Source organism: Cupriavidus sp. C3SS-1 (assembly GCF_057073755.1).
The window spans coordinates 113,009-168,977 of record NZ_CP172700.1 but is presented as its reverse complement, the minus strand read 5'-3'; the positions used below and the strand labels follow the sequence as shown (position 1 = coordinate 168,977).

General features: G+C 64.9%; 53 protein-coding genes and 1 pseudogene (2 of these 54 cut by a window edge). 22 read left to right on the top strand and 32 right to left on the bottom strand.

Annotated elements, in window-relative coordinates; genetic code table 11:
* The 5 genes in view from fliG to ACIGJC_RS16760 are tightly spaced (at most 23 nt apart) and all read left to right on the top strand, a layout consistent with a single transcriptional unit that may run on beyond the window.
* Positions 1 to 952 carry the 3' portion of a flagellar motor switch protein FliG gene (gene fliG / locus ACIGJC_RS16780; protein WP_483713119.1) on the top strand. It extends 62 nt beyond the left edge of the window, so 952 of the gene's 1,014 nt are visible here — the last part of the coding sequence; its start codon lies beyond the left edge, outside the window; its stop codon occupies positions 950 to 952.
* Complete coding sequence (gene fliH, locus ACIGJC_RS16775) at positions 939 to 1,715, top strand: flagellar assembly protein FliH (RefSeq protein WP_483713118.1); 777 nt, start codon at positions 939 to 941, stop codon at positions 1,713 to 1,715. Before fliG ends, fliH begins: the two co-directional genes overlap by 14 nt.
* On the top strand, positions 1,708 to 3,159 hold the full coding sequence (gene fliI / locus ACIGJC_RS16770) for a flagellar protein export ATPase FliI (protein ID WP_483713117.1): 1,452 nt from the start codon (positions 1,708 to 1,710) through the stop codon (positions 3,157 to 3,159). The genes fliH and fliI overlap by 8 nt, the downstream gene beginning before the upstream one ends.
* On the top strand, positions 3,152 to 3,604 hold the full coding sequence (gene fliJ / locus ACIGJC_RS16765) for a flagellar export protein FliJ (RefSeq protein WP_483713116.1): 453 nt from the start codon (positions 3,152 to 3,154) through the stop codon (positions 3,602 to 3,604). Before fliI ends, fliJ begins: the two co-directional genes overlap by 8 nt.
* Before the next feature lie 23 nt (positions 3,605 to 3,627).
* Entirely contained in the window at positions 3,628 to 5,049 is a 1,422-nt protein-coding gene (locus tag ACIGJC_RS16760) for a flagellar hook-length control protein FliK (protein WP_483713114.1), read from the top strand.
* A gap of 88 nt (positions 5,050 to 5,137) precedes the next feature.
* Here the strand turns inward: ACIGJC_RS16760 and ACIGJC_RS16755 are convergent, their stop codons facing one another.
* Entirely contained in the window at positions 5,138 to 5,272 is a 135-nt protein-coding gene (locus tag ACIGJC_RS16755; protein WP_483713112.1) for a hypothetical protein, read from the bottom strand.
* 207 nt (positions 5,273 to 5,479) lie between these two features.
* Here ACIGJC_RS16755 and alkB point away from each other — a divergent pair, with 207 nt between their 5' ends.
* Together alkB and ACIGJC_RS16745 are read left to right on the top strand one after the other, a co-directional pair.
* Complete coding sequence (gene alkB / locus ACIGJC_RS16750; RefSeq protein WP_483713111.1) at positions 5,480 to 6,151, top strand: DNA oxidative demethylase AlkB; 672 nt, start codon at positions 5,480 to 5,482, stop codon at positions 6,149 to 6,151.
* Positions 6,152 to 6,248: 97 nt separating this feature from the next.
* Positions 6,249 to 6,737, top strand: coding sequence for a GFA family protein (locus ACIGJC_RS16745; RefSeq protein ID WP_483713109.1), 489 nt, complete (start codon positions 6,249 to 6,251; stop codon positions 6,735 to 6,737).
* A 262-nt stretch (positions 6,738 to 6,999) separates the two neighbouring features.
* Here ACIGJC_RS16745 and ACIGJC_RS16740 read toward each other — a convergent pair whose 3' ends face one another.
* The 7 genes from ACIGJC_RS16740 to andAc form a co-directional block, all read right to left on the bottom strand.
* The gene (locus ACIGJC_RS16740) at positions 7,000 to 8,718 is read right to left on the bottom strand and encodes an amidohydrolase (protein WP_483713107.1); all 1,719 of its coding nucleotides are present in this window, start codon (positions 8,716 to 8,718) and stop codon (positions 7,000 to 7,002) included.
* Between the two features lie 148 nt (positions 8,719 to 8,866).
* Positions 8,867 to 9,784 carry a dioxygenase family protein gene (locus tag ACIGJC_RS16735; RefSeq protein WP_483713106.1) on the bottom strand — a complete coding sequence of 306 codons (918 nt, stop codon included), beginning with the start codon at positions 9,782 to 9,784 and terminating at the stop codon, positions 8,867 to 8,869.
* 14 nt (positions 9,785 to 9,798) lie between these two features.
* Complete coding sequence (locus ACIGJC_RS16730) at positions 9,799 to 11,184, bottom strand: MFS transporter (protein ID WP_483713105.1); 1,386 nt, start codon at positions 11,182 to 11,184, stop codon at positions 9,799 to 9,801.
* Positions 11,185 to 11,260: 76 nt separating this feature from the next.
* Entirely contained in the window at positions 11,261 to 12,484 is a 1,224-nt protein-coding gene (locus tag ACIGJC_RS16725; RefSeq protein WP_483713104.1) for an NAD(P)/FAD-dependent oxidoreductase, read from the bottom strand.
* A 15-nt stretch (positions 12,485 to 12,499) separates the two neighbouring features.
* The gene (gene andAb / locus ACIGJC_RS16720) at positions 12,500 to 12,832 is read right to left on the bottom strand and encodes an anthranilate 1,2-dioxygenase ferredoxin subunit AndAb (RefSeq protein WP_483713102.1); all 333 of its coding nucleotides are present in this window, start codon (positions 12,830 to 12,832) and stop codon (positions 12,500 to 12,502) included.
* Between the two features lie 11 nt (positions 12,833 to 12,843).
* A complete protein-coding gene (andAd, locus tag ACIGJC_RS16715) occupies positions 12,844 to 13,320 on the bottom strand; it encodes an anthranilate 1,2-dioxygenase small subunit AndAd (protein WP_483713101.1) in 477 nt (158 codons plus the stop codon).
* A gap of 1 nt (position 13,321) precedes the next feature.
* Entirely contained in the window at positions 13,322 to 14,599 is a 1,278-nt protein-coding gene (andAc, locus tag ACIGJC_RS16710) for an anthranilate 1,2-dioxygenase large subunit AndAc (protein ID WP_483713100.1), read from the bottom strand.
* A 348-nt stretch (positions 14,600 to 14,947) separates the two neighbouring features.
* Between andAc and ACIGJC_RS16705 the strand changes: the two genes are divergently transcribed.
* Positions 14,948 to 15,952: an AraC family transcriptional regulator gene (locus ACIGJC_RS16705; protein WP_483713099.1), complete on the top strand. Its 1,005-nt coding sequence runs from the start codon at positions 14,948 to 14,950 to the stop codon at positions 15,950 to 15,952.
* Between the two features lie 113 nt (positions 15,953 to 16,065).
* Here ACIGJC_RS16705 and ACIGJC_RS16700 read toward each other — a convergent pair whose 3' ends face one another.
* The 5 genes from ACIGJC_RS16700 to ACIGJC_RS16680 all read right to left on the bottom strand — a co-directional run bounded on the left by ACIGJC_RS16700 (position 16,066) and on the right by ACIGJC_RS16680 (position 24,456).
* Positions 16,066 to 18,357 (bottom strand): heavy metal translocating P-type ATPase, encoded by a 2,292-nt coding sequence (locus ACIGJC_RS16700; RefSeq protein WP_483713097.1) that lies wholly within the window; start codon positions 18,355 to 18,357, stop codon positions 16,066 to 16,068.
* 9 nt (positions 18,358 to 18,366) lie between these two features.
* On the bottom strand, positions 18,367 to 18,891 hold the full coding sequence (locus ACIGJC_RS16695) for a cytochrome b (protein WP_483713096.1): 525 nt from the start codon (positions 18,889 to 18,891) through the stop codon (positions 18,367 to 18,369).
* A gap of 107 nt (positions 18,892 to 18,998) precedes the next feature.
* On the bottom strand, positions 18,999 to 20,261 hold the full coding sequence (locus tag ACIGJC_RS16690; protein WP_483713095.1) for a TolC family protein: 1,263 nt from the start codon (positions 20,259 to 20,261) through the stop codon (positions 18,999 to 19,001).
* Complete coding sequence (locus ACIGJC_RS16685; RefSeq protein WP_483713093.1) at positions 20,258 to 23,371, bottom strand: efflux RND transporter permease subunit; 3,114 nt, start codon at positions 23,369 to 23,371, stop codon at positions 20,258 to 20,260. The genes ACIGJC_RS16690 and ACIGJC_RS16685 overlap by 4 nt, the downstream gene beginning before the upstream one ends.
* A complete protein-coding gene (locus ACIGJC_RS16680) occupies positions 23,371 to 24,456 on the bottom strand; it encodes an efflux RND transporter periplasmic adaptor subunit (protein ID WP_483713091.1) in 1,086 nt (361 codons plus the stop codon). Before ACIGJC_RS16680 ends, ACIGJC_RS16685 begins: the two co-directional genes overlap by 1 nt.
* 954 nt (positions 24,457 to 25,410) lie before the next feature.
* Between ACIGJC_RS16680 and ACIGJC_RS16675 the strand changes: the two genes are divergently transcribed.
* On the top strand, positions 25,411 to 25,707 hold the full coding sequence (locus ACIGJC_RS16675; RefSeq protein WP_483713089.1) for a hypothetical protein: 297 nt from the start codon (positions 25,411 to 25,413) through the stop codon (positions 25,705 to 25,707).
* 215 nt (positions 25,708 to 25,922) lie between these two features.
* On the opposite strand, the gene ACIGJC_RS16670 is transcribed toward ACIGJC_RS16675, so the two are convergent.
* On the bottom strand, positions 25,923 to 26,420 hold the full coding sequence (locus ACIGJC_RS16670) for an aspartate carbamoyltransferase (protein ID WP_483713088.1): 498 nt from the start codon (positions 26,418 to 26,420) through the stop codon (positions 25,923 to 25,925).
* A gap of 596 nt (positions 26,421 to 27,016) precedes the next feature.
* Between ACIGJC_RS16670 and ACIGJC_RS16665 the strand changes: the two genes are divergently transcribed.
* The gene (locus tag ACIGJC_RS16665; protein WP_483713087.1) at positions 27,017 to 27,220 is read left to right on the top strand and encodes a YgaP family membrane protein; all 204 of its coding nucleotides are present in this window, start codon (positions 27,017 to 27,019) and stop codon (positions 27,218 to 27,220) included.
* Positions 27,221 to 27,569: 349 nt separating this feature from the next.
* Here ACIGJC_RS16665 and ACIGJC_RS16660 read toward each other — a convergent pair whose 3' ends face one another.
* Positions 27,570 to 28,067, bottom strand: coding sequence for a carboxypeptidase regulatory-like domain-containing protein (locus ACIGJC_RS16660; RefSeq protein ID WP_483713086.1), 498 nt, complete (start codon positions 28,065 to 28,067; stop codon positions 27,570 to 27,572).
* A gap of 444 nt (positions 28,068 to 28,511) precedes the next feature.
* Here ACIGJC_RS16660 and ACIGJC_RS16655 point away from each other — a divergent pair, with 444 nt between their 5' ends.
* A complete protein-coding gene (locus tag ACIGJC_RS16655) occupies positions 28,512 to 28,976 on the top strand; it encodes a lecithin retinol acyltransferase family protein (RefSeq protein ID WP_483713085.1) in 465 nt (154 codons plus the stop codon).
* Positions 28,977 to 29,042: 66 nt separating this feature from the next.
* Entirely contained in the window at positions 29,043 to 30,557 is a 1,515-nt protein-coding gene (locus ACIGJC_RS16650) for a bifunctional aminoglycoside phosphotransferase/ATP-binding protein (protein WP_483713084.1), read from the top strand.
* Between the two features lie 53 nt (positions 30,558 to 30,610).
* On the opposite strand, the gene ACIGJC_RS16645 is transcribed toward ACIGJC_RS16650, so the two are convergent.
* Positions 30,611 to 31,099, bottom strand: coding sequence for a hypothetical protein (locus tag ACIGJC_RS16645; protein WP_483713083.1), 489 nt, complete (start codon positions 31,097 to 31,099; stop codon positions 30,611 to 30,613).
* Positions 31,100 to 31,424: 325 nt separating this feature from the next.
* Here ACIGJC_RS16645 and ACIGJC_RS16640 point away from each other — a divergent pair, with 325 nt between their 5' ends.
* The 3 genes from ACIGJC_RS16640 (at position 31,425) to ACIGJC_RS16630 (ending at position 32,799) form a co-directional block, all read left to right on the top strand.
* Positions 31,425 to 32,093, top strand: a complete 669-nt coding sequence (locus ACIGJC_RS16640; RefSeq protein ID WP_483713082.1) for a SagB/ThcOx family dehydrogenase — start codon at positions 31,425 to 31,427, stop codon at positions 32,091 to 32,093.
* 40 nt (positions 32,094 to 32,133) lie between these two features.
* Positions 32,134 to 32,376 (top strand): hypothetical protein, encoded by a 243-nt coding sequence (locus tag ACIGJC_RS16635; RefSeq protein ID WP_483713081.1) that lies wholly within the window; start codon positions 32,134 to 32,136, stop codon positions 32,374 to 32,376.
* 198 nt (positions 32,377 to 32,574) lie between these two features.
* The gene (locus tag ACIGJC_RS16630; protein ID WP_483713080.1) at positions 32,575 to 32,799 is read left to right on the top strand and encodes a hypothetical protein; all 225 of its coding nucleotides are present in this window, start codon (positions 32,575 to 32,577) and stop codon (positions 32,797 to 32,799) included.
* Between the two features lie 71 nt (positions 32,800 to 32,870).
* Here ACIGJC_RS16630 and ACIGJC_RS16625 read toward each other — a convergent pair whose 3' ends face one another.
* Positions 32,871 to 33,545 carry a dienelactone hydrolase family protein gene (locus ACIGJC_RS16625; protein ID WP_483713079.1) on the bottom strand — a complete coding sequence of 225 codons (675 nt, stop codon included), beginning with the start codon at positions 33,543 to 33,545 and terminating at the stop codon, positions 32,871 to 32,873.
* 329 nt (positions 33,546 to 33,874) lie between these two features.
* On the opposite strand from ACIGJC_RS16625, the gene groL reads away from it, so the two are divergent.
* The gene (gene groL / locus ACIGJC_RS16620; protein WP_483713078.1) at positions 33,875 to 35,509 is read left to right on the top strand and encodes a chaperonin GroEL; all 1,635 of its coding nucleotides are present in this window, start codon (positions 33,875 to 33,877) and stop codon (positions 35,507 to 35,509) included.
* 33 nt (positions 35,510 to 35,542) lie between these two features.
* Here the strand turns inward: groL and ACIGJC_RS16615 are convergent, their stop codons facing one another.
* The 9 genes from ACIGJC_RS16615 to ACIGJC_RS16575 all read right to left on the bottom strand — a co-directional run bounded on the left by ACIGJC_RS16615 (position 35,543) and on the right by ACIGJC_RS16575 (position 42,819).
* On the bottom strand, positions 35,543 to 36,196 hold the full coding sequence (locus ACIGJC_RS16615; protein WP_483713076.1) for a BON domain-containing protein: 654 nt from the start codon (positions 36,194 to 36,196) through the stop codon (positions 35,543 to 35,545).
* A gap of 117 nt (positions 36,197 to 36,313) precedes the next feature.
* The gene (locus ACIGJC_RS16610; RefSeq protein WP_483713075.1) at positions 36,314 to 37,756 is read right to left on the bottom strand and encodes an efflux transporter outer membrane subunit; all 1,443 of its coding nucleotides are present in this window, start codon (positions 37,754 to 37,756) and stop codon (positions 36,314 to 36,316) included.
* A gap of 14 nt (positions 37,757 to 37,770) precedes the next feature.
* Positions 37,771 to 38,862, bottom strand: coding sequence for an HlyD family secretion protein (locus ACIGJC_RS16605; RefSeq protein WP_483713074.1), 1,092 nt, complete (start codon positions 38,860 to 38,862; stop codon positions 37,771 to 37,773).
* Complete coding sequence (locus ACIGJC_RS16600; RefSeq protein ID WP_483713072.1) at positions 38,859 to 39,557, bottom strand: ABC transporter ATP-binding protein; 699 nt, start codon at positions 39,555 to 39,557, stop codon at positions 38,859 to 38,861. The genes ACIGJC_RS16605 and ACIGJC_RS16600 overlap by 4 nt, the downstream gene beginning before the upstream one ends.
* Before the next feature lie 2 nt (positions 39,558 to 39,559).
* A complete protein-coding gene (locus tag ACIGJC_RS16595) occupies positions 39,560 to 40,696 on the bottom strand; it encodes an ABC transporter permease (RefSeq protein ID WP_483714442.1) in 1,137 nt (378 codons plus the stop codon).
* A 214-nt stretch (positions 40,697 to 40,910) separates the two neighbouring features.
* The gene (locus ACIGJC_RS16590) at positions 40,911 to 41,123 is read right to left on the bottom strand and encodes a DUF2188 domain-containing protein (RefSeq protein WP_483713071.1); all 213 of its coding nucleotides are present in this window, start codon (positions 41,121 to 41,123) and stop codon (positions 40,911 to 40,913) included.
* Between the two features lie 56 nt (positions 41,124 to 41,179).
* Positions 41,180 to 41,824, bottom strand: a complete 645-nt coding sequence (locus tag ACIGJC_RS16585) for a BON domain-containing protein (RefSeq protein ID WP_483713070.1) — start codon at positions 41,822 to 41,824, stop codon at positions 41,180 to 41,182.
* Positions 41,825 to 41,904: 80 nt separating this feature from the next.
* Complete coding sequence (locus ACIGJC_RS16580) at positions 41,905 to 42,369, bottom strand: CBS domain-containing protein (RefSeq protein WP_483713069.1); 465 nt, start codon at positions 42,367 to 42,369, stop codon at positions 41,905 to 41,907.
* Between the two features lie 27 nt (positions 42,370 to 42,396).
* Positions 42,397 to 42,819: an Hsp20/alpha crystallin family protein gene (locus tag ACIGJC_RS16575; RefSeq protein WP_483714441.1), complete on the bottom strand. Its 423-nt coding sequence runs from the start codon at positions 42,817 to 42,819 to the stop codon at positions 42,397 to 42,399.
* Positions 42,820 to 43,317: 498 nt separating this feature from the next.
* Here ACIGJC_RS16575 and ACIGJC_RS16570 point away from each other — a divergent pair, with 498 nt between their 5' ends.
* The 3 genes from ACIGJC_RS16570 to ACIGJC_RS16560 all read left to right on the top strand — a co-directional run bounded on the left by ACIGJC_RS16570 (position 43,318) and on the right by ACIGJC_RS16560 (position 45,899).
* Complete coding sequence (locus ACIGJC_RS16570; protein WP_483713068.1) at positions 43,318 to 43,473, top strand: hypothetical protein; 156 nt, start codon at positions 43,318 to 43,320, stop codon at positions 43,471 to 43,473.
* Positions 43,474 to 43,535: 62 nt separating this feature from the next.
* Complete coding sequence (locus ACIGJC_RS16565) at positions 43,536 to 44,321, top strand: helix-turn-helix domain-containing protein (RefSeq protein ID WP_483713067.1); 786 nt, start codon at positions 43,536 to 43,538, stop codon at positions 44,319 to 44,321.
* Between the two features lie 39 nt (positions 44,322 to 44,360).
* Positions 44,361 to 45,899: a thymidine phosphorylase family protein gene (locus tag ACIGJC_RS16560; protein ID WP_483713065.1), complete on the top strand. Its 1,539-nt coding sequence runs from the start codon at positions 44,361 to 44,363 to the stop codon at positions 45,897 to 45,899.
* A 31-nt stretch (positions 45,900 to 45,930) separates the two neighbouring features.
* Here the strand turns inward: ACIGJC_RS16560 and ACIGJC_RS16555 are convergent, their stop codons facing one another.
* The 5 genes from ACIGJC_RS16555 to ACIGJC_RS16535 all read right to left on the bottom strand — a co-directional run bounded on the left by ACIGJC_RS16555 (position 45,931) and on the right by ACIGJC_RS16535 (position 52,003).
* Positions 45,931 to 46,578, bottom strand: coding sequence for a response regulator (locus ACIGJC_RS16555; protein WP_483713064.1), 648 nt, complete (start codon positions 46,576 to 46,578; stop codon positions 45,931 to 45,933).
* Positions 46,575 to 48,128, bottom strand: coding sequence for a PAS domain-containing sensor histidine kinase (locus ACIGJC_RS16550; protein WP_483713063.1), 1,554 nt, complete (start codon positions 48,126 to 48,128; stop codon positions 46,575 to 46,577). The genes ACIGJC_RS16555 and ACIGJC_RS16550 overlap by 4 nt, the downstream gene beginning before the upstream one ends.
* 123 nt (positions 48,129 to 48,251) lie before the next feature.
* Positions 48,252 to 50,912 carry a magnesium-translocating P-type ATPase gene (gene mgtA, locus ACIGJC_RS16545; protein WP_483713062.1) on the bottom strand — a complete coding sequence of 887 codons (2,661 nt, stop codon included), beginning with the start codon at positions 50,910 to 50,912 and terminating at the stop codon, positions 48,252 to 48,254.
* Between the two features lie 53 nt (positions 50,913 to 50,965).
* Entirely contained in the window at positions 50,966 to 51,421 is a 456-nt protein-coding gene (locus ACIGJC_RS16540; RefSeq protein WP_483713061.1) for a universal stress protein, read from the bottom strand.
* Between the two features lie 42 nt (positions 51,422 to 51,463).
* Positions 51,464 to 52,003, bottom strand: a complete 540-nt coding sequence (locus tag ACIGJC_RS16535; protein WP_483713060.1) for a flavodoxin family protein — start codon at positions 52,001 to 52,003, stop codon at positions 51,464 to 51,466.
* 220 nt (positions 52,004 to 52,223) lie between these two features.
* Here ACIGJC_RS16535 and ACIGJC_RS16530 point away from each other — a divergent pair, with 220 nt between their 5' ends.
* From ACIGJC_RS16530 to ACIGJC_RS16520, 3 genes and pseudogenes are all read left to right on the top strand, one after another.
* Entirely contained in the window at positions 52,224 to 52,700 is a 477-nt protein-coding gene (locus ACIGJC_RS16530; RefSeq protein WP_483713059.1) for a hypothetical protein, read from the top strand.
* Between the two features lie 96 nt (positions 52,701 to 52,796).
* Positions 52,797 to 52,982 (top strand): annotated as a pseudogene (locus ACIGJC_RS16525) (SDR family oxidoreductase); the annotation flags it as partial.
* Complete coding sequence (locus ACIGJC_RS16520; RefSeq protein ID WP_483714440.1) at positions 52,979 to 54,754, top strand: PHA/PHB synthase family protein; 1,776 nt, start codon at positions 52,979 to 52,981, stop codon at positions 54,752 to 54,754. The pseudogene ACIGJC_RS16525 and the gene ACIGJC_RS16520, both read left to right, overlap by 4 nt.
* Positions 54,755 to 54,802: 48 nt before the next feature.
* Here the strand turns inward: ACIGJC_RS16520 and ACIGJC_RS16515 are convergent, their stop codons facing one another.
* Positions 54,803 to 55,969: the 3' portion of an MBL fold metallo-hydrolase RNA specificity domain-containing protein gene (locus ACIGJC_RS16515; protein ID WP_483713058.1), read on the bottom strand. Its footprint extends 192 nt past the window's final position; the window shows 1,167 of its 1,359 coding nt (coding positions 193–1,359); the start codon falls outside the window, past its right edge; its stop codon occupies positions 54,803 to 54,805.

The window sequence follows — 55,969 nt, the reverse complement described above, 5'->3', positions numbered from 1 at the left end:
GGCGATCGGCGAGGACGCCGCCGCCGAAGTATTCCGGCACCTGTCCCAGCGCGAAGTGCAGGAGCTGGGCTCCGCCATGGCCGAGCTCCGCTCGGTGACGCGCGAAGAAATGGCCGGCGTGCTCAGCGAGTTCCGCGGCGAGACCGAGCAGTACTTGGCGCTGAACGTCGATTCGAGCTCGTTCATCCGCAGCGTGCTGAACAAGGCGCTCGGCGAAGAGCGCGCCCAGTCCGTGATCGAGGACATCCTGGAATCGCGCGATCCGGGCAGCGGCATCGACTCGCTGAACTGGATGGATTCGACCTCCGTGGCCGAACTGATTCGCGAGGAACATCCGCAGATCATCGCCACCATCCTGATTCACCTGGACCGCCAGAAGGCGTCCGAGGTGCTGGGCATGTTCACCGACCGCCTGCGCAACGACGTGATCCTGCGTATCGCCACGTTCGGCGGCGTGCAGCCGGGCGCGCTGCAGGAGTTGACGGACGTGTTGTCCAAGCTGCTGTCGGGCCAGAGCCTGAAGCGCAGCCGCATGGGCGGCGTGCGCACCGCGGCGGAAATCATCAACCTGATGAGCACCGCGCACGAAGAGGCCGTCATCGACGGCGTGCGCCTGCACGACGGCGACCTGGCGCAGAAGATCATCGACGAGATGTTCCTGTTCGAGAACCTGCTGGAAGTCGACGACCGCGGCATCCAGCGCGTGCTCAAGGAAATCGCCACCGAATCGCTCATCGTCGCGCTCAAGGGCGCGCCGCAGGAGCTGCGCGACAAGTTCATCCGCAACATGTCCACCCGCGCCGGCGAAATGCTGCGCGAGGACCTGGATGCGCTGGGCCCGGTGCGCGTGTCGCAGGTCGAGGCCGAGCAGAAGGCCATCCTGCAGGTGGTAAGACGCCTGGCCGATGCCGGCGAAGTGCAGATTGGCGGAGGAGACGATGCCTATGTCTGAGCGCGGCCTGGCCGCACGTATCGCGCAGCGCAGCGAGAACCCGGCCGGCGGCGACGCCGGCGGCTTTACCCCGTTCGAAGCGCCGCGCCGCTCGCGCGGCACCGGCTGGCAGCGCTGGCAGATGGATTCGCTGGACCCGCGCACCGCGCTGCAGGCGATCGTGCAAGAAGCACCGGCCGAGCCGGCACCGCCGCCGATCGATTTCGAGGCGCTCGAAGCCATGCGCGAAGGCGCCCGCAAGGAAGGCTACGCACAGGGCTATACCCAGGGCCAGACCCAGGGCTACGGCGACGGCCACCGCGAAGGCTATGCGCGCGGGCTGGAAGGCGCGCGCAACGAAGCCACGCGCCTGCATGGGCTGGCCGAGAACTTCCGCCAGGCGCTGGCCGGCGTTGACCAGGAAGTTTCCGGTGCGCTGCTCTCGCTGGCGCTCGACGTCGCGCGCCAGCTGGTCCGCAGCCGCGTGGAAGACGATCCCGAAGTCCTGCTGCCGGCCGTGCGCGAATTGCTCACTAGCGAACCGGCGCTGTCCGGCTCGCCATGCCTGCTGCTCCACCCGGAAGACGTGGGCCTGATCGAAGCCCATATGCAGGGCGAACTCGAAGCCGCCGGCTGGACCCTGCGCGCGGATCCGTCCGTCGCACGGGGCGGCTGCATCGCCAGCGCGGCCAGCGGCGAGCGCGACGCCAGGCTGGAAACGCGCTGGACCCGCGTGGTCAAGGCCATGGGCCGCGACGACCCGTGGGAGCCTCCGCATGACTGACGCCGTCACCGACCGGGATGCTGCACACATACCCCATGCGCAGCACTGGCGCCATGCGCTGAGCACTGCGCAGGCGGATATCTCCGGGCTCGACAGCAAACGTAGTTGCGGCCGGCTCACGCGCGCGGCCGGCCTGGTGCTGGAAGCCGTGGGCCTGCGCCTGCCCGTGGGCAGCGATTGCCTGATCGAACTGCCCGCCGGGCAGTTCCACGCCGGGTCCGGCGGCCCGCGCACGGCCGAAGCCGAAGTGGTCGGCTTCGGTGCGGACCGCCTGTTCCTGATGCCGCAATCCGACGTGGTCGGCCTGCTGCCCGGCGCACGCGTCTATCCGCTCGAACCATCGCCGCAGCCCCAGGGCGCCAGCGCTCCGCGCGAGCCCGGCTCCAAGCGCCTGCCCGTGGGCGAAGGCATGCTCGGCCGCGTGGTCGATGCCGCCGGCCGGCCGCTCGACGGGCTGGGCCCGATTCGCGCCGCGCAGGAAGTGCCGCTGTCGGCCGAGCAGATCAACCCGCTGATGCGCGCGCCGATCGAAACCGTGCTCGACACCGGCGTACGCGCCATCAACGGCATGCTGACCGTGGGGCGCGGCCAGCGCATGGGCCTGTTCGCGGGTTCCGGCGTGGGCAAGAGCGTGCTGCTCGGCATGATGGCGCGCTACACCAGCGCGGACGTGATCGTGGTCGGCCTGATCGGCGAGCGCGGCCGCGAGGTGAAAGAGTTCATCGAGAATATCCTCGGCCCCGAAGGCCGCGCGCGTTCCGTCGTGGTGGCGGCCCCGGCCGACTGCTCGCCGCTGCTGCGCATGCAGGGCGCCGCGTACTCCACACGGCTGGCCGAGTATTTCCGCGACCAGGGCAAGCATGTGCTGCTGATCATGGATTCGCTCACGCGCTATGCCATGGCCCAGCGCGAGATCGCCCTGGCGATCGGCGAGCCACCGGCAACCAAGGGCTATCCGCCGTCGGTCTTCGCCAAGCTGCCCACGCTGGTGGAACGCACCGGCAACGGACCGGAAGGCGGCGGCTCCATCACGGCGTTCTATACCGTGCTGACCGAAGGCGACGACCAGCAGGACCCGATTGCCGATTCGGCCCGTGCCATCCTGGACGGCCACATCGTGCTCTCGCGCAGCCTGGCGGAGGCCGGCCACTATCCGGCCATTGACGTGGAAGCCTCGATCAGCCGCGCGATGACCGCGCTGATCCCGCCCGTGCAGTTTGCTTCGGTGCGCCGCTTCAAGCAGCTGATGTCGCGCTACCAGCGCAACCGCGACCTGATCAGCGTGGGCGCCTACGTGCCCGGCAACGATCCCGAACTGGATCTGGCGATCCGGTTCCACCCCCGGATGGAAGCCTTCCTGCAGCAGGACATCCACGAGCGCGCCGGCTACGACGATGCGATCGGGCAGCTGCATGGCCTCTTCGACAGGAACGAACATGGCTAAACCGAATCCGCTGCAGACGTTGTCCGAACTGGCCCAGAACGACACCGATGCCGCCGCGCGCGAACTCGGTCGTCTGCAGGGGCTGCGGACCCAGGCCGCACAGCAGCTCAACCAGCTCACGCAGTACCGGCAGGAATACCGCGAGCGCATGCAGGTGGTGGCGGCGGAAGGCATGACCACCAGCCGCTGGCATGATTTTTCCCGTTTCCTCGATTCGCTGGACCACGCCATCCGCCAGCAAACCGCCGCGCTGGACAAGGCCGAAGCCGACTTGCTGATGGGCCGCAGCAACTGGCAGAAGCAGAAGCGCCGCCTGAACTCCTTCGACACCCTGATCGCGCGCGCAGATGCGCGCGAGGAACAAGTGGTCGCGCGCCGCGAGCAGCGCGCCAACGACGAATACGCCGCACGGCTGGCGCGCGACGCCGGCAGCCGACTCAACTGAGCCCAGAGGGCAAGCCTTCATCCATGATCGATATCAGTCAGCTCGTCAGCAACGCCACCCCCAAGGCAGACCCCGCCAGCCGCATGACGGCAGACGCCGGGAACGCTGCCTTCAGCGGCGCGTTGTCGCGCGCGCAGGACAACGCGCGCCCCGAGCCGCGCCAGGATTCGGGCAGCAATGCGCAGAACAATGCGCAGCCTGCCGGCGGTTCCCCGTCGAAAGACAGCCAGGCCGCCGACGCGGCCCGCGCAGCCGCGGGCAAGCCGGTGCCGACGGGCCGCCGCAAGGACCATGACGACCAGGACCACAAGGACGACGGCAGCAGCCAGGCGGCTGGCGCTGCCGCCGCGGCGCTGGCCGCCCTGCTGCCGCCCGCCCCGGCCGCTGCTGCATCGGGTAGCGGCGCCGCGGATGTCGCCGCGGCCGGTGCCGCCGGCGCCAACGGCCTCGCCATGCTGCAAGCCCCCGCTGCCGTGCCGGCCGATGCGGCCAACGCGGCACTTGCCGATGTGAATGCCGACGCCGCCGGCAAGCTTGCGATCCAGGCATCGGCCAAGGACGCCACCGCTACGACTGCCACGCCAACCGCCGCCGACACGCTGGCCAACATCCTGTCGCAGCGCGCCGCGCTGCCGGGCGCCTCGGGGCAAGCGGCGGCGACCGACAGCACCCAGGCCGCCACGACGGCCAGCACGGCGCTGCATGCGATGGGCGATGCACGCCAGGGCCACGCCGGCCAGTTCGGCGATGGCCAGCCACAGGCCGGCACGGGCCACCCGCACCATGCCGCGCTGGCGCAGGCGGACGGCATCGGGCAGGACAGCAAACCCGCCGCCACCCCGTTCACGCCGGTGCAGGTCGCCGCCAGGACCGGCGATGCCGCAACGGTCACGCAGAGCGATGGCGCCGCGACGGCCATTGCCGCCGCGCTGGCAAACCAGACGCCATCGGCCGCACCGGCCGCTGTGGCAGCCGCCGCGCGCCCGGTCGTGGCGCCGCCGCTGGACGATACGCAATGGCCGCAGGCGCTGGGCCAGCAGATGATCCGGCTGACCACGCAAGGCAGCCAGAGCGCGGAACTGCAGCTCAATCCGCCCGATCTCGGGCCGCTCAAGGTGGTACTGAACGTGGTCAACGACCAGGCCCAGGCGCAGTTCGTTTCGCCGCACCAGGCTGTGCGCGCCGCCGTCGAAGCCGCGCTGCCGCACCTGCGCACCGCGCTGTCGGAAAGCGGCATCCAGCTCGGCCACACGTCGGTGGGCGCCGACAGCTTTGCCGGCCAGCCCGGCAATGGCCAGCCGCAACAGCAGCAGGCCGGCAACGGCCGTGGCCAGCCGGGCTTCGGCGTGAACCTGGCTGCTAGCGATTCCCGGGCCGCACCCATCGCCGCACCGGCCCGTCCGGCACGCGTGCCGGCACAGGGAGAGGTCGATACGTTTGCCTGACTGCCAGGCGCTTCACGCGCCACTGCCATGACAAAGGCCGCCTCTCGGGCGGCCTTTGTCATGATGCGAAGTGCTGCCGGGTCCCGGCTCAGGGCTGGAAGATATCCAGGCCCGCCAGGGCGACCACGCCGCTCAGTGCAATCATCGCAACCGAGTCGCGTCCAAGGATCAGCAAGGCAGCAGAGAGCCACGCGACAAGGCTGAAGGCGAGAAATCGTTTCATGATGCGGCCGTGGAACCGGGACGCGGACTGGCGCGATGCGGCGAGAATTTGGGAAAAGTGAGCTAAGTATAAACCCTGATTTCACCGATTCGAGGGAGGAAAATCGCGCTGGCTGCCAATGTGCGCGACACGGCGCCACACTGCCGAGAGCGCCGCGCAGGCGCCGGGGCGATAATGCCCGCGTAGCGCCCTGCCCTGTCCCATGCCATGACGTTCGACCTCTTCGACAACCTGGATGCCCCCGGCGAAGGCCGTGACGCGGCTGGCGTGACCGAGCCGCTGGCGGCCGGCGCCGCCGTGCTGCGCGGCTTTGCGCGCGCGCTGGCTCCGCAGCTGCTCCGGGACGTAGCGAACGTCGTCGGGCAAGCCCCTTGGCGCCATATGGTGACACCGGGCGGGCTGCAGATGTCGGTGGCCATGACCAACTGCGGGCAGGCCGGCTGGGTCTCGGACCGGACCGGCTACCGCTACGACCGGCTCGATCCGCTCAGCGGCGCGCCGTGGCCCGCCATGCCAGCGACTTTCCTCGACCTGGCCGCACGCGCCGCCGCCGAAGCGGGCTTTGCGGGCTTTGCGCCGGACGCTTGCCTGGTCAACCGCTATGTGCCCGGCACACGCCTGTCCCTGCACCAGGACCGCGACGAGCGCGACCTGCGCGCGCCAATCGTGTCGGTCTCGCTCGGCCTGCCGGCGGTGTTCCTGTTCGGCGGGCTGCGCCGCGCCGAGCGCCCCATCCGTACACGGCTGGCGCATGGCGACGTGGTCGTTTGGGGCGGCCCCGCGCGGCTGGCCTTCCATGGCGTGGCGCCGCTGGCCGACGGCGACCATCCGCTGCTCGGGCACGAACGGATCAACCTGACCTTCCGCCGGGCGCTGTAGGCCGCGCAGCCACCGCGAGCGCATATCGCCCGGTTTGCGGCGGGCGTAATGTCCTACAGTCAATGGCATCCCGCGACGCTCGACTGGAGGCCATACCATGCATCTCGAAGGCTCGTGCCATTGCGGCGCCGTGCACTTCTCGCTGGAGTCCGATTCGCCGTATCCGTTCATGCACTGCCACTGTTCGATCTGCCGCAAGACGGCGGGCAGCGGCGGCTATGCCATCAACCTCGGCGGCGATGCCACGACGCTGCGCGTGCGCGGCAAGAAGTACCTGGGCATCTACAACGCGGTGATGCGCGAGCCCGGCAAGCGCGCCACGCGCTCGCCGGCGCAGCGGCATTTCTGCGTCAGGTGCGGCAGCGCGCTGTGGCTGTTCGATCCGCGCTGGCCTCATCTGGTCCATCCGCACGCGTCGGCCATCGACACCCCGCTGCCCAAACCGCCCGACGTGGTGGAAGCCGGGCTCGACTTCGTTCCGGCGTGGGTGGACGTGCCACGCGGCAAGGGCCACGTGCACTGCGGCACCTGGCCGGCCGAGTCGCTGCAGGCATGGCATCGGCGGCACGGCCTGCTGTCGACCTGAGGTCATCCGTCACCTTGGGGCTCCGGACTGGCGGTGCTGCTCGGCGCGGCGGTCTTCCGGCGCGGACTTGGGCAGCAACACGGATTTCGAAACGCTGGAATGGTCCCATGACCACTACCACCGCCTGCGCGAACGCGACGTGCGAGGGGATCCTGCCCAATCGCCGACCGGATCCCCAGCGGGCATGTTGAACTGCCGCTGAACCGCGGCAAGGCCTCGGCGATGGCTAGCGATATGGCGCACCGAAGCCGGATCACCGCCCCTAAAAGGCCGGAACCGAAGTGCTCGCGTCGCGGTACACCTGGCGGCCGCCCACATAGGTGGCAACGGCATGGAGATTCTGGATGTCAACTTCGGGCACCGTCAGATAGTCTCCCGACAACACCACGAAGTCGGCCAGCTTGCCCTTTTCGATCGAGCCCTTGCTATCGGCCTCACCGTTCAGGTCGGCATAGTTGATGGTGAACATGCGCAGCACGTCGGCGCGGCCCACGCGCTCGTCCGGACCATAGACGCCGTCGGTGATCGTGTCGCGGGTGATGAAGTGATACATCCCCCAGAACGGATTGACCGGCATATTTGCGGAATCGGTGCCGCCGACGAGCTGGAAGCCAGCATCCATGAAGGTCTTCACGGGGGTCACGTGTTCTGCCCGATCGTGCCCCCAGTACTTCGACAGCACCGGTGCGGCAACGTACAGGTGGGCCTGCACGGACAGCCTCGCGCCCAAGGCGCGTACTCGGTCGAGCTGCTCCTTGCGAACCACGAATGCATGCTCGATTGTCCAACCTCTGACGGCGCCTGGGCTTGCCTTGTCGAGGCCTTCCCACGCTGCCAGAACTTGGTCCAGCGCCGCATCGCCAACCACATGCACAGCCACGCGGTACTTGTTGCGGGCCAGTTCACCCACCACATCCTGATACGCCTGACCCGAAACCAGCGGCAGCCCGAAGAACGTTCCGCCCTTGCCATAAGGCTCGCTGTAAGGCTGGCTCATATAGCCGCCTTCAAACCCGCCATCGACCGAGGTCTTCGCGCCCCAGATGCGCACCCATTCGTCGCCAGAGCCCGGCGGCAGCTGGGCCGAGGCAATGATCGACTTGACCTGCGCGGCGGAGTTCACCGGCGCCATGGCGTTGAGCAGCAGCTGGAAGCGCAGGCTCAGCTTGCCTGCACCCTGCAGTTGGCGGATGACAGCGTAGGCCGAGGGCACATCGGTGCCCGTGAACATGCCCGGCACGCGCACGCTGGTCAGGCCCAGCGCATTGAGCTTGCGCTGCATTTCTTCCAGGGCCGCGGCGTCGAATTTTGGCGGCACGGGCAGCGTCATCAGCGAGCGCGCGTTGTTGATCAGGACGCCGGTCAACTGGCCGTTGCTGTCTTTCTGGATGATGCCGCCGTCGGGCGACACCGTGCTCTCGGTGATATTCCACTTGGCCAGCGCCGCGCTGTTGAGCATGGCCGTCAGGCCGCCGCGGTGCAGCACCAGCGGGTTGTTCGGCGCCACCGCGTCGAGCTCGGCGCGGGTGGGCAGGCGAACCTCTTTCAACTGGGCCTCGTGCCAGTCGGAGTTGCTTTGCAGCAGATCGCCGGGCGCATGGCTGGCAACGGCATCGCGAATCGCAGCCAGCACATCGTCAATCCTGCGCGTGCGCGACAGGTCGATGCCCGGGCCGCCGCCCGCGCCATGCAGGTGGCCATCGCTGAGGCCAGGGACGATGGTGCGTCCGCCCATATCGACCACACGCGTAGCGGGACCGATATGCTTGCCTAATTCATCTGGCGATCCGACCGCCAGGAATTTTCCGTCCTTGACGGCGAATCCCTGTTCTACGGTATTGGCGGCGTCCACTGTCAGGACTTTCGCGTTGGTGTAGACCGTATCGGCGACAGGCTCGGAGCCCCCGCACCCCACAAGTGGCAGCACGATGGCCGCAATGCCGAGCCAGCTTGGCACTTTCCTGCTCCCGCTGATTTTCATTCTTGCTCCCCCTATTTTTTTCTTGTTGGCATATGCCCGGCACGAAGGGCCATCCCGTTGGATGGCCCTTCGTGGTTTAATTTAGATTACGATTATTTATATTTCAACTATATTCACGAAGGGATCGACCGAACCGTGGCGCTGCCCTTCAGGCCGCCCCGGTGGCGTAGCGGCTGGCGGCGATCGCCTCGGCCTCGTTCCGCGCATCCTGGAGCACGAAGTCGAAGCGCACATGGGTGAACGGGCCTGTCACGCCAAGCGAGGCGTACTCGGTCGAGTGCTCCACCTTCTCGAGCGACACGACCAGGCCATCGCGCGTGGCGAAGGCGAAATCGTCGTCCAGGAAGGTATCGCCGGGGATGTTGACTTGGGTGGTCAGCGCACGCTTGCCGCCGCCCGCCACCAGGAAGTGGATATGGGCCGGGCGATTGCCATGACGGCCCAGCAGCGCGAACAGTTCCGACACCGGGCTGTTGGGCGGAATCGCGTAGCCCGGCGGCAGGAAGCTGCGAAAGCGGTAGTTGCCTTCGGCATCGGTCTCGATGCGGCGGCGCAGGTTGTAGGCGGGCTGCGCCGGGTCGAAGTGCGAGTAGCGGCCCAGTTCGTTGCAATGCCAGACGTCGACGCTCGCGTGCGGCACCGGCTTGCCTTCCAGGTCCAGCACGCGGCCTTCCATCACCAGGACTTCGCCCTTGCCCTCGTTGCCTTCATCCAGGCGCACTTCGCGCTGGGCCACCGGCGCGCCGGGGACGTAGAGCGGGCCTTCAATGGCGCGCGGCGTGCCCTGGGCGCGCGCGGCGGCCTGGTCGGCTTCATCTTCGAGGATATCGAGCAGGCGGTCGAAGCCAAGGCCGGCGGTGATCAGGCCGACCATATCGGCCTGGCCCAGGCGCGTCAGCCATTGCATGGCCGACCAGAATTCTGTCGGCGTCACCTGGAACGACTCGATCGTGCGGAACAGGTCGGCGACGATACGCGCGGTGATGGCGCGCACGCGCTCATCGCCTGCGCCGACCTGGCTGCTGTTGACCAGCGCCAGGAGTTCGGAAGGGGTGTATTCAGCCATGATGAGTGCTCTCCTTAAATGTGGGAATTTGCGCGACGTTGCGGAATATCGATGCTCTCGGCGTCGGCCGTGGCCTTGCCCGGTTCGGCCGCGACCGACGCCGAGCGCGCGTGCCGGATCATCAGCACGGCCAGCGCCGCCGCCATCCCGGGCACCGCGATGGCCATGAAGTTCTGCTCGAGCCGCAGCCCCATGCCGACCAGCACCCCGATCACGATCGGTGCCAGGATGGCGCCGCCACGGCCCATGCCCAGGGTCCAGCCGATACCTGCGGCGCGGATGCCGATGGGATAAAACTGTCCGGCATAGGCGCAGCCGACGATCTGCGTGCCGATGGTGGATGCGCCCGCAAGGCCAACCATCAGGTACAGCCAGCCGGTCGGCATGGGGTGGCCCAGCAGGGTGATCGACACCGCGGCCATCAGGTACATGCCGATCAGCACGTATTTGATATGGAGCTTGTCCGCCAGCCAGCCGCCGCCGATGGCCCCGACCATGCCGCCGAGGTTGAGCACCAGCACGAAGGTCAGCGCCGAGCCCAGGCTGTAGCCGGCGCTGGCCATCAGCTTGGCCAGCCAGGAGCTGAGCGCGTAGACCATGAACAGGCACATGAAGCACGACAGCCAGAACATCAGCGTGCTCGGGCCCCGGCCTTGCTGGAATAGCTGGCGGAACGGCGCGCTGGCGGATACGTCGGCACCGGCGATGACAAAGCGATCGTCGGCGCCAGGCCGGTAGGCCGGATCGATGCTGCGCGCCAGGCGCTTGAGCTCATCCGTGCGGCCGCGCCGGATCAGGAACGGCACGGATTCCGGCATCGACTTCAGGACCAGCGGGATCAGCAGCAACGGCAGGCCCGCGGCGATAAACACGGATTGCCAGCCATAGCTTTCGATCAGGCCCTTGCCCAGCACCGCCGCGAGCATGCCGCCAACCGAGTAGCCGCTGAACATCAGCGTCACCATCGTGCTGCGCACGCGCTGCGGCGCGTATTCGGTCATCTGCGCGATGACGTTCGGCATCACGCCGCCGATGCCGATCCCGGCCAGGAAGCGCGCCGCGCCGAACAGTACAGGGTCCTTGCATAACCCCGCGGCGGCGGTAAAGACGCTGAACAGCGCGATGCAGATTGCGATGGCCCAGCGGCGGCCGATCTTGTCGGCAATGGTGCCCAGCAGGATGTTGCCGAACATCATGCCGAACAGAGCGGTGCTGACCAGGAAGCCAGCCTGGGTCGGCCCGCCCCCCATCTCCTTGATGATCGATGGCAGCGCAATGCCGGCCACGGCCAGGTCATAGCCGTCGAAGATGATGATCAGCGCGCACCAGATCAGCACGCGGTAGTGAAAAGCATTGAGCCTGGCCTCGCCGGCCATTCTCTGTATGTCGATTTGTCGCATGGTCTCCTCCGTTTCCTTATGTTCTGACTGCTTGCCCGTGTCTGCTTGCAGGCCTTGGCTGCGGGGGCGGCAGCCGTCAAAGCCTGGCCAGCGATACGGCGGGGTCGGCCAGGTCTTGCGGCCTGACCGGCTTGCGTTGCTCGATCAGGCGGCGCGCGAAGCGCAGGTCGCGCGCCGCGTTGCCGCCGAGCGCGGCCGTCACGCAGTGGCCATCGAGGTAGAAAAAGACAAAACTGCCGCTGGCCGGATCGCCGCGCACCACCACCTGGTGGGATGGCTGCGGCACGCCGTAGATCTGCAGGTTGGTGTCGTGCTGGTCGGACCAGAACCAGGGCAGCGGGTCGTAGTGCACCGCGTGCCCGAGCGCGGCCTTTGCCGCGGCAATGCCCTGCTCCTGCGCGTTCTGCCACGACTCGAGCCGCATGCTGCGCCCGGCCCAGCCGTTGCGTGCAACGGCCACGTCGCCGGCTGCGAAGATGTCGGGATCGGACGTGCGGCACTGCGCGTCGACCAGCACGCCGCCTTCGCAAGCCAGCCCTGCCGCACGCGCCAGCTCGTCGTTCGGTACCAGGCCGATGCCGACTACCGCTGCGTCGCAGTCGATCTCGCGGCCATTGGCCAGCGCCACGCGGAGTCCGCCGGACGCGATCGCCGAAATGCCTGCCACGCCGGTATCGAGCAGCACCTCGGTACCGCGCGCGGCATGCAGCGCCAGCAGGTGCTCGGACAGTGCCGCCGGTACGCTGCGCTCGCACAGCCTGCGCATGGCCTCGATTACCGTGACCTCGGCGCCGCGCTTGCGCGCGGTGGCGGCCACTTCCAGGCCGATCCAGCCGCCGCCCACCACCGCCACGCGCGCACCGGGCCGCAGTGCCGGACCCAGGCGCAGCGCATCGTCGATGGTGCGCAAGGTGTGCACGCCGGGCAGGTCGGCACCCGGCACGTCCAGCATGCGCGCGCGCCCGCCGGTGCAGAGGATCAGCTTGTCGTAGGCGATGGTGCTGCCATCGGCAAGCTGGATCTGCCTGGCCGCGCGGCCGAGCCGCGCCACGCGCGCATTCGCCAGCCATTCGATCGACAGGGACGCGAGCGTCGCGGCATCGAGCAGATGCACGCTTTCAGGCATGGCCTCGCCGGCCAGCACGGCCTTGGAGAGCGGCGGGCGTTCATACGGCGGGTGCCCTTCGTCGCCGATCAGAACCACCCTGCCGCCGAAGCCTTCGCTGCGCAGCGTGCGTGCGGCCCAGCCGCCGGCCTGGCCGGCGCCGACAATGACAATCGTCCTCGGATCCGTGCTCATGACTGCTCCCCGCCTTCAGGACACCACGACCGGTTGCGGCAGCACCTGGATCCGCACACGGCCGTCCGCCACCTGCACCGGATAGGTCTGGACCGGCGTCACGCACGGCGCCTTGCGCGGTGCACCGGTGCGAAGGTCGAACAGGCCCTGGTGCAGCGGGCACTCGACGCAGCCGTCCTCGACAAAGCCTTCGGACAGCGGCACGCGCTCATGCGTGCACAGGTCATGCAGCGCGAACAGCTCCTCGCCCACGCGGAAGACCGCGATCGATACCCCGGCCGCCTCGACGGCGCGCGGTTCGTCTTCGATGAATTCGTCGGCCGCGCCGACGTCATGCCATGTACTCATTGCATGCACTCCTAGATCGGCGTGGCCAGAAGGGTCTGGACCCGCGAGGTGTCGTAGACGACCCGCTTTTCCTTGTAGCGCCAGGCGCCGTCCTGCCTGACGACCGTGTCGCGGTACACGCCGGCCTGGTACACCAAGGAGTCGCCCGCGGCGCCGGTATTGACCACGATATAGCTCGACACCGTGCGCACTTCCTCGTCAGTCGCCGCCTCGATCACCAGCCCGCCCAGCGCGTGGCGATAGCCGTGCGCTTCATAGATGTTGGCGTGGCGCAGCGCGACGATGCGGTCGCGCATCATCTTCTGGTTGCGGCAGTGGATGATCGGCGCGGGCAAGCCACGGTCGGCGTTCTCGCGCGAGATGATGGTGTAGGTGCCGTCCTCGGTGAAGAAGGCCGGCCAGCTTTCCAGCAGGTTGTTGTCGATGGCATGGACGTAGCGGTGTTGCAGGGCGCTCAGTTCCATCCAGAGCTGCAGGTCATTCTTCATCTCAGTACCCCATCGCGTGCTGATATCCGGCCCAGAAGCGGCGAATCAGGTTTTCGGTGATATTGCTGTTGGTCTGCTCCGGCGCATCCAGGCCCATGCCCATGTAGGACGTCTTGTCGCCGTCGCGCACGGTGCCGCGCTGCACCAGCTCGGTGGCCTCGGTGTCTTCCATCGAGATATAGCCGGCCGGCCCCACCAGGTTGGCCTGCAGCAGGCGCAGCTCGCGCAGCTCCGGGGTGTCGTCCTCGTAGCCGAAGAAGTGGAACACCAGCTCGAAGTTGTTCGGCCCCTTCGGCAGCAACTGGCGCGCCACCAGCGTGTTGTGGATCTGCTGGATGACCAGTTGCGGGAAGATGGGCTGGATGTGGTTGGTGCAGTCCTCCTCGAACTCGGAGATCTGTCCCAGGACGTATGGATCCTCCAGCGCAAAACCGTCCTGCATCGAACGGATCTTCTGGTCCGTATAGGCCACCGCGGTGTTGGTGTCCTGCTTCGGCTTGGTCACCGTGATCAGGCTGTGCAGGCCGTGCGTGGCGTCCGGGATGGAGCGCGCGCTCATGCCGACGCGGAAGATGTTGAAGGTGGTATGGAACAGGTGCAGCAGGCTCGCGTGATAGGGATCCTTCACGTTCTCGAAGTAGAGCTTCCAGTTCGACTTCGAGTACTGGCGGGTGCAGCCCAGATAGACGACCGGCTTGTGGAAGACGCGGTCCACCCAGGGGCGCATCTCGGGGCCGATGTAGTCGGCCAGCGGCGGCGCCTGGTCGCTGAAGGTGGCAAACAGCAGGCCCTTGTATTCCTGCACACGCAGCTTCTGCAGCCCGTGCTGCGACGGATCGAAGGCCTTGGCCATCCCGGTCAGGGTGATGGTGCCCTGCTTTTGCCCGCGCCGGAACGGCACGCCCTGCAGGTCGCCCTCGCAGGAGTAATTCCACTGGTGGTACACGCAGGTGTGCGACTCGGCGTTGCCATGCTTCTCGCGGCACACCACCGCGCCGCGATGCGCGCAGCGGTTGACCCAGCACGCAAAGCCGTTCGCCGTGCGCGTTACCACCACCGGCGTATCGCCAACGAAGGTGCTCTTGAAATCGTTGAGGTTGGGAATCTCGCAGGCCAGGGCCACAAAGCTCCAGTACGGCCCGCGATAGATGCGCTCCTGCTCCCGGTCATAGACCTCTTGCGAGCTGAACACGCTGTAGGGGACGCATGAGCCGTCGGGCTGGGGAAAAATCACTTTCCGGTCGCCGGTGCTGCCGGCCATCCGTGGGAAGTCTGACATCGCTGTCTCCGCGAAATCGTTGCGCATTGGGGATGGACGGAGTGTAGGAATCCGTTACCCCATGGCACTATCCGGAATCGGTGGACTTTCACGGCGTTCCGATCCGCTTCCGGCGAAATCGCGCGGCCTATCCAGAAATGGCAGCCGAGCCATTGCCCGGCTATCCGATATCGGAAGGAACCGCATGCGCGCCTGCCGCGTGTGCTATCCATGCGGTCGTTGCTATGGCAATATGAAACGCACCAAAGGGGCAGCGGACCCCTGCAGATTGGATCGGGGCTACACGGCGGTATCAGCGCGGTGCGCGAATGACGGAAGCCTCAGCAAGGCCCGACCAGGGAGACAAATATGCCCCTTTCACCACGGACTTCCGTACTTGCCCCGCTCTATAGCAATCCGCTGTTCCGGTCGGATGTGCGAGTGGAGGCGCACGACCATGTCGCCCGCGAACTTACCGACCATGTGCTGCGATGGAAATCCGGCGCTCCCGATGCCGCCATGTTCAAGGGCGAACTGGGCCGAGTGAAGATCTACTCGCTGCGCTACGGCCCCGAAGTCGAAGTCTCGGCGCGGCCGTTCGAAAATTTCTCACTGGTCCATACCTCGCTCGGCGCTGGCGCGGAGATTGAATGCGATGGCCAACGGCTCTGGGTCGCCGAAGGCCGCACCGCCGTGCTCTCTCCTAAGCAACGCATACGCCTGCGGTGGAGCCCAGGCAATCAGCAGCTGATCGTCAGGGTACCCAATAGCCTCCTTCTCGAGGCTGACGGCGCTGCGACGGGTGGGCCCCCACTCGCATCCGGATTCCTCCTTCCACGCGCGCTGGAAGCGCAGTGGGAACTGATCGCCCATTCGCTGCTGAACTTGCTCGCCTGCCCGGATTCCACCGTTCATGCCGATTGGGCGAGCCATCTGGAGCGAAGCCTCGCCCTGTTCCTGCTCTTGCACCGACCCGACAGCACTACGCCACTGCCACTGCCGATGCAGGCTGCACTGGACATCGCGTCCCTGCCGGAACGTGCCGCCCGGGGCACGAGGCAGATCGATGCGGTCATCGCATACATTGAGTCGCACCTGAGCGCGCCGGTCTCGCTTGAGGACCTGGCCCGCGCCGCCTGCGTCAGCGGCCGCTCGCTGAATGCGCTTTGCCGCCGCCATTTCGGCATCCCGCCAATGGAACTGCTGCGGAATGCACGCCTTGACGCGGTGCGCGCGCGACTGCTGCTCGATCCGTCCGCCAGCGTCACTGAAACAGCGCTGGCGTTCGGCTTCGGACACCTGGGCCGCTTCGCTGCCTATTACTCTGCCCGCTTCAACGAGTTGCCGAGCGACACGCAAAAAAAGCGGATCTAGGGAACCTCTGATCAATGAGGTCGCCGAGCAGCGATGCCGGGACGCGCGGTGCGGTGTTCTTGAGGCCCTTGTCGCCGAGAACCGCATCGACCTGAATAATGACCTTCGCTTCGTCACCCCCCCTTTCCCAGTACATGAAACAGTTCATCTTCCTGCGCACAATGCAATCGCAGGATGGCGTCCAGGCCATACAGCAAACGCTGCAATTCCTGCGTCGTGCGCCAATCCGGGCCCTCTGACGGCAGCTGGGCAATGGTTCTGTCCAGGACGGTCGCGATGCGGAAGATTTCGCGATGCATCCCGCTCATGGCCGCCATGGGATCGTCCCCGCCGAGCAAGCGGGCCACGTCCGGATAAAGATGCATATCCTCGCTGCGCTCGTGCGGCACCAGGACCTCGGTTAGCGAGCGGTTCAACGCCTCCAGTTCAGCCTGTGCCGCATGCCCTTGCATCTTGGGCAGCATGTCCGCCACGGCGCGTATCCGGCTCATGATGGGCTCCAGCGCAGCATGCTCGGCTTTGAGGCGGGCCACGTCCCCTTCATCCAGGTGGCCCTCCCGCGCCCGGGGATCCGCCCGCAAAGCCCGCAACGCATTGGCAATTGCGAGGACGTCGATTCCTTCCTGCAGGATCGCGCCCGCCAGCGGAGGCAGGAAGCCCAATGCGGCCGCGAACATTGCTGCGACCGACAGCATCATCCCTATCTCCACGCTGAGCATCGCGATGCGGCGGGTGCGGCGCGCTATGCGCACGGCATCGACGAGGCGATCGAGCCGGTCTACAAGCAGGACCACATCCGCCGCCTCCGAGGAGGCAGCCGCGCCGCGTGCCCCCATTGCAACGCCGATATCCGCCGCAGCCAGCGCAGGCGCGTCATTGACGCCATCCCCCACCATGATCACTGTGCCTTTCCGGCGCGCGGAATGTATCGTTGCCAGCTTGTCGCTGGGAGACTGCTCCGAATGGATTTCGGCGACACCGAGCATCGTACCGACCGCCTCCGCGATATCCGCACGATCTCCCGTGAGCATCGCCTGGCGCGTGACGCCCTCCTCGCGAAGCAGGCGAAGGGTGCGTGGAGTTTCCAGGCGAATGCTGTCGGCGAGTTCAATCACGCCTGCAAGTTGACCGTCGATGCTAACGAACACGGTCGATATCCCTCCGATCCGGACACGCCGCAGGACGTCCTGCGCCCACTCTGTCACGTCACCGTTCTCCACGGCATACGTAAGCGAGCCGAGCCTGACGACTTGCCCGCCGACCACCCCCTGCACGCCTGCACCAGCGCTTTCCCGGACCTCCGAAGGCGCAAGCAGGTCCATGCCGCGCTCGCGTGCAGTCATCGCCACGGCATCGGAAATGACATGATTCGATGCCTGGGCTAGGGAAGCGGCAAGCGCAAGCACCGCCTCCGGCAAATACCCATGCGTGCATTCGATGCCAAGTAGTCTCGCAACGCCTCCCGTGAGCGTGCCGGTCTTGTCGAAGAACAGCGTATCGGCCTTGGCGAGCCCTTCGAGCGCGCCACCGCCCTTGACGAGCACGCCGCGCTTTGCGCAGCGCGACATTCCCGAAACAATTGCCACGGGCACGGCGAGGATGAGCGGACATGGTGTCGCAACTACGAGGATCGCAAGAATGCGCATCGGCTCACCGCTCCAGAGCCAGCTTGCACCGGCAAGCAGCAGGGTGAATCCCATGAACTGCAAGGCATATTTGTCGGCAAGTCGCGCCGAGGGGCTTCGCTCCGCCTGCGCAGCGGCGACCATGCGCACGATGCCGGCAAACGTGCTTTCCGCCTCTGTGGCGCCCGCCACCATTTCCAGTGCGGAGCCCGCATTCAGCGCGCCGCTCTGGATCGACTCGCCTGCGACACGCTGCCGGATGGCTGACTCGCCAGTCAGCGCCGACTCATCCAGTTCCGCTGGCATCATCAGAGCGCCGTCAACGGGCACCACCTCGGCGTGCCGGACCATCAGCCGATCGCCAGGACGGACGTCGGCAAGATCGACCTGCTGCCATTGGCCAGCCTGCAGCCGGTTGGCACGCCTGGGAGCATGACTCAGCAGAGCAGTCATTTCCCGCCGGGCGCGGGATTGAGCGTAGCCCTCAAGTGCACGTCCGCTAGCCAACATCAGCGATACCACAGCAGCCACGAGAAATTCACCGAAGAACAGCGCCACTACCATCGATAGCAGCGCCAGCGCATCGATGCCGGATTGCCGTCGGATCGCGGCGCTTGCACTGGATACCGCCAATGCAATCGCATTAGGCAATGTTCCGGCCATCCAAAGCCATTGGGCCAGCGTCTCGTCTTGCACCTGGCGCGCAACGAGGCCTCCTGCCAGTGTCACGGCAGAGACCGCAAGGAGAACGCTGTTGAGCCGGGCATCGGGCAGACGCATTCCAGTCTCCTACAACATGCGACGCAGAACGCCATCCCTGGTGACGAACTCATGCCACAGGGCAGCAGCCGCATGCAGCCCGACAAAGATGTACACGAGCGTTGCGCCGGATTCGTGGATGTCCCTGGCCAGGTGAGCGAATCCGTCCTGCTTGCCGAGGAATAGCGGCAACCTCATGCCAAACGCGTCAATGGGCTCTCCCCCCCAAGCCAGGGCCAACACGCCCAAGACCGGCATGGCGAACATTAGCAAATAGAGCATGCCGTGCGTCAGCCCCGCGATGCGCCGTAGCAGCTTCGATCCCGGAACCGGCTCCGGGACAGGCGTCGCGATGCGGGCCAGCAGCCGCAGCAACATCAATGCGAAGACGCAGAGGCCGGCCGATTGGTGAATCGAGAACAAGGTGGTCCGCGCAAGACTGCCCTTCGGGAAGAAGTCATGAACCTCAATTGCCACCACGGCGATCAATGCGGCGAGGAACACCAGCCAGTGGAGGGTTCTCATCGCGAGGTTGTACCTGGGTTCTGCGTTCATCGTGGCAACTCCGCCCGATCAACATGTGTCATGTTCTGGAGCGTCAGCGTTTCCTGGTATCGCATGGTCTGGTTCCGGGTTGTAGAGTCATACATTCGTAATCTGGCTCAGTCGTCAAGATCCCACATCCGGTGAAGGTCAAGACGGAGTCGGCTGTCGGCTTCCAGTGCATCGACCCGCGCAAGCCGTTCGGCAAGTAACGCCTCGGCAAGGCTGCGGCGTACCGCGAGCAGTTCGGCCAAGCCAGACTCGCCTGCGCGATAAGCACGCGTCGCCCGATCCGACGCGGTACGTTGCAGGCTCGCTGCCTCGGCCTGAGCCTGCGCCGATGAGCGCCTGCCAAGCAGATTCCGATACTGCACGTCGAATTCCGTGCCGAGCCTGCGCTCGGCCGCCATGCGGCTGCGCGCGGCGGCCTCGGCGTCCGCAGCCGCTGCCGTGGCGGCCGCCTGGCGATGCTCCCCGCCCAGCGGCATGGCCACGCTGACGCCAAGTATGCGCTCTGCTCCGCCCCGCTCGATCGTTACGAACATGCCGACCGTCGGATCCGGTTTGCGCTCCAGATCCGCCCGGGCCGCATGCCGCAGCGCCTGCGCTTCCTGCGCCATCGCCAGCCGGTACTCATGGCTGCCCCGGACGTAGTCCATACGCAGCGCCTCGGGCGGCTCAAGGGGCACCGGGGGCACCGGGGGCAGCGCTGTATTCGACAGAGAGCCGGGCTCCCCCAGCCCGGGAAACCGCCCATGCAATTCGGCCAGTGCAGCCTGCTCGGCCGCCGCAGCAGTCGCGAGCACGGCCCGCGTGCGCGCGTGATCCGACGCCGCCAGTTCCCCGTCGAGCCGCGCGGCGTCGCCCACCTGGATGCGGCGGGCCGTCATGGCGACCAGCTCACCGGCCGCCCGGGCGTTATCTTGCGCGGCCAGGCGAGCCTGTCCCGCACGCATCACGGCGAACCACTGAGTCAGGATCTGGCGCGACGACTCGTGCCGGGCGTCCATCACGGCAAGGTCGCCGGCTTCGGCGGTCGCGTCGGCCAGACGCGCATCGGCGTCGGCCTTGCCCCAAAGCCGCAATGGCCGTTCCACCGCGATCTGCCCTTCAGGGAAGCGCTGGGATGGCTCACGGACGCTGCGGCCCTGGCCGACCGCCCGCACCACGGTTTCAGCCGTGCCCGCACGGATCCCGACTGCGCGCGCGCGCGTGGCATCCCGCCGTGCCTCGGCGGCCATCACATCGGGCGAACGGGCAATTGCTTCACTCACGGCCGCTTCGTCGGGCAGATAACCGTGCGAGCCGGCTTGCGCAGCAGCGCTCCAGGCCGCAATCACGCCGACCGCTGCCGCGAGGGTGATATACAGGTTGCGCCTCATTGCAGGGCTCCCTTTCGAATGGCCGGCTGCTGTCCCGGCACGCCGAAACGCTCGAACAACAGTGGCAAAAGGAGCAGCGTCAGCGCCGTCGACGAGACGAGGCCACCCGAGACAACGATAGCCAGTGGCCGCTGAATCTCGGATCCGGGCCCGCTTGCCAGCAACAGCGGTATCATTCCCAGCGCCGTGATGCAGGCGGTCATCAGAACGGGGCGCAAGCGGTCCCGGACACCCGTCCGAACCGTCTGTGCAATATCGAGTCCGGACTCCAGCAGCGTGTTGAAGTGCGACACCAGCACGACCCCGTTCAGCACCGCAATACCGAGCAGCGCGATGAAGCCGACCGAGGCGGGAACCGACAGGTATTCCCCCGACAGCCGCAATGCCGCGATGCCGCCCACCAATGCAAACGGGATGTTGGCGAGCACCAGCACGGCCTGACGCACGGACCGGAATGTCAGCATCAGCAGGAAGAAGATCGCCGCCAACGCCATCGGCACGACCAGAGCCAGGCGTGCTGCGGCTCGACGCTGGTTCTCGAATTGCCCCCCCCAGACGATACGCAGGCCTTTGGGTAACGTCTTGAGATTGGCGACTGCCAACTGTGCCTCCTGAACGAAGCCGGCCAGGTCGCGGCCTTCCACGTTTGCCTGGATCACCGCAAACCTTGCACCGTTTTCATGATTGATCCGCACCGGACCGTCCACGCGCTCGAGGCTCGCCAATGACGTCAGTGGCCAGGTCCGGCCGTCCGGCGCCGTGACCAGCAGGCTGGCGAATGCCTCGGGCGCCTGGCGCAATGCTGCTCCGCCACGCAGGATCAGCGGCGTGCGGATGATCCCTTCCGGCACCACGCCGACGCGGTCGCCCTCCACCAGTGCACGCAATTGCGCCTGCAGGCCGTCTCCGGTAAAGCCAGCCTGGCCGGCGGCGGCACGGTCGAGGGACACTTTCAGGTATTGCACGCCCTTGTTGTTGGGTGCAATCACGTCAGTCGCCCCTTTGATGCCGCGCACGGTCGTCGCGATGACCTGCGCTGCCGAGTCGATGGCCGCGAGGTCACTACCAAAGAGCTTGATGGCAACGTCGCCGCGCGTGCCGGTCAGCATTTCCGAGACACGCATCTCAATGGGTTGCGTGAATCCGTAGATCACACCGGGAAAGCGTTCCATCACGCGCCGAATCGCCTCGGCAATATCGTCCTTGCTGCCGCGCCACTGATCCTTGGGCTTAAGCACCAGGAAGGTGTCGGTCTCGTTCAGGCCCATCGGATCCAGGCCCAGGTCGTCGGAGCCGGATCGCGCCACGATCGATTGGATTTCCGGGACATCCTTCAACAAGGCCTGCTGCACGCGCTGGTCCAGGTCGAGCGACGCCGCAAGCGACACGGACGGCGCCTTCTGAAGCTGCACGATCAGATCCCCCTCGTCCATGGTCGGCATGAATGTCTTTCCCACCGACAGGTACAGTACGGCGGCACCGGCCAGCGCCATGCCCGCGGCCCCGAAGACGGTGCGGCGGTGCGTCGTGCTCCAGTCCTGCATCCTGGCAAAGCCGGCCGACACCTTGCGCATGAGCCAGGGAGGCTCGTCGGCGTGAGAAAGCAACAGCCAGGATGCCAGCGCCGGGACGACCGTGAATGCAATCACCACCGAGGACGCCAGCGCCAGCACGATGGTGAGTGCCACCGGCGCGAACAGCTTGCCCTCGAGCCCCTCCAGCGACAACAGCGGCAGGAAGACGATGGCGATGATGGACACGCCGGCCAGCATCGGCGGGGCAACGGCCGCCACCGCGTGCCGAATCGCCGCGCCGCGCAGCGCCTCATCGGTCTTGTGCGCTTCGGCGCGCGCGAGGGCTGTCTCGATGTTCTCCACGACCACCACGGCGGCATCCACCAGCATGCCAAGCGCGATGGCCAGGCCACCAAGGCTCATCAGGTTCGCGGTGAGTCCCGCGTAGCGCATCAACAGGAAGGTGGCGAGCATCGACAGTGGCAACGTTGTCGCCACGACCAGCGCCGCGCGCACGCCACCGAGAAACAGGTACAGGGTAACGACCACCAGCACGCCGGCCTCGGCCAGCGCGCGGACCACGGTGTTCGCCGCGCGTGTCACCAGTTCCCCGCGGTTGTAGAAGATCCTCGTCGACATGCCCTTCGGCAGGCCAGGCGCCAGCTCGTCCAGCCGCGCCTGCACCGCATGCACGAGTTTCCGCGCATCGGTACCGCGCAGGCCAAGCACGAGCCCCTCCACCGCCTCGCCCTGCCCGTCCTTGCTGACCGCGCCGTTGCGTGTGGCCTCGCCAAGGCGCACGGTGGCCACATCGCCTACTGTTACGGCTGGCGTACTGGAAAGGCCCTGTGCCGCCTCCAAGACGATGGCGCGCAAGTCATCGAGCCCTCGTATGCCACCTTCGACGCGTACCACCCAGTGCTCGTCGCCCCGGTCGAGGCGGCCAGCGCCATCGTTGCGGTTGTTCTTGTCCAAAGCCTGACGCAACTGCTCAAGTGTCACGCCACGCGCACGCAGGCGGGACGGATCGGGAATGACCTCGTAGCTTCGCACCTCGCCACCGAGCGCGTTGACATCTGCTACGCCAGGCACGGTACGCAGGGCCGGGCGGATAACCCAATCGAGTACGCGGCGCCGTTCCGCCAGTGAGTAGCCGTCGCCCTCGATGGTGAACATGAACATTTCACCCAGCGGGGTGGTAATCGGCGCCAGGCCGCCCTCGGTGGTCGCAGGCAGATCCCGTGCGAGGCCGGCGAGCCGCTCCGAGACCTGTTGGCGCGCCCAGTAGACGTCCACGCCGTCCTCGAAATCCATCGTCACGTCGCTGATGCCATATTTGGACACCGAGCGCACGATCGTCTTGTGCGGGATACCAAGCATTTCCTGTTCGACCGGCGTCGAAACCCGCTGCTCGACCTCCTCCGGCGTCATGCCAGGCACCTTCAGCACGACCTTGACCTGAGTCGGTGAGATATCGGGAAAGGCGTCGATCGGCAGGTTCAGATACGCCCACGCACCCGCGGCGGCCAGCGCGCAGGCCGCAATCAGGACCAGCACGCGCTGGCGGAGGGAAAACTCTATCAGCCGGGCAAGCATCACTGGTCTCCCGCCAACAGGCCCTTCAGCGCGCCGATCCCCGCGACTGCCACGCGCGCCCCTGCCGGCAGGTTTGCGCGGACCACGGCATTGGCTTCGTCCGCGCCCTCCAGCGTAACGGGCTGGAACCGGAAGCCCTTGTCGGTGGCGACGAACACCCCCGGCGCACCCTGCCAGTACACTACTGCGGCCGCCGGCACGCGCACGCGTCCCGGGGTGCCCTTCGCTTCCCGGCTTCGCAGCTTCAGCGTGACGTTGACGCTCTCGCCCGCGCGCAGGTCGCCACGGCGGTCCAGTGAAGCGCGCACACGCATCCCGGCCGTGCCATCGCCGGCCGGCGCGACGCCGACCACCGTGCCGACCGCGTTGCGCTGCGCGACCTCCACCCGCTCACCGGGGGACGGCATCGGTATATCCCGGCCAAGCAGCAGATCCAGTTCCAGCGCATCGGGATCGATGATTCGGAACAGCGGAGAAGCGCCTTCCACGCGCGCGCCCGGAACCGCGTTGACCTCGGACACGATGCCTTGATGGCTCGCCACGAGTTTGGCCTCCTCGCCGGCCCCGGCGAAGACAACGCCAGCTGCCGCCATTTCCGCACGGCGCGCCCTGGCCATGGCGGCAGCCTCGATCGCCCGGGCCTGCGTTGCCTGCCAGCGGCTCGCAGCGATGATGCCGTCCTCATACAGCGACTGGTCGCGCACCAGCGCCTGCTGCGCCAGGCGGGCCTGCGAATTCGCTTCCGCCAGGGCGCGCCTTGCGTCGAAGAGTTGCGGACTCAGGAAGCTGGCCAGCGGCTGGCCCGGCCGGACAGTCTGCCCAATCGCTACCAGCACTCGCGGCACGATGCCCGGGTAGGGCGCCGCCACGACGTACTGACCATCAGGCTTGAATACGACCCTGGCATGCGTGCCCACGTCCAGGGTTTCGACTGCGGAGAGCGCACTGGTGCGCACCCCAAGGGCACGCGCGTGCTCGGCGGATAATTGCACCTGTGCCGACACCTGCGCGGCAGCGACGTGCGAGAACGATAAGCAGGCCAGTGCGATCCACGCACGGACCCTGTAGAGGTGTCTGAACGACATACCTGACTCCAACATACAGGATAGAGCCCACCCTCCATCGACCGAAGCGCGAGCACGAACTCCGGCAATACGCCGGATAACGGGAATCAGGAGAACCGAGGAGGTGCCTGGGCCGGGGGGGGCTGACTGAAGCAGCAACGCCAGCGGGGAGCGGGAGCGGGATGGAAAGGCGACCGTCGCGTGGAAGCGCTTGCAAGTGCCGCCAGCAATAGGAACGTCAGGATCGACAAAGCGGGAAGTACCCCTGGCTGGACCAGCCCGGCCAGCACGATCCCGGATTCGACATCCACTTCGAACGAATCCGCGCTCGCCATGGACAAATCGGCATGAGCATGATTCTCAAGCGCGTCTGCTGCGGTTGTGCCCCCGAAAGACGGCGCCCCACGGAAATAGGAATCAGTTTCGGCAGTTAGTCCAGCGTGCATGTGCAGGCCAGTCTGTTTCGGAGTTCCGAAATGGCCGTGCAGGAGAGGGGTAAGCAGTTGCGTCAGTACGAACAGTACCAACACCGCGCCCCGGAGTAAGGCACTCGGGATTGCACGTGACATGTGCTCATTGTAATTCAACATGTAAGGCCGCGCCCGTTTGCTTTTCCGACGGTACCCCAGAAAGGGCAACCTCCTTCATGCCGGGAAGCATCTGGCGATCTCGCAAATACAACGCGCGAGGCTATCTGCACCCGGCTCCAACGGATCGCTCCGCCCGCTCAAATTTTACTGTCATGGTTGCCGCCGCTGCCGGATAGGGAGCAGTACGACACGCGTAGATCTCTGGCTCTGCGCCAGATCAAATTGAAGGTTGGACCGCGGCCTAGAGTTGTAAACGAGCAGCCCGTGGCGGGTTTTAACTTATAGGGTGGTTATTAGAAGACCTTATGTAGACGCGCGCCGGCGAGCAAGCGTCGGGTGGCTCGAATCAGCAGGTAGCTGGGCGCGAAGGAACAGGGGGCAATAGATGTTGGCGACCATAATCTCGTTGGCCTTTGCCGTCTCTGTCTTTGTCACAGCGGTTTCGCTCGATTCGTCTGAGCACAGTGCAGACAAGGTGCCGCATCTGACTGCTGCGCAACGCTACGCCCTTTACGAGAAGTGCCAGGAGAAATTGGATCCAGATGCTTTTGCGGGCTTCGCGTATGGCCTGGTGACTAACGAGTTAGATGCTGCGGTCGAGCCATTCATCGTGGATTACAAGAACGGGCAAGATTGCGACCCCTTCTTGGCACTCGAAAATAAAAAGATCAAGCAGCCATAACGACACGAAGAACCGGATTCATCGCCCGGAACGTCGGGCCGGGACGCCATCACGGCTAATGCGATAGAAAAGCAACTGAACGTCGAGATGATCGAGATCAGTGCGCTAATGCGCTGACGATTGTGTTCAGGATAAGCCTTCGCCCAGATGTTTTCTGTCCGGAGGGATTGCAGTTTAGATTGACACCTCATCGGCCGTGGTGTCGCGGTGGGGCGCTATTGGTCATGTCCTCCCATCGCATGAGCTCCATGGTCCGACAGCTGAGCGTCGAACCAGTCGTGCAGTGCGGACACGACTTTCTTGTCCGCAGAGTGATAGCTTAGTTCCGCACCCGCAGGGACATCCTTATACTGAATGTCGACCTGCCCGGGTTTCGCGGCCTTGAGAATAGCCAGGCCCGGCATGCTGGCCCCATGGATATGCGTAGGGCCGGAAAAATCGCCATTCGCGAACTGCCGCCGGATGGTACGCAGATGCTCGCGTACCAGCATGACCTGCTGCGTATCGGCGGGATTGTTGACGATGACGCGTTGGATACCTCCGCCTTCCGTTTTGGTGAAGCTGTGGGTCGTCCCCTCCAGGTTGAACGGCATAACGTCAGCGCCACGCCTTTCCACTTCCGCCTGACGCTGGTTATCTGCGCCATATACGGCGCCCGCAACGGCAAAAACGGTTAGAGCGGTCATAGCCGAAACATGCTTGAGGTACTTCATCAAAATCCTCCTGCTTTGAGCAATGCGAGCGTTGTCCCGATCCACGGAAAGGTGCTCGGCATGCGCATGCGTTTCGAGAATCCATTCAACGCGCACACCGTGCTCACGTACGAATGCATTTTCCGTCGACGTCCGACCTGACTTGGGGCCATAGTCCAGCACTGAGTCGATGATGACGCATTCGAAGCACCCCGCCTGATAGACCGCCTAGCAGGTGGCCGGCTCGAAGAACCGACTGAATGGCCGGTTGCATGCATCCCATCCTTGGATACAAGCAGCTGCGTTCGTGAACGCACAACATGCCACTTGGTCAAGGTGGAACGCTGTCAGCGCAGGACGCCGTTGATGTCGCGGCCTACTTTACAAAACAGCCGAGGCCCGATTATGCCGCCAAGGCCAAAGACTGGCCAAAGGGTGACAGGCCGAAGGACGCACGCTAGTCCCAAAACCGTCGCGATCATTTCGCAAGGGATTGCGCCGCATCAGGACCAAACCTTCAGATAGAAGCCATAGTACAAGAGGACACCAAGGGTAGTGTTGAATCCAACCGCACCCACGGTCCGTTCGCACAACTTCTTTATTACCAAGGAGCCGCCATGCAGACAAATGTTGGAACCGTTGACCGAGTCCTCCGGGTTGTGATTGGACTGGTCTTGATTGGCCTGGCCGCGACCGGACGCATTGGTGCCTGGGGCTGGATTGGCATTCTCCCACTTCTGACAGGTATCGTCCGTATCTGCCCTGCCTACAGCATTTTCGGTGTGAAGACATGCGCGACATCGAAGTCTAACGCGAAGTAGCTCAATTCAACCGGCCTAGCAACCTCAGGGCTGCGCACGTCGAATGGTGTCACGCGCGCAGCTCAATTCCTGCACAAAGGAGCTTTCGAGCGTGGCATGCCCCGAATTCAAGACCGTTGTCAAAGATGTGTCGGCGCAAATGCACTGCCCGCGCGAGGCGGGGCGTTGCCGCATACGTCGACACCGCATGCAAGGAAGGCGCATGGTGCACACGGTTGGCGATGGCCTGTTCTGTCGACGGTCGAAAAATTGACCGGAGGGTATCCAATCTGCCCCAAGGCGTTTAGCGTTCGATTCGTTTAGCGTTCATTGGGCAGCCCGGCGCCTGTCTTGATTCCGAGTCAGTAGCTCACCGCGATATCGCCGGAGGTTGTACTTGGACCGGCCGGGCTATCAGGGCGTCGCTGCCGGCCGGCATGGCCGGGAAGCGCAACAGAAGATCGACGGCCGCACTGTTCGCTGTCACCGCAATGCTCCGGCTGAAGATAGAGCCGCCGTACCGGATTACCGCCCGATAGGCGCCTTGCGGCAAGTTCAGATACAAGTAGGGTCCCTCGCTCAGCACGAGCAGCACGATCTCGCGCCGCGCATTGAACAGCGTGACCGTGACATCTGACAAGGCACTGTTGTCATTGCTGTCGACAAAGTGCATGCGGACATTGAACTGCCGGGCCATGCCCCGGATGGTGGCAGCTTCATCAAGGCCGACGCCGCCCGAGATGTAGGAAATACCGTTCAATTGCCTGAGCTTCAGTGTGCCTGCCTGCGAAGGGACCGCTGCATCATTGGCAGCAGCCAGCGCCGCGGTGGACAGGATCAGGAAGCAGATTGCCATGAAAGCCCGCATCGGACACTCCTCGCTTTACGTCATCGCACAAGCCGGCGCAGTGGCGCGGATAGTCGACCGCCTGTGCCATGCATTGCAGCCTAGTCCGCCTGGGTTCTCGCCTCTTGTCGTGGATCAACGCCACCGGTGTCCTGTCATTGAACGCTGGCGCGTAGAGGCCGGACACGGTGCGCGCGAAGCCGCAATGTCGCAGTTCCGGCGCACCACTGTCAGATATCGCTGACAAGCGGTCACTATCGTCCGACAAGCGGCGTTGTCCGAGCCGTACAAGAAGAACCGCTTCAGCCGTACAGCACTCTCGTCCGAGGCTGATATCGGGTAAGCGCCGCGCCAACCATACTCAAGGCATCCACACAGGCAAGCCGCTGCCTCGGATGTCCCGCCACAGTGAAACCCACGCCAGTGGCCTGCCGGGAGAACCAGGAACACAAAAAGGGGCGTGCGATGAACAACGACGCGCAATACATCGAATCCGCAGCCGCTCCGGCGGCACTGGTGGGAACGCTTGTGCCTGGCGCGCATCTCGTGACGCGGCGCCAAGGCTACATTCATCACGGCATCTATGCCGGCAACGGCGAGGTCATACACTATGTCGGATTCAAGGGACTCCTGCGCTGCGGCCCGGTCGAAAAGACCAGCTTGTCGGACTTCGCCAACGGCTATGGCCTCAGCGTCGAAACGAACACGGCGGCGCAATATATCGGCGTGGAGATTGTCCGGCGAGCGACGTCACGGCTCGGTGAAAACGACTACCACCTCCTTACCAACAACTGCGAACACTTTTGCACATGGTGTGTGTCTGGTCAGGGCCGCAGCCAACAAGTGGAGGCACTAATGACCAGGCCATGGCGTGCGGTCCAGGCGCTCATCGGCATCCTCTTCGGAACGCCCGTCCGCGCGGCAGCATAGCTGGCGCCAGCAGACCGCCAGCCGCTACACTGACAGCATCGTCGGGCAACGGCAGCGAGGAATCCCGTGGAAGACGCGGCATTGACGGCGGCATTGGCGAAGCCGGACGCCTACCCTCATTCGGTCGATGGTGTGCGGGTCATCGAGACCCACATTTCGCGCGTGTTTCTTGCCGGTGACTTCGCCTACAAGGTCCGAAAGCCGGTGCGATTCGACTTCCTGGATTTCTCGACGGCACAAGCGCGCAGTGATGATTGCCAGACCGAGCTTCGGCTGAACCGGCGCGTGGCGCCCGGATTCTATCTCGATGTGGTCCCCATCGTTGCCGGGGACACGGCCGGATCCGTCAAGGTGGAGGGCGCGGGCGTCCCCCTCGAGTACGCCGTCAAGATGCGGCGCTTTGCGCAGCAGGACCTGTTCAGCGAGATGCTGACGGCGAACCGGTTGCAGGTCTCGCATATCGATGCCCTCGCGGTACGGCTGGCCCGGTTCCATCGTGATCAGCCTTGCGCTCGCCTGGAGCAGGGATATGGGACGCCGGCCCGCGTCCGTGCGACCCTCGACGAATGCCTCGGCGGTATCGAGCATCTCGACGACCGTTCCGGGCTATCGACGGAGGTTTCCAGACTGGTTCGCGCTCGCGCGGCCGCCCTTGGCGAGGCGATACAGTCGCGCCTGCAGAGCGGCCATGTGCGCGAATGCCATGGCGACCTGCACCTGGGCAACATCGTATGGCTGGACGGCGAGCCAACGCCATTCGATTGCCTGGAGTTCGATCCGGGCCTGCGCTGGATCGACACCATCAGTGACATGGCCTTTCCTTTCATGGACTTGCTGCATCAGGGGCGGCAGGATCTCGCATACCGCCTGCTCAACGCCTACCTGCAACATTCCGGCGACTACGCGGGGCTGAAGCTCTTGCCGCTCTATGTCGCCATGCGCGCGCTGGTCCGGGCGCGCGTCATGCTTGAACGGGACCATCAGCAAAGCAACAAGTTGGACGCATCGATGTCGGCCACGCGCGTGGAATGCCGCAAACTATTGGCCCTGTCATGGCGGGTCCTGGTCCGCCGCGCTGCCACGCTAGTGGTGATGCATGGCTTGTCGGGCAGCGGCAAGTCGACCGTCGCGGCGGGAATCTCGGAAACGGTGGCGATGGTGCGCGTGCGCTCGGACGTCGAGCGCCAGCGGCTGCGCCATGGCGCGCGGGCGACGGATGGTCGATATGACACGAGGGAAACGGATCGCACCTATGAACGCCTGCGGGCCATTTGCCGCATTGGCTGCAGTGCGGGATTCGCGATGATTGCCGACGCCACGTTCCTGTCTTGCCGGCAGCGGGACCGCTTCATGGCGCTGGCGCGCCGTCTCGGCGTGCCGTTCTTCATTGTCCAGTGCGAAGCGCCCGTGGATACGCTGCGAACGCGTATCCTGGCACGGGCCCAGTCAGGCCAGGATGCATCCGAGGCCGACTGCGCCACGCTGGCGTGGCAACTGCGCGTACAGGAGCCCCTGACCGAGGCCCAGCTTGCCTGTGCCGTTCCGGCAAGCCGGTTCATCCCGCCTTTCCTGCCGGCATGACGCGCCGCAGCCTTCCCGCTTGCCTGCGGCCGTCATGCGCCGTGCGGGTCGATCTACTGTGCCATCATTCCGCGGTGCATTCCGGGGCCCGGACCGGCCCCGTTCGGCATACCCGCGCCGTGGCCATCCGGCATCGCCAGCATCATTTCCTGCATGAGCGCGACGTGCTGCTGCGTCGCGTCGTAGCACATGCCTGGACCGGCCCCGGGCTTTCCGGCCAGGCCCGCGGTACGCGCTCGAGCGGACCCGTGCATCGTCGCCATGGCATCGCGCATCACGGTGTCCCGTTCGGCCAGCAGCATGCGCCGCTCCTCATCGGAACTGGCGCGCGACAGCCGTTCGCGGATGGCGCGCAGATGCGCGATCTGCGCGTCGAGCTGCGCGGAGGCTTGGGATGCGGCCGCCGGTTCGTCCGGACGCTCCGGCGCGTGACTGCCTTTGTACGTGGCGCGGTCGGTTGCCGGCGCTGCGAACACGCCGGGTGTCCCGGCGGCGCCAACGGCGAGCGCGATGAATAATGAAATGCAATGACGGCTTGCCATGGTGGTTCCTCCTGCTGACCCGAAACGGACTTGTCGCCCTCTGATCAACATAGGCCACTGCGTCCCTGGCAAATTGACCTGCCTCAATCAAGCCCACGACAAGGTCCCGGGGCGTCGAGGTGGACGTTGTTACTCCAGCGCGTTGCGCCAGCCCCGTAGGGCGGGATAGACGCGGCTTCGCCACACGGCCTGAACCACCGCTGCTTCATCCGCCCCGGTCTTGACCGAGCGCAAGCCGCGGACTGCCGTGCCGTCTAGATTTTGAGGCAGGCGGCGCCGTCCAGATCCGCACGGCCCATTCCACACTCACCGATGCGAGTCTTCCATGAACGACCTGAAGCGACTACCGTACGAGCCCGTCAAAGGCCTGTTGCCACGCCCGGCCGTGGGCGTCAGCGAGCGCGTCATCACGCTGCCCGAGCCGGACCGGACATCGGGCATGCCTCTGATGGGAACCCTCTGGCTGCGCAAGAGCACGCGTGAATTCGACCAGCAACCTGTGCCGCTGAAGCAACTCAGCGAACTGCTGTGGGCGGCCGCGGGCGTCAACCGCTCGCTCGGTGGTGGCCGTACCGCGCCATCGCCCTATGGTGAAACCGTGATTGACGTCTACGTCGCACTGCCCGCAGGTCTCTATCGCTATGACCCGGTGCACCATTGCCTGGAACTGAAGCGCGCTGCCGACTTGCGCAGCATGACGGGCTACCAGGATTTTGTCGGCATGGCGCCGCTTGACCTGGTTTTTGTGGCCAACCATGGCCGCATGCAGGACATGCCGCCGAAACTGCGCGAGACGTTCTCCGCGGCGGCAGCCGGGGCCATGGCGGAGAACGCCTATCTGTACTGCGCTTCGGCAGGTCTTGGCGCTGTCGTACGTGGCTGGCTGAACCGGCGGCTGCTCGCCGAGCATATGTCGCTGAACGAGGATGAGGAGCCGATCCTGTCTCAGACCATCGGGCGTGCTGCCTCGCATGTCATTACTAGTCAGGCATGACGCCCGGGATAACCGACCCTTCTTTCAAGGAGAGACTGAAATGATCAAGAACAAGGGAAGCGCGGAGCAAATCCGCAATGAAATCCTGCGTCGCCTGACGGAAAATGCCGACCTTGGCGACGCTTGCCGCAATTCGGAGATTCCGCTGCCGCTGCGTGTCGACCCCGGCACGAACAGCGGGTGCAACTGGCGCATCGAAGAATTCTCTGGCGTCAGGCCGGCATGCCAGGCGGCTGTCAGGGCCATTACCGCGGAAATGATGCGCGAGTACGATCTTCCCTGAACGCCTTCGGTGTCATGTCCCGCGGCCGGGGGGCGCGTACAGAGAGGTGCGCGCCCCTTGTTCTGTGTTGTTTGCGATATGCGAATCCAAGGCGAATCCAGGCGCCGTATCCCGGGCCGCGTCGGGCCCTACCCCTCATCGGAGCACCATATGCCAGGACATGAACGATCGTATAAGGGATTCCGGATTGTTATTGTCATGCCTGATGCCATGGTACCGGGGGTGTCAAGCTCACACGGCCGCGTCCAGATCAGTGGGCCCGGCCAGGACATCGGTGTGCGCACGGAGGTGCGCTTCACACCGGACTGGAGTCATTCGCCAGCAACGCCGCAGGAAGCGGAGAACTGGTTATTCGCCTATGCGGCCGGCGCCATCGACTGCGAACTGGCCGGCGGCTTCGGCATGGATCTCAGCCACGAATGAGCCTCAGCCACGAATGAGCATACCTGGCAGGGTCCTCGCTGCGACTTGCGCTTCCGCCTTTCGCAAGGACCCTACGTGCTCCTTCGCTTTTCTGCCGCGGCGAAATAACGAACAAACCATTCGGCCGCAAGCCGCCCTACCTGTTCGAGTGCACCTGGCTCTTCAAACAGGTGGGTCGCCCCGCGAACCACTTCCAGCCGCTTCTCGCAGGATATCCACGCCGTCGCGCGCGCATTGAGGTTGACGATGACCGGATCGGCCTCCCCGACGATCATCAGCAGCGGAGACGCGAGGCGGCAGAGTGCGTCATGGCCTGCCAGGTCGACACGTCCGCCCCTGGACACCACGGCTTCGATGCGCCTATGCGACGGCGTCGTTGCGGCGGCACGCACGGCAGCGGCCGCGCCGGTGCTCGCCCCGAAGTAACCAAGTCGAAGATGACGTTGCCCGGTCAAGCGTTCAATCGATTCTGTCGCGGCGCTGAGCCTGTCGCTCAGCAGCGCAATATCGAAACGCCGCGTCAGGCCAATATCCTCTTCCGGCGTCAGCAGGTCGAACAGCAAGGTACCGATGTCTGCATCATGCAGCTTCGACGCGACCAGGCGGTTGCGCGGGCTATGGCGCGAGCTGCCGGTGCCGTGAGCGAACAGGACAATCTCGCGGGGTGCGTCAGGCAAGGCCAGCTCCCCCGGAAGGACCACGTCATCCGCGTGGATCATTACCTGCTGCGCAGTGACGAGTTTCATTCGCGCCCCTTCTTATTCGGGTGCTCCGGTCAATTCCGGTGCCAGTTCACATGCAGTTCGTCGCGCCCGGGTGCACGCCGGCGTACGGCACCTTGTTTCGCGTTGGCAGCGGCCGCTGGCCGCATAGGAATAAGCTAGGCGCCCGGCCAGGCCGCGACTTAAGCTGGATCAAAGGAAATGCACAAGCGCCCCCGCGAACACAGCGGAGGCCTCCTGCGGCGTTCGTGACGTCGTCGCGCATCGCCGCACTTGCGTTACATCAACGCGCGCGCCGCCATGGCACCTACGGTAGAGCCGTTGCCTGCCTGGATCACGATGCGGGATAAGCCATGCCTGACAAAACACTTATCTTCTACCAGAGCGCGCGGCGCGAGATGCTCCACGGTGTGGAGTTGCTGGCCCGGGCCGTCAAGGTCACGCTGGGACCGGGCGGGCGCAATGTCATCGTGGAACGCCGCGACATGGTGCCCCTGGTCGCCAATTCCGGGGTGGTGGTAGCCAAGTCGATCTCGCTGCCCAACCCGTTCGCCGATATGGGCGCCCGACTGCTCTGTGAAGCAGCGGTCCGAACCGGCGAGATCGCCGGCGACGGCACCACGACTGCGACGACCCTTGCCCACGCCATCGTGGCGGAAGGGGTGAAGTACGTCGAGGCCGGACACGACCCGATGCAACTCAAACGAGGCATCGAAGCGGCCGGCAAGCTGGTCTCGGAACATTTGCTGGCCAGTGCAAAGCCGTGCGGCGGTACTGACGAAATGAGGCAAATTGCGACCATCTCGGCCAGCGGCGACCATTCTGTCGGAACGCTGGTCGCCCAGGCCGTGGAACACGTGGGCAAGGACGGCGCCATCAGCGTCGAGGACGGCTCCAAGCTCGACGACGAACTGGTTATTGCCGAAGGCGCACTGGTCGACCGTGGCTACCTGTCTCCACTGTTCGCGACCACGGAGAGCCGCGCTGTCGTGCTCGAGTCTCCGCTGGTGCTCCTTTGCGACGCAAGTATCTCGTCGATCGCACAGTTGCTGCCGATCCTGGAAACGGTGACACGGGCGGGCCGGTCGTTGCTGGTCATCGCCAATGATGTGGAAGGCGAAGCGCTGGCAACGCTGGTCGTCAACAACCTGCGCGGCGCACTGAAGAGTTGCGCGGTAAAGTCCCCGGGCTTTGGCGAATCGCGCACCGAGCAACTGGGGGATCTCGCCGCGCTTACCGGTGCGACCGTGGTGTCGCCGCAGACTGGCACATCCCTCGAGCATGTCGGACTGGAGCAACTGGGCGAGGCACGGCGCGTGGAAATCAACAGGGACGCGACGACGCTGGTGGGCTCCGGCGCCGATGCCTCTCGCGTGGCGGCTCGCATCGCCGTACTGCGCAGCCGGGTTCCCGACGCCCGCTCGGACTACGATCGCGAAGGGCTGCAGCGCCGGATCGCCCGCCTGGCGGGCGGCGTCGCCGTCATCAAGGTCGGCGCGGCAACGGAGAGCGCATTGCAGGAGCGCAAGAGCCGGTTCCAGGACGCCCTGCATGCTACGCGCGCCGCGGTGGACGAGGGCATTGTCGCCGGCGGCGGTGTGGCGTTGCTGCGTGCCCGCACCGTGCTGCAGGACTGGCAAGCGCCAAACGCGGAACAGGCTGCCGGCGCACGTATCGTCCACGCGGCGCTGGCGGCGCCAATGCGGCAGATCGTCGCGAATGCCGGCGCGGACGCCGATGCGGTCGTTCACCGGGTATGCGAGGCGTCGGGCACGCTCGGCTACGATGCCGGCGGCGAGCGCTTTGGCGACATGATCGAGCTCGGCGTGATCGACCCGGTCAAGGTCGTGCGTACCGCGCTGCAGAACGCCGTCTCCATCGCGTCATTGCTGCTCACGACCGACTGCATGATCGCGATCGAGCGCAACCCCCACGGCTCCGCGGAGAACGCTGCCGCGGGGGCCCGCATGTTCGGTGAAGAGTTCTGAGGAAGGCGGCGCGCTGCGGACAGGTTTCTTGCGTCAGAGATTGACCTGGATGTTGTTCTCGACGGAAACGACGCCAGGCGCGGCCCACGCAGCGTTGTACGCGGCTTCACGTTCGGCCCAGGTACGCAGGCTTCCGCCCAGCTTGACGTCGCCTTGGGAGACCGCCACGGTCACGTGGCTGGCGTCGAGTTCGGCCTGGCGCTGGATGGCATCCTTGATGCGCTGGCCCAGTTCCGCCTGGTTGACTAACGGCCGCACGGCGATTGCGTTGTTGACTCCGACCACTCCGAAGAGTCCCGCAACCGCATGCTCGGCCACGGCGCGCTGGTAGTTCCAGTCGACATCACCGGTCAGCGTGATCACGCCATGCTCGACCATGATGCGGACCCGGCCACTCGGCACCATCGCTTGCCAGCCCAGGACATTGGCGGCAGCACGCGCAATGTCGCTGTCGGTGCGCCGCGCTTCGTCCGGCAAGCGCACGTCTAGTTCGACGGCCAGTGCCTTGACGCCTGGAATCCGCTTGACCGCGGCTTCGGCGGCGTACTTTTCGGAGAAGCTGCGCAAGTGGCCGGTAAGCGTGACGATGCTGTCCTGCACTTCCACCCCGATACCGCTTGCATTGACCGCCGGATCCCAGTTCAGCTCTTCGATCACGTCCTGCTTCAGTTGGATATCGCCTTTCATGAGTCCCTCGCCTCGTCGATGATCAGCGAGCGCCCCCGGCATCTGAGGTAGCGTTGCTCGCGTTGGCCTTCCCCTGACTCAGCGTATGCGGTAACTCCTGTCATCTGTTGATATGCGTCAACGGCTCGGCGACACGGTTTCCCAGCCTCCCCCTAAGGCAAGAAACAATGCCGCGGTGTCCTGCAGCCGCTGGGTGTGAGCCTGGATATAGCCGATCGTCGCCTGCTGGTACTGGGCATTGGCAACGAGAAGCTGCAGGTATCCCGCCGTGCCGGCCCGGTAGTTGGCCTGCACCTCGGCCATCAATTCGCCGGCGGCCTGCCGCGCGCGGTCCTGAGCCTCGGCCGTGAGCGCGTCATGTTCCAGGGCACGCAGTGCATCGGCCACCTGGGCAAAGGCCTCCAGCACGACTTGCCGGTAGTTGGCCTGTGCCGACTCGAACTGCGCCTGTGCAGCCTGGCGCCTGAAGTACAGCGTGCCGCCCTGGAACACCGGCGCAAAGGCGGCCGCCGCCATGCCCCAGACGCCGCCGCCGGCGCCCAGCAAGCTCCCGGGCTGTACGCCTTCGCGGCCGTAACTGGCACTCAGGGCAATGTTCGGGAGCATCGCGGCCGTTGCCACGCCAACTTGAGCCGCGGCTACGTGCAGTTCTGCCTGCGCGGCGAGCACGTCTGGCCTGTGCCGGACGAGATCTGAAGGCAGCATGCGCGGCAGGTCGGACGGCAACACCAGCGAATTGAGCGAAAGGACCAGTGGCTCCGCCTCGGACGGGAAGCGCCCGGCCAGCGTCGCGCCAAGGTGATCCGCCTGATCGACGCGTTGCGCCAGCGGAGGAAGTGTTGCCTCCAGCGCCCCAAGCTGGCTCAGCAGACTCAGTTCGCTGGCGTGGGTCGCCATGCCGGCGCTGACCTGCGCGCGCGTGACGTCGACTTGCTCGCGTACGATTTTCACCAGCGTATCCGTGGCAGCGATCTGGGCGGCATAGCCGGCGCGCGCGATCGCGGTACTGACCAGTGTGCCGGTCAGCGTAAGCCAGGCCGCACCAACGGCGTAGCGCTGCACTTGCGCTTGCGCCGCCAGGGCTTCCACCGCCCGGCGGTTGCCGCCAAACGGGTCCAGCGCATAGCTGACGGTGGCGCCGAGCGTGAAGACATTGAATATGCCGGAGGGGGCGCTGCTCTCCAACCGGGCGGGCGTCGTCGTCTGTCGCGACGCCTGCGCCTGTGCCGCAACCTGCGGATAGAACACGCCGGCGCCGGAACGCACCGCCGCGTCGGCGTGCCGCAGGTTCGCTTCGGCGATCTGCAGGCTGGGATTCGCGGCCAACGCGCCATTCACGGCCCGGTCCAGCTCCGCACTGCCAAACATGCGCCACCAGTCGGCTGGCACCGTCGCGCCGGCAACAAAGTGCTGGGCCCGTCCGTCACCGGCAGGCGTGCTGCTGGCGTCCCCACCGCGGACATACTGTGAAATGGCAGGCTCCTCAGGCGGTACAAAGTCGGGCCCCACCGCGCAGCCGCAAAGCGCCACGGCCAGCACGGCCATCGGAGGAATCCGCATGGGCCAATGCCGGTTCACGGTGTCCCGCCCAGATACACATCGACCAATTGCCCCGGGTAGATGGGCGGCTGCGCAGGAGGCCTGAAGCGGAAAATCACCGGCAGTACGCGTACGTCGACTCGTTCCGCCCTCTGGTCCGAGAGCTGGATCTTCGGCGTCAGGTATGGCTGCACCCGGACAAATTCCAGCGCGATGCTGGTGTCCGTGCCGCGCACGAACATGCGGGCCTGCATGCCGCGGCCAGGTTTCAGCCGGTGCACGAGGATCTCGTCGACATAGACGCGAACCCCGAGCCAGTCCTGCTGGCTGCTCAGCACAGCAACGGGCTGGCTTCCCTGCGTATACGTGTTGTACGTCCCTTGAGGCGATACATAGGCACCGACGGCCGAATTGATCGAAAGCACCACGCCATCCATCGGCGCGCGCACGACATACTTGCGCAGCAAGGCGTCCGCCGCGTCGGCCGCCTTTCGCAGCGCATCGCGCTGCTTCTCCTGGTTGCGTATGTCGAACGTCCAGGCGCCGGCGCGCGTCAGCGCGAGCTGCCGACTGGCTACCACCAGGCCGCTGCGCGCGACATGCACGGCGTTGGCGGCATTGTCCATGGCGTCCTGGCTGACCGACCTGGTGTCGAAGTCCCGCGACTTGCGCAGCTTGTCGTACTGGTCTTCCACGGTCTTGAGGCTTGCCGCCGCGGCATCAGCCTGCGCCTTGGCGACTTCAAGCGTCTCCTTTCGCGGCTGAGCCAGCAATTGCGCGAGTTGTGCCTCGGCGGCGTCTGCCTGCGCACTCTGTTGCGCCGCCAGCGCGCGCTGCACCGAGTCCTCAATGGCCAGCAATTCATCGCCGCGCCTGACGGCCTGGCCTTCATGCACGACGATACGCAGTACCGTTCCCGCTACCTCGGGGTAGACGTTGACGTTGGCACCGCTGTCCTGCTGGCTTTCCACGATGCCGTTTGCATAAATGCCACTGCGATAGGGATTGGCGGCCGGTTGAAACACCGGCGGAAGTGGCGGCTTCTGCTGGGCATAAATGATCGCGGCGGACACGCCGACCAGTGCGCCCAACGCCGATATCAGAAAAAGCCAGCGGTTCTTCTTCACTGTGCGGCCCCTATTTCTATCGCCTTCAGCCGACCATCCTCCATGTCGAGGATGCGCGAGGCCATATCGAGAATGCGCGCATCGTGCGTGACGATGACAATGCAGCGACGCTCGCTGAGGATTTCCTTGCGGATGAAGCTCATGATTGTGCGACCGGTCTCGCCATCCAGCGACGCGGTGGGTTCGTCGAGAATCAGGATGTCGGGCTGGCTGACGATGGCGCGAGCGATCGCGACACGTTGCTGTTCGCCGCCGCTGAGCTTGACGGGGTGCAACTGCGCCCGGTTCTCCAGGCCGACAATCCGCAGATACTTGCGCGCCTCTGACAGGGCCTCATCCCAGCGGTACCGGCGCAAGACCAGCGGAATGGCGACGTTCTCCAGCGTCGTAAGGCGTGGAAAGAGGTGATAGTCCTGGAACACGAACCCGACCTTGGCGAGGCGGAAGGCGGCCAGTTCGTCATCGTCCAGATTCCACACATCGACGCCGTCCATCAGCACGCGCCCGCCGTCCGGCCGCAGGATGCCCGAGATGACGCTGAGCAGCGTCGTCTTGCCGCTGCCGGAGGGACCGACAATGAACAGCATCTCGCCGAAGTAGGCGTCGAAGCTTACGGCCCGCAACGCGTGGGTACGGGCCTCTCCCTCGCCGAACCATTTTTCGATGCGCTGCGCCGAGATGGCGACGTGTGCCATGATCACGCCCGGAAAATATCGAACGGCTCGATGTGCAGCACCTTCCGTACGCCGATATAGCCCGAGATGCCGGCGATCACGATCACCATGGCCAGCGCAAGCCCGAGGTTGTAGAAGGTGATCACCGCCGCGTAGTTGGGGATTCGCAACCGCACCAGGGCTATCAGGACCGTACACAGGCCGATGCCAAGTCCATAGCCCGTCAGGGACACGAAGGTCGCCTGGAACAGGATCATCGCCACCAGCTCGTGCCCCTTTGCACCGATGGCTTTGAGGGCACCGAACTTCTCCAGGTTCTCGACGATGAAGGTGTAGAAGGTCTGTCCCGAAATCGACAGTCCGACGATAAAGCTGATGACCGTCATCAGCAGGATATTGGTGCCCAGGCCGGTCTGGTACTTGTAGAAATCGGCGATGCGGTCGACGAACTGCGCCTTCGTCAGCGCAATATAGCCCAGTCGGCTGACAGCTTGCTGGATCCGCAACGTGTCTTCCGGCGCCTTTGGCTCCACCAGGATGTACGAGATGGTGTAGCGGGCCGTTGGCAGGTACTGGATCGCGCGCCGGTACGTGGTGTAGAGGGTGGGGACGCCAAACAGCCCGCTGGTCGATACCTCGGCCAGTCCGACAATCACGCCACGATGGTCATTGATCTCGAAAGCCGTGCCGACATCGGGATTCTCGAGCTTGCGAAACTCGGCGTCCTTCACCACAAGAAAGGCATTCTCGGCGAAGATGTCTTCGATGCTGCCGCGTATGACGCGCGGACGGCCGAATAGGCTGGTGTCGTCGATGCCGAGCACCGTCACGGGCTGATAGCTTCCGCTCGAAAGACGTACTAGCGCACCGCCCGAATACAGTGGCACCGCAAAGCGTACGCCGTCGATGCTTCGCACGGCGTCCAGCACATAGTCCGGCATCCCGATGGTGTTTGCCACCGTGTTGACGGCCGGATCCATGACCCAGATGCTGGCGCCGATGTTGAAGACGGTCGATGACGACCGGTTCAGAACCCCGGCAAACAGCGAGGTCATCTCGATCATCAGGAACACCGAGAATGTGATGCCGACCAGCAGACCGGTGAACTTGGCACGGTCGTTGACCAGCAGCTTGTAAGCCAGCAGCAGGATTCCCGGAATCGCAGCGCGTTGCGGCGGGTCCGGGGAATGGTGAGAAGGATCGACGCCATCGGCCGGCATGTTCACGTCTCAGCGCGCGTTCAGGCGGACAATGACCTGAGCCCTGTCGATGCATTGCATGTTGCTTTCCTTCTATGGCGCGACGGCCCTTGGCATCGCGGGGAAACAGGTGGCGCTGTCCGCGGTGTTCGCTGTACAGCGCGCTGTTTCGGCTTCATGGCCCGTGGCGTGGCGGTGTACGCTTGGCGGTGTCTGCAACGGCATGGCTCGCGGCCCAGCGATACGCCTGCGCGATGGCAATGCGAATCGCCATGCCTTCACTGTAACCCTGTTCCAGCAGCGCATTGGCGATCGCGATCGACTTCGCCCTGACCTGTGGTGGAAGGTTCTTCATCGAGTTCGGGAAGTAACCGGAATTCCAAGGCATCGCGCATCCTGCTTGGTCGGGAAGATGCGCGCCAGCGCCGCATCTTCCCCTTGCGCTCAGGACAATTCCAGATCGTCCACCACGGCGCCAACTCCGGGCGCAGACCAGGCCGCACCGACTGCCGCCAGTCGCTCCGCGCGAGAACCCACGCGGCCGCTCAGCGTCACCGTCCCATCTCTCATCGATACACTGATGTGCTTCGCTTCACGTTCGGCATGTCGACGCAACGCGGCTTCGATTCGTTCGACCACATCGTCGGGGGCGGGGCGCACCCGCATCTTGATCTGGTTTGTGACACCCGTCACGCCGCGCAGTTGCGACACGGTACGCTCGGCAAGCTTGCGCTGGTAACCCCACTCCACCTCGCCGGATAACGTTACCCGGCCGCTCTCGACGCGCAGCTTGATCGCGTCGTCAGGCACGTGAACGTGCCATTGCAGTGCGTCCCGTGCGGCAATAGCAATCGCTTCATCGCTGAACTCGCCAGTGGGCTTGATATCGAGGTTCACCACCACTGCACGCACGCCCGACACCTTTTCGGCGGCGTGCTCGGCGGCAAGCTTCTCGGCATAGCTGGGCAGGTGGCCGCTGAGCGTTACCACGCCTTCGCGTACCTCGACGCCGATGGCGGCCGCGTCGATGGCGGGATCCCAGTCCAGCTCTTCCGTGACTTCCTTCTTGAGTTGAAGATCAGTTTTCATGGAAAAATCTCACAACATGGTGTTGCGGAACGGCGTTCGATGCGCCTGTGCGGCAAGGGATCGTACCGTTCCGGCAGAGTTCAGACATGAAACGCCGATCGTGTATGACCGGTGCGCTCACGTTCCTGCTCATTGCGGATAATCGTGGAGAGCATGCCCCACTCTGCCGCCATGGCGCCAACAATATCGTCCAGCGAGACCACACCGACGAGCGCCTCACCATCGAGCACGCCGAGCCGGCGCACGCCGTGGGCAAGCATCAACTGCATCGCATCGGCGACGCTGTTGTTTCGGCCCACGGTGTGCAGACCGCTTGTCATGAAGTCGCCAACGGGATTGCGACAAGGGTCTGCCCCCGCGGCCGTGCTGCCCAGCACAATATCCCGATCGGTCAGGACGCCGGCGACGCGAGTTCCTGATGGTGTTGCTTCCGTCACAATCAATGACCCCACATGCTGGTCGCGCATCTGCACTGCCGCCTCCTGCAAGGTGCAGGAAAGCGGGATATGGACTGGTTCACGTGTACAGACCTCGTCGATTCTCATTGCCGCACTCCTTTGCCAATCACCGGTTCACTTCACGGTAATCCGCTGTTGGGGGGATGTTTCTTTCTTGGGCAGGACCACGCGCAGCACACCATTGTCGTAGGTCGCATCGACCTTGCTCTCGTCGATGCTCGCGTCGAGCGTAAAGGCACGCTGCATCGAGCCACTGTAGCGCTCGCGCCGGATCACGCGCTCGCCGTCTTTTTGCTCGGAGGACTTTTCCACCTTTGCGCTGATCATCACCGTGCCACGGTCCACGGATACGTCGATGTCCTCCTTTTTCACGCCGGGCAACTCCGCAGCCAGGGTGTAGGCGCCGTCCGATTCCGACACATCGACCTTGAATGCCAGTCCGTTATCGGCAGTCCCGCGGAACGAGCGCAGCATGCCCTGCAGCATGTCGCTGATAGGTTCGACAGAAAACGGTTCATAGTGCCTGAGGTTGGTCATGGTGATCTCCTTGAAGACTCGAACAGAACCGGAAAGGCCGGCTGCTTCCAGATTGGCAGTTGAGCGCCGCGCTCGTTTGTTCTGCATCAAGATCGCCGCATCGAATTCGATGCGGCGCTGGAGCGGCTTTGCGAAGTCGGAATCCGCCGCGACGCTGTCAGGTAAATCTGACAAGGCCGGCTTCAAGCCTGACACCAGGCTCAGCCCCGCCTGATTTCGAAAGGCGCGGCCGGCGACGATACTGCTGACATGAGCAACCGCACCCGACTCCACGCCCTGACTGTCTACATTCTCGAGCACGCGGGCCCCATCAGGACACGGCAGCTGCGTTTGCTCAAGGCTGTCGCCGGCATGCAAGTTGTCGGAGCGGGTACGGATGCCGAAGCCGACTTGCCGGCACTCGAGGCGCTTCGCCCCGATGTCGTGCTGGTCGGACTGCGCACCGGACAAACCCTGCGGCACGTCCGGTTGCTGACAGTAAGACTGCCGGAAAGCACCTTGATCGTGCTGTCCAACAGCGGGTCTGCGCTGATGCGCAAGGCCTGCCTGCGGGCCGGTGGAAGCTACTGCTTCGACAAGACGCTGGAAGTCGACAAACTGCGCACCGCTCTGCTGGACATTTCCGGCGCAGCACAAAGAAGCAGCAAACCATAGAAGTACCGGGCTTCCGGGGCAGGCAGACGTGCCCCTGACAGCACCGCCATCTGGAGACAACGATGTTCGGAACCAGCGATTCACCTTCGGCCGACCTCGAACACAACGCGATCAGCGCCCCCGTTGACCGCCATGCAAGGCTGTCGACTGAAAACGCAACCAAGCCGGGTGCCCAGTGTTCCACCTGCATGCTGCGGCACATCTGCATGGCGTCCAACCTCGACGAGACGGACGTAGTGCGCCTGAACAGCGTGGTGAGCAACTGGAAGATGGTCAGGCAAGGGCAAGCGCTCTACCGCGCTGGAGATCCGTTCCAGAGTATCTACGCGCTGCGTTCGGGCTCGATCAAGACCGTGCTCTCTCACCCGAGCGGGCGCGAATACGTGTCCGGCTTCTTCCTTCCCGGCGAAACGCTTGGCCTTGACGGCATTTCGACAGAGGTCCACACCTGCGACGCCATCGCCCTGGAAGACAGCGCGGTCTGCGTGATCCCGTTCCACCTGCTGGAAGCCCTCTGCCGCGAGGTCAAATCGCTGCAGCAACAGGTCCACAAGATGATGAGCGCCGAAATCGTCCGCGAGACCGGACAGATGATGCTGCTCGGCAACCTCACGGCGGAACAACGCGTGGCAGCATTCCTGCTCAACATCTCGCGTCGCCTGCAGCGCAGAGGCTATTCGCCGACTTGCTTCACGTTGCGCATGACGCGCGAGGACATCGGCAGCTATCTGGGCATGACCCTGGAGACCGCAAGCCGCACGCTGTCCCGCTTCCAGCAGGAAGGACTGATTCGGGTACAGGGCAAGCAGATCGAACTGCTGAATCTCGAGGCGCTCGATCTGCGATAAGCCGATGACTCTACCCTTGCCCGTCGGCGGGATAGCGCGATGCTGGCCAACGAGTTGAAACTTGCTGCCGGGGAAGGCCAGGGTTCCGAGCCCCTGGCCTACAAGCCGCTCGGCATCGATACCTGGCAGGAGTATGTCATCTACCTCCACCCCGACTGCCCCGTGTGCCGGGCCGAAGGCTTCGCCGCGCAGGCACGGGTGCAGGTGCGGATCGGCGACGCCAGCATCCTTGCGACGCTGAACCTGGTTGGCGCGCCATTGCTTGATACCGCAGAGGCCAGTCTTTCCGCCAGCGCGGCGCAGGCGCTGGCAGCGCGCGCCGGCGATATGGTGACGGTCAGTCACGCACCAGCCCTGGAATCCGTACGCGCCTTGCGCGCGAAGATCTACGGCCGCCGGCTTGACGGCGCACAGATCGAGTCGATTGTCAGCGATATTTCGGCGGGACGGTACCCGGATGTGTATATCTCCGCATTCCTGGCCGCGTGTGCAGATGGGCGCATGAACCGTCGGGAAACCGTGGACCTGACGCGGGCCATGGTCCATTCGGGCGAGCGCCTGGCATGGGGTGGGGCCATTGTTGCCGACAAGCACTGCGTCGGCGGCTTGCCCGGCAACCGCACCACGCCGATTGTCGTGGCAATCGCGGCGGCAGGAGGCCTGGTCTTGCCGAAGACATCTTCCCGGGCGATCACCTCTCCAGCCGGCACGGCAGACACGATGGAGACATTGACCCGTGTGGCGCTCAGTGCAGCGGAACTGCGCCACGTCGTGGAGCGAGTCGGGGCGTCGCTGGTCTGGGGCGGCGCGCTGAACCTGAGTCCGGCCGACGATATCCTGATCCGCGTGGAACGCGCCCTCGATATCGACAGCGACGCGCAGCTGGTTGCCTCCATCCTGTCCAAGAAGGTTGCGGCTGGCTCGACGCACGTCCTGATCGACGTGCCCGTGGGCCCCACTGCCAAGGTGCGCGAGGACAGGGACCTGGAGCGGCTCGAAGCCGCGATGCGGCATGTGGCGGAGGCGTTCGGCCTGCACATCCTGATGGTCAGGACCGACGGAACCCAGCCGGTCGGAAAGGGCATCGGCCCCGCGCTGGAGGCGCGCGACGTCCTGGCGGTACTCCAGCGCACGGTGGCGGCGCCGCCCGACCTGCGCGAGCGCTCGGTCATGCTCGCGGGCGCGCTGCTGGAGTTCTGCGGAGCAGCCCCAAAGGGCACGGGCGAAAAAGCCGCCGGCCAGCTACTCGACAGCGGCGCGGCCTGGCGCAAGTTCCAGGCAATCTGCGAAGCGCAGGGCGGCTTGCGCGTCCCGGGCGAAGCCATCTTTCGCCGCGACATCGTCGCTCCCCACCGCGGCCGGGTGATCGACATCGACAACCGCCACATCGCCCGCACCGCAAAGCTGGCAGGCGCTCCGATGCGGCAGGTGGCTGGCATCGAGATGCGGGTACGGGTCAACGACGAAGTCCGCGCCGGACAGCCGCTGTTCACGGTCCATGCCCAGGCTTCGGGCGAACTCGATTACTCGTGCAGCTATGCGCTGGCACACCCTGCGGTCTCCATCGAACCGCACTGAGAAGAGCGCGCATGCATGGGGCGTGCGTGCCTCAGATGTCCTCTTCCTCGTCGAACAGATGGTTGCGCATGGCATAGCGCAGCAGCGCCGCCTCACTGGGCACATGCATCTTTTCCATCAGCCGCATCTTGTAGGTACTGACCGTCTTGACGCTCACGCACAGCGCGGTCGCGATCGCGGTCAGCGGCTCGCCCAGCACCAGCCGCCGATAGACTTCGAGTTCCCGGTCCGACAGACGCAGGTGCGGTGCTTCGTCCTGATGTTCCTGCAGGCTGGTCGCCAGCTTGCCAGCAATCGCCTGGCTGACGTAGGTGCCGCCGGCGGCGACCTGGTTGATCGCGGAAACCAGCTCGGTAGCGGCGCTTTCCTTGGTCAGATAGCCCGCCGCGCCGGCCTGGAACGCGCGCACGATGTATTGCTGTTCCGCATGCATGGTCAGTACCAGGATGCGCAGCGCCGGTTGTTCGTCCCGCAACAGGCGGATCAATTCAAGTCCACTGCGGCCAGGCATCGAGAGGTCGAGCAGCAGCACCTGCGGCGCGCAGTCGCGCACCAGCTTCATGACCTGGGTGCCGTCGGCGGCTTCGCCTACCACATCGAATTTTCCGGCGCGCTCCAGAATGTGCTTGAGACCGTCGCGCACGACTGCATGGTCATCGGCAATGAGCACGCGCGTCATTTCATATCCCTTTTTTCCAGCGGAATCTTTACGGTCAGGCGGAAGCCCTTGCCCGGTTCACTGTCGACCACGATCGCGCCGCCCAGCAACCGTGCACGCTCCCGGATTCCTAGCAGCCCCAGCGATTTGCGTGCCTCTTTTCCAGCGGGCTTCTTGTCCCAGCCGCCACCATTGTCCTCGACCCGCAACTCGATCTGCCCGTCCGTCTGAGCAAGTGAAACATCGACGGCCGTTGCGTCAGCGTGTCGGACGACATTGCTAAGCGCCTCCTGCACAATGCGAAACATGGCGATAGCGGTCTGCTCCGGAACGTCCGCGTCCACGCCATCCACACTCACCGGCAGCCCATACCGGCTGGAAAAATCATTGGCCAGCCACTCGATGGCGGTCAGCATGCCGAGCTCGTCAAGCAGAGCTGGCCGCAGATCGCTGGCAATGCGGCGAACCGACGCGACCGTGTCGTCAATGACAGCGTTCATGCCGGTGATGTCGGCGAGGATTCCGTCGGTGTCTCTGCCCTCGCCGACATCGGCGGCAAGCATGGTCATGTCCATCTTCAGCGCGCTCAGCCGCTGGCCCAGGTCATCATGGAGTTCGCGCGCGATGCGGCGCTTCTCTTCTTCCCGCGTGGCGAGGATGCTGTCCGAAAGCTGCTGCAGTTCCTCTCGCGATCGGCGCAGCGCCTGCTCGGCACCTACGCGTTCCGTGATATCGCGCAGCATCACCGTATAGAGGCTGACACCGCCGTCCGAGATCTGTGAAATCGATGCCTCGATGGGAAACTCGCTGCCATCGCGGCGCAGCGCATAGAGTGCGCGCTGGCGCCCCATCTGGCGATCCGATACCCCCGTCGCGCCGAACCGGCGCACATGCGCGTCGTGCGCAGCGCGAAAGCGCTCGGGAATGAAATCGCCAAGCGGCCGGCCCATCGCCTGTTCGGCCGACCAGCCGAACAAGGTTTCCGCCATGGGATTGAAGAGGATGACGTGCTGGGCACTGTCCACCGTGATGATGGCCTCCATCGAGGACCGGATGATGCCGGCCAGCCGCGCTTCGCTTTCCCTGATCCGTTGGAGGCTGGCACGCATGACCTCCTCGGCGCGGGCCCTTTCCGTGATGTCGCGCAGCATGACCGTAAAGAGCCGCGAGCCGCGGTGCGTCGTTTGCGAAATCGATGCCTCGATCGGAAATTCGGTGCCATCGCGGCGCAGCGCGAAGAGCGCGCGCTGGCGTCCCATCTGGCGATCCGACACGCCTGTGATGCCAAACCGGCGCACATGCGCCTCATGCGCCGCACGGAAGCGCTCCGGAATGAAGTCGGTCAGCGGCCGTCCGATCGCCTGTTCGGCTGGCCGTCCGAACAACCTTTCGGCCATGGGATTAAACAATACTACGCGCTGGTCGGCGTCGACGGAAATGATGGCCTCCATGGACGAGCGAATGATCCCGGCCAGCTGGGCCTGGCTGTTCTGCGGCCGGCGCAATGCGCCGCCTGCGCGACGTCGGCCCCCGCGCATCCGGATCGAATAGGTACTTCGCCCCTTGGACATACCTGGCGCCCTGACCGCACATTGCTGAACAATCCTGAACAGAATATAGGAGTGCCGACGCCAAGTGCAACCGGCCAGTGGCCGGCTTGCCGATAAGGAGGTGCCGTGGCAGGGATCCCGCCTTCAGTCCAGGTCGAGGTATCTCGAAAGCATCCTTCGAACCGCAAAGGTAACCAAGAGATACATGGTCAGGATCGGCACCAGAATCGTCCATATGTATGAAGAGGGCTCCTGCAAATGGAGTACAGCCGCCAACGGAGAATATGGAAGCCAGATGCCGAGCACGCATATGGCGCCCGTGGCCGCCTGCAGGGCATGGCTCGCACGGCTTTCGACGAACGGGATCCTGCTAGTGCGGATGATATGCACAACCAGGGTCTGGGAGAGCAGCGACTCCAGGAACCAGCCAGTCTGAAACACAGGTGCATCGACGGGGCTGTTGGCGCCGATCCACCAGTAGAGCGCCGCGAAGGTCAGATAGTCGAAGACTGAACTGATCGGGCCCAGGCACAGGATATAGCGGCGAACCCTGGCGACCTCCCAGCGGCACGGCCTGCCAAGTGCGCTTTCATCCACATTGTCCGCCGGCAAGGCGGTTTGCGAGATGTCATACAGCAGGTTGTTGGTCAGCAACTGAATGGGTGCCATGGGAAGGAAAGGCAGCCATGCGCTTGCGCCCAGTACGCTGAAGATATTCCCGAAGTTGGAACTGGCACCCATGCGCAGGTACTTGAGCAGGTTGGCGAACACGCGCCGGCCCTCCACGACGCCGTCGTACAGCACCGTCAGGCTTTTTTCCAGCAGGATGACGCCGGCCGACTCCTTGGCGATGTCCACCGCGTTATCGACCGAGATGCCAACATCGGCCGCCTTGAGTGCCGGGCCGTCATTGATTCCGTCCCCAAGCACGCCCACCACCCGGCCCTGTGCACGCAGCGCCCGCACCAGTGCCTCCTTGTGTGCGGGGTTGAGCCTTGCAAACAGGATATTGTCCCTTGCCGCCTCGGCCAGTTCCGCCGGCGTGAGCCGGTCCAGATCCCTGCCGAGGACAACACGCCCGGCGGGCAGGCCGACCATGCGGCAAACCTTGCTGGTGATCGTGGGGCTGTCTCCGGTCAGTATCTTGACCTCGATGCCGCTCTTGCGCAGCGCGGCCAACGCAGCGGCAGCGCTCTCCTTCGGCGGGTCGATGAATGCGATATAGCCGACCAGTTCCATGCCGGCCTCATCCGCAATACCGTAGGCATGCGACGGATCTGCGGTCGGCAGGCGTTTGCTGGCGATAGCTATGACCCGGTAGCCGTCCTCGTTCAGCAGCTCGCTTTGCCGCATCAGGCCGGCCCGGTGGGCGACATCCAGCGCAACCACCGTATCGCCGATCCTCGCCGTGGCGCTGGCATCGAACACTTCCTCCACGGCGCCCTTGCAGATCAGCAGACGCCTTTCATCTCCCGGCTGGCTGCTCTCCACCACGACCGACATGCGCCGCCGGGTGAAATCAAACGGGATCTCGTCGACCAGACGCCATTGTTCATGGATGCCGATGCGTTTGCCAACCTCCTCGTGCTGGAGCACCGCCACATCGAGCAGATTGCGCAAGCCGGACTGAAAGAAGCTGTTGAGGTAAGCAAGCTCCAGCACCTGCTCGCTTTCCTTGCCGCTCAGGTTGAGATGATGCTTCAGGATGACGCGGTCCTGCGTCAGCGTTCCGGTCTTGTCGGTGCACAGCACATCCATCGCGCCGAGGTTCTGGATTGCGCTCAGGCGCTTGACGATGACCTTGCGCCTGGACATCACCAGCGCGCCCTTGGCCAGGTTCACCGTGACCAGCATGGGCAGCATCTCGGGCGTCAGGCCGACACCGACAGCGACGGCAAAGAGCAGGGCTTCGAACCAATCCCCTTTGGTCAGGCCGTTGATGACGAATACCAGTGGCGCCATCACGACGATGATGCCCAGCATCAAGCGGCTGATTTGCCCCAGCCCCTCGTCAAACGCAGTCGGCGGCTCGCGCGCAGCGATGGAGCCGGCAATGTGGCCGAACACCGCATGGCGGCCCGTCAGCACGACCAGTGCCGTTGCGGTGCCGCTCACGACCGCAGTGCCCATCAGTGCCAGGTTCGCAATGTCGCCGGCCGTCTCACCGCTCGCACCATTCACGGCAAACTTCTCCACCGGCATCGATTCACCGGTGAGCGCAGCCTGGTTCACAAACAGATCCTTGGCGGTCAGCAGGCGTACATCGGCCGGGACGAGGTCTCCCGCAGCAAGGTGGATGACATCGCCCGGCACCAGATCGGCGATAGGGATGTCGCCGGTTTGCCCTTGCGCTCCGGCCGCTGGCCGGCGCCGCACGGCAATGATGGTGTGCACCATCGCCCGCAGTGCGGCGGCCGCCTTGCCTGAGCGGCTCTCCTGCCACGTCGCCAGCCCCACGCTCAGCGCCACCATGCATGTGATGACCAATGCGGCCTGCCAGTCATGGATGAGACCGGACAAGGCAGCGAGGCTGAGCAGCATCAGGTTCAACGGATTGCGCAGCCGGCCGAGAAGATCGGGCACGAAGCGATGCTGTTGCTCCGTGGCGATCTGGTTGGCGCCATGTTGCCGCCTGCGCGCCGGCACTTCCCCGTCAATCAGCCCTTGCTCGTCTGAGGAGAGCGCAGCGAGCGCTTGTAGGCCACTGCCTGCTGCGACCTGGGCCAGCAACGGCGGAACGTCACTGGAGGGCGTGCGGATGGCGTGACGGCCTGCAGCGGTTGCCGTGCCGGCCGATTCGCTCAAGGCTGCGCCAGAGGTGGCCCCCGCGACCTTCATTGGCATGGCGGACCGTAAGCTCAGGCCGCGTCCTCAGCCCTGACAAGCAATACCGGCACCGGACACTGACGCACGAGACTTTCGGCCACACTTCCGAGCAGCAACCGGCTCACCCCGTGACGGCCATGCGTGCCGAGCACCACGAGTTCGGCGGCACTGCTCTCGACAAGCTGGCGGATCTGGTGGGCGATGTCGCCCAGCGCGAGAATCTCGTCTTTCATGACGGTCTGGCAGCGTACATGCCTGGCCTTCGCTTTTTCCTGCGCCTCGGCTAGCAGCGCTTCGCCGCCCTTGATCAGTCCGGCACGCAGATCGGTCAGGTCAACGTATCCCATGTCATATTTCAGGTAGCCGTTGTCAATCACGTGGACGGCCTGCAGTTCGGCGTCGCAGACGGCGGCCAGTCCGATCGCATGGTCCAGGGCCAGGTCGCTGCAGTGGCTGCCATCGACAGCCACCAGTATCTTTTTGTACATTGGGTCTCTCCTTCATGGTGGCCACAGGGCAATGGCCGGAAACTAGGCCTCCCTGGGCGATATCCACGCTGGCCTTACGATGGCTTCGGGCGTTGTCTGGCGCGTGCGCAGTGCCGCGGCGAATGCAGCCAGCGGTTCAGTGGCTGCACCGCTCTGCACATCGCGCTGCTTCAGCACCAGGGCTGGCGCCGGTGTCTTGCCGGTCAGGAAGGCAATGTCGTCCTCCGCGCGGAAGCCGCCACGCGACGCCATGACGCAGACCGCGGACAGGGAACTGGAGAACGGCGCCTGGTCCAGCAGGAACTTGCGCATGGGCGCCGCCAGCCGCCCGAGCCATACCGGTGCGACGACAACCACATGAGCGCAGTCGCCGGGCAGCGGCCCTTCGTAGCGGTATGCCGGCCTGCGATGCAGCAGCATATCGAGCACGCAGCGCAAATCTCCGTACAAGCCGGCCCTCGGCTTCTCGTCCCGAACTTCTGCTCGCTCCCAGCCGGTGTAGGCCGACAAGGCCTCCGCGACTTGCCTGGCTGTGCCGGTCCGTGAGTAATACACGATCAGGCTTTCCGATTTTTCCGACATGGGAGACTCCTCGCCCGACGCCGGTCGCTCCGGCCCATGCATGGAATGCTAGGAAGCTGCCGCGAAGCCCAGTTGATGCATGTCAATCTATCGGGATTGGCCAGCGCCTGCCTTTTTCGGGATTCGGCCGCACCTTCAATTTGACATGCATCAATTCGCAATGGGTGGCCTGTTCTAGGATTTCCAACAGCATTTTTCCTGTCACCCAAAGGAGTCAAGGATGTCCGCGACCAACGACCCGACTTTTGAAATGATTCGCAGCGGCCATGAAGCGGCGCTGCGTGCCCTGATCCTGATGGAGGAGACCCGGCAGGCAATGCTGAAACTCCAAGTCAAGGCCCTGGAAGACGACATCAAGGGTGGCCAGCGCATGCTCACGGCCATGTCCGCTGCGCCCGACTGGAACGCCTTTCACGGCTTACCGACCAAGATGCTTGCAGAGCAAATCGAACGCAATGCGGAATTCGCCCGCGCGGCGGGCAAGCTTTCCGTCGAAGCGGCATCCGGCTTTCTTGAACACCTTCGCGCCGGCACGGAACATTGGGCCGCGTCCCAGCGCAACGCACTTGGCGCAGGTAGCGGTTTGACCCCGCCACTGACCGACCTCAAGGGCATCTTCGACAACGTCAGCCAGATCATGACGTGGCCGGTCGGGCAAGCAAGCCGCGAGCCCGCAGCCACTGCAGCGGGGAGCTGAACCCGTGCCCGTACAAAGGGTCGCCCTGGTGACCGGGGGAATGGGCGGGCTCGGGGAAGCCATTGCAATCCGCCTGCCGGCCGACGGCATGCGGGTGCGACTCGAATGGTGACCAGCATGCCCGCCGACATTCTAGAAAAGCATGTACTTCCCCAGATTCCGATGGGCCGGCTCGGTCAGCCGGAAGAAGTGGCGGGGCTGATTTCTTACCTGTGCTCACCGGAGAGCGCCTTTGTCACGGGCGCAAACTTCCCGATCAACGGCGGACAGCACCTTCAATGAAACCCAAGGAAGCGTTCCTGACAACTATCCCCGGGGGAACAGCGGCGGAATGCCCAACGGCTTCGGATGAGCCGGCATACCGTGACTTCGACCGACAGGTCCGCGCAGCACTGGCACGCGTCACCGGCGGCGTATCGCTGATTTCGCTTGGCCTGGCGGGCACGGACTGGCTGCTCCAGTCGGCGATTGCGCCGGGCAAGGTCACCCATGCGGTGGTCGAGGCAGGACGTCAGTGCCTGGCGGATGCCGTTCGCTGGCTGCCGTTCGCCGATTCGCCGCCCGCCATGACACCGACCGATTCGCGCTTCGCGGACAACGGCTGGGAGGCCTGGCCCTTCCGCGGCTGGCGCGACAGCTTCCTCCGTAATGAAGCATTCTGGCAGTCGCTGACCAGCGGCGTGAACGGCTTGTCTCGCCACCACGAGCGTCTGGCGGCGTTCTGCGCGCGGCAGTGGATCGACATGTGCTCGCCGGGCAATGTCTGGTGGATGAACCCCGCCGTCATTCGCGAGGCGCAACGCACCCGGGGCACGAATTTCATACAAGGTCTTCGGCACTGGGCCGAAGATTTCGCCGATGTGGTCGGCAACCTGCCAGGTACCGCTGCCCGGCCGCCCGCGTTGGCCTACCTGCCGGGCAAGGATGTCGCGGTCACCCCTGGCAAGGTTGTGTTCCGCAATGCGCTGCTCGAGCTGATCCAGTACGCCCCCACCAGCGCGCAGGTGTGGCGGGAGCCCGTGTTGATCGTGCCATCATGGATCATGAAATACTACATCCTGGACTTGCAGCCGCAAGACTCGCTGGTCCGCTACCTTGTCAGCCGCGGGCACACGGTCTTCATGATTTCGTGGAAGAACCCCGGGGAGGACGCTCGCGACCAAGGCTTGCAGGACTATCTGCATGACGGCATTCTTGCCGCCCTCTACGTTGCGCAGGCTCGCTGCGACGGCGCCAGCGTCCACATGGCGGGGTACTGCCTGGGCGGGACCCTGCTGGCGATCTGCGCGGCAAAGCTCGCGCGCGATGCTGACGGCGAACCGCTCGCGACGATCACGCTATTCGCCACCGAGACCGACTTCACCGAACCCGGCGAACTGGGCTTGTTCATCGACAAGAGCGCCGTGGACACGCTGGACGCCCTGATGTGGAGCCAGGGCTATCTCGATGGGCCCCAGATGACCTCGGCATTTCAGATGCTCAACTCCCGTGATTTGGTCTGGTCGCGCATGATGAGCGAATACCTGCTGGGAAAGCGCCTGCGCGCCAATGACCTCATTTCGTGGAACCGGGATACCACCCGCCTGCCCCACCGCCTGCATTCGGATTGCCTGCACAAGCTCTTCCTGTCAAATGAGCTGGCCGAAGGAAAGCTGTGTGTCGGCGGCCGCCCTGTCGCGCTGTCGGACCTGAACCGGCCAATCTTCATGGTCGGGACCGAGCACGACCACGTATCGCCGTGGCGCTCGGTCTATAAGCTCCACTTGTTCGCACGGACGGCCCTGACGTTCGTGCTCACGTCAGGCGGGCACAACGCGGGCATCGTCTCCGAACCAGACCATCCGCGGCGACGGTTCCGCATCTCGACGCGTGTGCCCGGCGCTCCGTACCTCAGCCCGGAACGGTTCCTTGCCGAGGCAGGGCACCACGCTGGCTCGTGGTGGTCCGCATGGAGCGACTGGCTTGCCAGTGCGTCGTCCGAGCAGTGCCGCGCACGCGATCCGGCTCCGCATGCCCTGTGCGATGCACCAGGCGAGTACGTGCATGAGCGGTGATCGCCAGTGCCGGTGCCTGAACTGGCATCGGCCGGCCCTTGGCCTGTTTTAGTCCAGACGATAAGTCTTTCTATACTCCGGCATCGTCACCTGCCATCCCAGCCCGCGCTCCACGCGCTGGCGCATGGCATCACTGGCTTCCGGTTCGCCATGCACGATGAATATGCGCCTGGGCTGCGTCTGGAACCCATTGAGCCACGTCATCAGTTCGTTAGCATCGGCATGGGCCGACAAGCCATGGATCTGTTCGACCGCAGCGCGAATCGCCACGTCCTTCCCATGGATGCGCAGCTCGCGTAGCCCGCCCGCAAGCGCCGCCCCGCGCGTACCCGGTGCCTGGAAACCGGATAGCAGAATAGTGCAACGCGGATCCGTGCCGAAGCTGGCAAGGTGATGCACCACACGTCCGCCCGTAGCCATGCCGCTGCCTGCAAGAATGATCTTCGGCGCGTGATCCCGGTTGAGCCAGACCGATTGCTCCATGCTCTGCACCGGAATCGGCAGTCCGCACGCGGCTGCGCATGCGGCCCGGTCGATCCGCAGTTCATCGGGATGCAGGGCAAAGATCTGTGTCGCGTCGATGGCCATCGGACTGTTGAGGTAGATCGGGATATCGGGCATACGCCGCTCTTCGAGCAAGCGATGCAGGCAATACAGCAATGCCTGCGTGCGTCCGACCGCAAAGGCCGGAATGATCAAGCTGCCGCCACGGCCGAGCGTGCTGCCGACAACCTCAGCGACTGCATCGAGCGGATCTTCGTCCGGGTGAATGCGGTTGCCATAGGTGGACTCGACCAGCAGGCAATCGGCCTGGCGGATAAATTCGGGCGGCCGCATGAGAATATCGTTCTGCCGCCCGAGGTCGCCCGAGAACACGATGCGCTGGCCCCCGGCAAGCAACGTCACCGCCGCGGCGCCGATGATGTGCCCGGCGTGGTGAAACTCGGCTTCGATGTCGGGCGTCAGCGAGAACCGCGTGCCGAAAGGCTTCGGTTCCAGGCGGCGCAGCGCACGTCCCGCGTCAGCGCTGGTATAGAGCGGCAAAGCGGGGCGGTGGCGCGAGAAGCGTTTACGATTCGCATACTCAGCGTCCTCCTCCGCCAGCGCCGCGCTGTCCGGCAACAAAATGCCGCAAAGCTGCGCGGTGCCCATGGTGCAGAATACGGTCCCGCGGAAGCCGTTGCGCACCAGCAGCGGCAGATAGCCGCTGTGGTC

Excerpts from the sequence above, each read along its gene's own strand:
- ACIGJC_RS16690 (WP_483713095.1), bottom strand. The coding sequence starts at position 20,261 with ATGAGGCGCAACCTGTATATCACCCTCGCGGCAGCGGTCGGCGTGATT.
- ACIGJC_RS16700 (WP_483713097.1), bottom strand. The coding sequence starts at position 18,357 with ATGCGTCTGCCCGATGCCCGGCTCAACAGCGTTCTCCTTGCGGTCTCT.
- ACIGJC_RS16615 (WP_483713076.1), bottom strand. The coding sequence starts at position 36,196 with ATGAAAGGCGATATCCAACTGAAGCAGGACGTGATCGAAGAGCTGAAC.
- ACIGJC_RS16550 (WP_483713063.1), bottom strand. The coding sequence starts at position 48,128 with ATGTCCAAGGGGCGAAGTACCTATTCGATCCGGATGCGCGGGGGCCGA.
- ACIGJC_RS16640 (WP_483713082.1), top strand. The coding sequence starts at position 31,425 with ATGAACGACCTGAAGCGACTACCGTACGAGCCCGTCAAAGGCCTGTTG.
- ACIGJC_RS16745 (WP_483713109.1), top strand. The coding sequence starts at position 6,249 with ATGCATCTCGAAGGCTCGTGCCATTGCGGCGCCGTGCACTTCTCGCTG.
- ACIGJC_RS16565 (WP_483713067.1), top strand. The coding sequence starts at position 43,536 with ATGTTCGGAACCAGCGATTCACCTTCGGCCGACCTCGAACACAACGCG.
- ACIGJC_RS16730 (WP_483713105.1), bottom strand. The coding sequence starts at position 11,184 with ATGCGACAAATCGACATACAGAGAATGGCCGGCGAGGCCAGGCTCAAT.
- andAb (WP_483713102.1), bottom strand. The coding sequence starts at position 12,832 with ATGAGTACATGGCATGACGTCGGCGCGGCCGACGAATTCATCGAAGAC.
- ACIGJC_RS16520 (WP_483714440.1), top strand. The coding sequence starts at position 52,979 with ATGAAACCCAAGGAAGCGTTCCTGACAACTATCCCCGGGGGAACAGCG.
- ACIGJC_RS16560 (WP_483713065.1), top strand. The coding sequence starts at position 44,361 with ATGCTGGCCAACGAGTTGAAACTTGCTGCCGGGGAAGGCCAGGGTTCC.
- ACIGJC_RS16625 (WP_483713079.1), bottom strand. The coding sequence starts at position 33,545 with ATGAAACTCGTCACTGCGCAGCAGGTAATGATCCACGCGGATGACGTG.
- ACIGJC_RS16610 (WP_483713075.1), bottom strand. The coding sequence starts at position 37,756 with ATGCGGATTCCTCCGATGGCCGTGCTGGCCGTGGCGCTTTGCGGCTGC.
- ACIGJC_RS16665 (WP_483713087.1), top strand. The coding sequence starts at position 27,017 with ATGCAGACAAATGTTGGAACCGTTGACCGAGTCCTCCGGGTTGTGATT.
- ACIGJC_RS16645 (WP_483713083.1), bottom strand. The coding sequence starts at position 31,099 with ATGGCAAGCCGTCATTGCATTTCATTATTCATCGCGCTCGCCGTTGGC.
- ACIGJC_RS16630 (WP_483713080.1), top strand. The coding sequence starts at position 32,575 with ATGCCTGATGCCATGGTACCGGGGGTGTCAAGCTCACACGGCCGCGTC.
- ACIGJC_RS16555 (WP_483713064.1), bottom strand. The coding sequence starts at position 46,578 with ATGACGCGCGTGCTCATTGCCGATGACCATGCAGTCGTGCGCGACGGT.
- ACIGJC_RS16590 (WP_483713071.1), bottom strand. The coding sequence starts at position 41,123 with ATGCCTTGGAATTCCGGTTACTTCCCGAACTCGATGAAGAACCTTCCA.
- ACIGJC_RS16735 (WP_483713106.1), bottom strand. The coding sequence starts at position 9,784 with ATGGCTGAATACACCCCTTCCGAACTCCTGGCGCTGGTCAACAGCAGC.
- ACIGJC_RS16585 (WP_483713070.1), bottom strand. The coding sequence starts at position 41,824 with ATGAAAACTGATCTTCAACTCAAGAAGGAAGTCACGGAAGAGCTGGAC.
- ACIGJC_RS16580 (WP_483713069.1), bottom strand. The coding sequence starts at position 42,369 with ATGAGAATCGACGAGGTCTGTACACGTGAACCAGTCCATATCCCGCTT.
- ACIGJC_RS16675 (WP_483713089.1), top strand. The coding sequence starts at position 25,411 with ATGTTGGCGACCATAATCTCGTTGGCCTTTGCCGTCTCTGTCTTTGTC.
- fliJ (WP_483713116.1), top strand. The coding sequence starts at position 3,152 with ATGGCTAAACCGAATCCGCTGCAGACGTTGTCCGAACTGGCCCAGAAC.
- ACIGJC_RS16635 (WP_483713081.1), top strand. The coding sequence starts at position 32,134 with ATGATCAAGAACAAGGGAAGCGCGGAGCAAATCCGCAATGAAATCCTG.
- ACIGJC_RS16760 (WP_483713114.1), top strand. The coding sequence starts at position 3,628 with ATGATCGATATCAGTCAGCTCGTCAGCAACGCCACCCCCAAGGCAGAC.
- ACIGJC_RS16655 (WP_483713085.1), top strand. The coding sequence starts at position 28,512 with ATGAACAACGACGCGCAATACATCGAATCCGCAGCCGCTCCGGCGGCA.
- andAd (WP_483713101.1), bottom strand. The coding sequence starts at position 13,320 with ATGAAGAATGACCTGCAGCTCTGGATGGAACTGAGCGCCCTGCAACAC.
- ACIGJC_RS16535 (WP_483713060.1), bottom strand. The coding sequence starts at position 52,003 with ATGTCGGAAAAATCGGAAAGCCTGATCGTGTATTACTCACGGACCGGC.
- ACIGJC_RS16685 (WP_483713093.1), bottom strand. The coding sequence starts at position 23,371 with ATGCTTGCCCGGCTGATAGAGTTTTCCCTCCGCCAGCGCGTGCTGGTC.
- ACIGJC_RS16575 (WP_483714441.1), bottom strand. The coding sequence starts at position 42,819 with ATGACCAACCTCAGGCACTATGAACCGTTTTCTGTCGAACCTATCAGC.
- ACIGJC_RS16740 (WP_483713107.1), bottom strand. The coding sequence starts at position 8,718 with ATGAAAATCAGCGGGAGCAGGAAAGTGCCAAGCTGGCTCGGCATTGCG.
- ACIGJC_RS16725 (WP_483713104.1), bottom strand. The coding sequence starts at position 12,484 with ATGAGCACGGATCCGAGGACGATTGTCATTGTCGGCGCCGGCCAGGCC.
- ACIGJC_RS16755 (WP_483713112.1), bottom strand. The coding sequence starts at position 5,272 with ATGAAACGATTTCTCGCCTTCAGCCTTGTCGCGTGGCTCTCTGCTGCC.
- fliI (WP_483713117.1), top strand. The coding sequence starts at position 1,708 with ATGACTGACGCCGTCACCGACCGGGATGCTGCACACATACCCCATGCG.
- ACIGJC_RS16680 (WP_483713091.1), bottom strand. The coding sequence starts at position 24,456 with ATGTCGTTCAGACACCTCTACAGGGTCCGTGCGTGGATCGCACTGGCC.
- ACIGJC_RS16540 (WP_483713061.1), bottom strand. The coding sequence starts at position 51,421 with ATGTACAAAAAGATACTGGTGGCTGTCGATGGCAGCCACTGCAGCGAC.
- alkB (WP_483713111.1), top strand. The coding sequence starts at position 5,480 with ATGACGTTCGACCTCTTCGACAACCTGGATGCCCCCGGCGAAGGCCGT.
- fliH (WP_483713118.1), top strand. The coding sequence starts at position 939 with ATGCCTATGTCTGAGCGCGGCCTGGCCGCACGTATCGCGCAGCGCAGC.
- ACIGJC_RS16600 (WP_483713072.1), bottom strand. The coding sequence starts at position 39,557 with ATGGCACACGTCGCCATCTCGGCGCAGCGCATCGAAAAATGGTTCGGC.
- ACIGJC_RS16530 (WP_483713059.1), top strand. The coding sequence starts at position 52,224 with ATGTCCGCGACCAACGACCCGACTTTTGAAATGATTCGCAGCGGCCAT.
- ACIGJC_RS16705 (WP_483713099.1), top strand. The coding sequence starts at position 14,948 with ATGCCCCTTTCACCACGGACTTCCGTACTTGCCCCGCTCTATAGCAAT.
- ACIGJC_RS16670 (WP_483713088.1), bottom strand. The coding sequence starts at position 26,420 with ATGAAGTACCTCAAGCATGTTTCGGCTATGACCGCTCTAACCGTTTTT.
- ACIGJC_RS16660 (WP_483713086.1), bottom strand. The coding sequence starts at position 28,067 with ATGCGGGCTTTCATGGCAATCTGCTTCCTGATCCTGTCCACCGCGGCG.
- ACIGJC_RS16695 (WP_483713096.1), bottom strand. The coding sequence starts at position 18,891 with ATGAACGCAGAACCCAGGTACAACCTCGCGATGAGAACCCTCCACTGG.
- andAc (WP_483713100.1), bottom strand. The coding sequence starts at position 14,599 with ATGTCAGACTTCCCACGGATGGCCGGCAGCACCGGCGACCGGAAAGTG.
- groL (WP_483713078.1), top strand. The coding sequence starts at position 33,875 with ATGCCTGACAAAACACTTATCTTCTACCAGAGCGCGCGGCGCGAGATG.